55 protein-coding genes (2 of these 55 running past the window's edge) are annotated in these 55,660 nt (G+C 66.9%); 27 read left to right on the forward strand and 28 right to left on the reverse strand.

Translation table 11 applies throughout. The features are described 5' to 3' along the window. On the forward strand, positions 1–2,073 hold the 3' portion of the coding sequence (gene glnE / locus KF871_RS00880; RefSeq protein WP_291136903.1) for a bifunctional [glutamate--ammonia ligase]-adenylyl-L-tyrosine phosphorylase/[glutamate--ammonia-ligase] adenylyltransferase. 681 nt of this gene lie to the left of the window's left edge; only the last 2,073 of its 2,754 coding nucleotides appear in the window; the start codon falls outside the window, past its left edge; it ends in the stop codon at positions 2,071–2,073. Further along, entirely contained in the window at positions 2,070–2,669 is a 600-nt protein-coding gene (locus KF871_RS00885; RefSeq protein WP_291136905.1) for a rhomboid family intramembrane serine protease, read from the forward strand. Before glnE ends, KF871_RS00885 begins: the two co-directional genes overlap by 4 nt. Here the strand turns inward: KF871_RS00885 and KF871_RS00890 are convergent. Beyond that, positions 2,658–3,512: a ferritin-like domain-containing protein gene (locus KF871_RS00890; RefSeq protein WP_291136907.1), complete on the reverse strand. Its 855-nt coding sequence runs from the start codon at positions 3,510–3,512 to the stop codon at positions 2,658–2,660. The two genes, KF871_RS00885 and KF871_RS00890, sit on opposite strands and share 12 nt — an antisense overlap. A gap of 471 nt (positions 3,513–3,983) precedes the next feature. On the opposite strand from KF871_RS00890, the gene KF871_RS00895 reads away from it, so the two are divergent. The 8 genes from KF871_RS00895 to KF871_RS00930 are packed head-to-tail and all read left to right on the forward strand — an operon-like array spanning position 3,984 to position 11,166. Continuing rightward, positions 3,984–5,390, forward strand: a complete 1,407-nt coding sequence (locus tag KF871_RS00895) for an NAD(P)/FAD-dependent oxidoreductase (protein WP_291136910.1) — start codon at positions 3,984–3,986, stop codon at positions 5,388–5,390. Continuing rightward, the gene (locus tag KF871_RS00900; protein ID WP_291136913.1) at positions 5,387–6,205 is read left to right on the forward strand and encodes a DUF1365 domain-containing protein; all 819 of its coding nucleotides are present in this window, start codon (positions 5,387–5,389) and stop codon (positions 6,203–6,205) included. The genes KF871_RS00895 and KF871_RS00900 overlap by 4 nt, the downstream gene beginning before the upstream one ends. Further along, complete coding sequence (locus KF871_RS00905; protein ID WP_291136916.1) at positions 6,202–7,434, forward strand: cyclopropane-fatty-acyl-phospholipid synthase family protein; 1,233 nt, start codon at positions 6,202–6,204, stop codon at positions 7,432–7,434. The genes KF871_RS00900 and KF871_RS00905 overlap by 4 nt, the downstream gene beginning before the upstream one ends. Before the next feature lie 8 nt (positions 7,435–7,442). Further along, on the forward strand, positions 7,443–7,994 hold the full coding sequence (locus KF871_RS00910) for a chalcone isomerase family protein (protein ID WP_291136919.1): 552 nt from the start codon (positions 7,443–7,445) through the stop codon (positions 7,992–7,994). Beyond that, positions 7,991–9,316: an MFS transporter gene (locus KF871_RS00915; RefSeq protein ID WP_291136923.1), complete on the forward strand. Its 1,326-nt coding sequence runs from the start codon at positions 7,991–7,993 to the stop codon at positions 9,314–9,316. The genes KF871_RS00910 and KF871_RS00915 overlap by 4 nt, the downstream gene beginning before the upstream one ends. A 22-nt stretch (positions 9,317–9,338) precedes the next feature. Next, positions 9,339–9,881: a DUF3833 family protein gene (locus tag KF871_RS00920; RefSeq protein WP_291136926.1), complete on the forward strand. Its 543-nt coding sequence runs from the start codon at positions 9,339–9,341 to the stop codon at positions 9,879–9,881. Next, complete coding sequence (locus tag KF871_RS00925; protein ID WP_291136929.1) at positions 9,878–10,723, forward strand: SDR family oxidoreductase; 846 nt, start codon at positions 9,878–9,880, stop codon at positions 10,721–10,723. The genes KF871_RS00920 and KF871_RS00925 overlap by 4 nt, the downstream gene beginning before the upstream one ends. Further along, positions 10,720–11,166, forward strand: coding sequence for a nuclear transport factor 2 family protein (locus KF871_RS00930; RefSeq protein ID WP_291136932.1), 447 nt, complete (start codon positions 10,720–10,722; stop codon positions 11,164–11,166). The genes KF871_RS00925 and KF871_RS00930 overlap by 4 nt, the downstream gene beginning before the upstream one ends. A gap of 21 nt (positions 11,167–11,187) precedes the next feature. Here KF871_RS00930 and KF871_RS00935 read toward each other — a convergent pair whose 3' ends face one another. Next, on the reverse strand, positions 11,188–11,802 hold the full coding sequence (locus KF871_RS00935; RefSeq protein WP_291136935.1) for a glutathione S-transferase N-terminal domain-containing protein: 615 nt from the start codon (positions 11,800–11,802) through the stop codon (positions 11,188–11,190). A gap of 112 nt (positions 11,803–11,914) precedes the next feature. On the opposite strand from KF871_RS00935, the gene purB reads away from it, so the two are divergent. Next, a complete protein-coding gene (gene purB / locus KF871_RS00940; protein ID WP_291136938.1) occupies positions 11,915–13,330 on the forward strand; it encodes an adenylosuccinate lyase in 1,416 nt (471 codons plus the stop codon). 131 nt (positions 13,331–13,461) lie between these two features. Next, positions 13,462–14,229 (forward strand): MBL fold metallo-hydrolase, encoded by a 768-nt coding sequence (locus KF871_RS00945; RefSeq protein ID WP_291136941.1) that lies wholly within the window; start codon positions 13,462–13,464, stop codon positions 14,227–14,229. 18 nt (positions 14,230–14,247) lie between these two features. On the opposite strand, the gene KF871_RS00950 is transcribed toward KF871_RS00945, so the two are convergent. Beyond that, complete coding sequence (locus tag KF871_RS00950; protein ID WP_291136944.1) at positions 14,248–14,649, reverse strand: DUF3717 domain-containing protein; 402 nt, start codon at positions 14,647–14,649, stop codon at positions 14,248–14,250. Positions 14,650–14,724: 75 nt separating this feature from the next. Continuing rightward, complete coding sequence (locus KF871_RS00955; RefSeq protein WP_291136948.1) at positions 14,725–15,411, reverse strand: TerC family protein; 687 nt, start codon at positions 15,409–15,411, stop codon at positions 14,725–14,727. Between the two features lie 331 nt (positions 15,412–15,742). Between KF871_RS00955 and KF871_RS00960 the strand changes: the two genes are divergently transcribed. Together KF871_RS00960 and KF871_RS00965 are read left to right on the forward strand one after the other, a co-directional pair. Continuing rightward, positions 15,743–16,453, forward strand: a complete 711-nt coding sequence (locus KF871_RS00960; RefSeq protein ID WP_291136951.1) for a TerC family protein — start codon at positions 15,743–15,745, stop codon at positions 16,451–16,453. Positions 16,454–16,456: 3 nt separating this feature from the next. Next, positions 16,457–16,807, forward strand: coding sequence for a phage holin family protein (locus tag KF871_RS00965; protein WP_291136954.1), 351 nt, complete (start codon positions 16,457–16,459; stop codon positions 16,805–16,807). A gap of 27 nt (positions 16,808–16,834) precedes the next feature. On the opposite strand, the gene KF871_RS00970 is transcribed toward KF871_RS00965, so the two are convergent. Then, positions 16,835–18,382: a M48 family metalloprotease gene (locus tag KF871_RS00970; protein WP_291136957.1), complete on the reverse strand. Its 1,548-nt coding sequence runs from the start codon at positions 18,380–18,382 to the stop codon at positions 16,835–16,837. Positions 18,383–18,508: 126 nt separating this feature from the next. Here KF871_RS00970 and moaC point away from each other — a divergent pair, with 126 nt between their 5' ends. Continuing rightward, positions 18,509–19,012, forward strand: a complete 504-nt coding sequence (moaC, locus tag KF871_RS00975) for a cyclic pyranopterin monophosphate synthase MoaC (protein WP_291136961.1) — start codon at positions 18,509–18,511, stop codon at positions 19,010–19,012. A 19-nt stretch (positions 19,013–19,031) separates the two neighbouring features. Here moaC and KF871_RS00980 read toward each other — a convergent pair whose 3' ends face one another. The 8 genes from KF871_RS00980 to sucC all read right to left on the reverse strand — a co-directional run bounded on the left by KF871_RS00980 (position 19,032) and on the right by sucC (position 28,735). Beyond that, entirely contained in the window at positions 19,032–20,675 is a 1,644-nt protein-coding gene (locus tag KF871_RS00980; RefSeq protein ID WP_291136963.1) for an O-antigen ligase family protein, read from the reverse strand. Positions 20,676–20,783: 108 nt separating this feature from the next. Next, positions 20,784–21,221, reverse strand: coding sequence for a pilin (locus KF871_RS00985; protein WP_291137389.1), 438 nt, complete (start codon positions 21,219–21,221; stop codon positions 20,784–20,786). 198 nt (positions 21,222–21,419) lie between these two features. After that, a complete protein-coding gene (locus KF871_RS00990) occupies positions 21,420–22,211 on the reverse strand; it encodes a 3',5'-cyclic-nucleotide phosphodiesterase (RefSeq protein ID WP_291136966.1) in 792 nt (263 codons plus the stop codon). A 131-nt stretch (positions 22,212–22,342) separates the two neighbouring features. Next, positions 22,343–22,969, reverse strand: a complete 627-nt coding sequence (locus KF871_RS00995; protein ID WP_291136969.1) for an FHA domain-containing protein — start codon at positions 22,967–22,969, stop codon at positions 22,343–22,345. Between the two features lie 55 nt (positions 22,970–23,024). Next, positions 23,025–23,810 (reverse strand): Stp1/IreP family PP2C-type Ser/Thr phosphatase, encoded by a 786-nt coding sequence (locus KF871_RS01000; RefSeq protein WP_291136972.1) that lies wholly within the window; start codon positions 23,808–23,810, stop codon positions 23,025–23,027. A gap of 10 nt (positions 23,811–23,820) precedes the next feature. Further along, positions 23,821–26,439: a CHASE2 domain-containing serine/threonine-protein kinase gene (locus KF871_RS01005; protein WP_291136975.1), complete on the reverse strand. Its 2,619-nt coding sequence runs from the start codon at positions 26,437–26,439 to the stop codon at positions 23,821–23,823. 224 nt (positions 26,440–26,663) lie between these two features. After that, positions 26,664–27,557: a succinate--CoA ligase subunit alpha gene (gene sucD / locus KF871_RS01010; protein WP_291136978.1), complete on the reverse strand. Its 894-nt coding sequence runs from the start codon at positions 27,555–27,557 to the stop codon at positions 26,664–26,666. A 14-nt stretch (positions 27,558–27,571) separates the two neighbouring features. Continuing rightward, positions 27,572–28,735 carry an ADP-forming succinate--CoA ligase subunit beta gene (gene sucC, locus KF871_RS01015; protein WP_291136981.1) on the reverse strand — a complete coding sequence of 388 codons (1,164 nt, stop codon included), beginning with the start codon at positions 28,733–28,735 and terminating at the stop codon, positions 27,572–27,574. A 164-nt stretch (positions 28,736–28,899) separates the two neighbouring features. Here sucC and argC point away from each other — a divergent pair, with 164 nt between their 5' ends. Then, positions 28,900–29,826: an N-acetyl-gamma-glutamyl-phosphate reductase gene (argC, locus tag KF871_RS01020; RefSeq protein ID WP_291136984.1), complete on the forward strand. Its 927-nt coding sequence runs from the start codon at positions 28,900–28,902 to the stop codon at positions 29,824–29,826. Here the strand turns inward: argC and recX are convergent. Then, the gene (gene recX, locus KF871_RS01025) at positions 29,823–30,293 is read right to left on the reverse strand and encodes a recombination regulator RecX (RefSeq protein WP_291136987.1); all 471 of its coding nucleotides are present in this window, start codon (positions 30,291–30,293) and stop codon (positions 29,823–29,825) included. The genes argC and recX overlap by 4 nt on opposite strands. 5 nt (positions 30,294–30,298) lie before the next feature. Continuing rightward, positions 30,299–31,393, reverse strand: coding sequence for a recombinase RecA (gene recA / locus KF871_RS01030; protein WP_291136992.1), 1,095 nt, complete (start codon positions 31,391–31,393; stop codon positions 30,299–30,301). Positions 31,394–31,545: 152 nt separating this feature from the next. Between recA and KF871_RS01035 the strand changes: the two genes are divergently transcribed. From KF871_RS01035 to KF871_RS01045, 3 genes are all read left to right on the forward strand, one after another. Continuing rightward, positions 31,546–32,019: a MarR family transcriptional regulator gene (locus KF871_RS01035; protein WP_291136995.1), complete on the forward strand. Its 474-nt coding sequence runs from the start codon at positions 31,546–31,548 to the stop codon at positions 32,017–32,019. A gap of 64 nt (positions 32,020–32,083) precedes the next feature. After that, positions 32,084–32,752, forward strand: coding sequence for a response regulator transcription factor (locus tag KF871_RS01040; protein ID WP_291136998.1), 669 nt, complete (start codon positions 32,084–32,086; stop codon positions 32,750–32,752). Between the two features lie 154 nt (positions 32,753–32,906). Then, on the forward strand, positions 32,907–34,289 hold the full coding sequence (locus KF871_RS01045) for a sensor histidine kinase (protein WP_291137392.1): 1,383 nt from the start codon (positions 32,907–32,909) through the stop codon (positions 34,287–34,289). Positions 34,290–34,320: 31 nt separating this feature from the next. On the opposite strand, the gene KF871_RS01050 is transcribed toward KF871_RS01045, so the two are convergent. Together KF871_RS01050 and KF871_RS01055 are read right to left on the reverse strand one after the other, a co-directional pair. Next, a complete protein-coding gene (locus KF871_RS01050) occupies positions 34,321–34,965 on the reverse strand; it encodes a glutathione S-transferase family protein (RefSeq protein ID WP_291137001.1) in 645 nt (214 codons plus the stop codon). Between the two features lie 30 nt (positions 34,966–34,995). Further along, positions 34,996–37,929 carry a DNA topoisomerase III gene (locus KF871_RS01055; RefSeq protein WP_291137004.1) on the reverse strand — a complete coding sequence of 978 codons (2,934 nt, stop codon included), beginning with the start codon at positions 37,927–37,929 and terminating at the stop codon, positions 34,996–34,998. A gap of 142 nt (positions 37,930–38,071) precedes the next feature. Here KF871_RS01055 and KF871_RS01060 point away from each other — a divergent pair, with 142 nt between their 5' ends. Genes KF871_RS01060 through KF871_RS01070 form a run of 3 tightly spaced genes read left to right on the forward strand, consistent with a single transcriptional unit; the run spans position 38,072 to position 40,202 of the window. After that, positions 38,072–38,566, forward strand: coding sequence for an SET domain-containing protein (locus tag KF871_RS01060; RefSeq protein ID WP_367171990.1), 495 nt, complete (start codon positions 38,072–38,074; stop codon positions 38,564–38,566). Positions 38,567–38,568: 2 nt separating this feature from the next. Then, on the forward strand, positions 38,569–39,366 hold the full coding sequence (locus tag KF871_RS01065) for a biotin--[acetyl-CoA-carboxylase] ligase (RefSeq protein ID WP_291137010.1): 798 nt from the start codon (positions 38,569–38,571) through the stop codon (positions 39,364–39,366). Next, positions 39,360–40,202 carry an SPOR domain-containing protein gene (locus tag KF871_RS01070; protein WP_291137013.1) on the forward strand — a complete coding sequence of 281 codons (843 nt, stop codon included), beginning with the start codon at positions 39,360–39,362 and terminating at the stop codon, positions 40,200–40,202. The genes KF871_RS01065 and KF871_RS01070 overlap by 7 nt, the downstream gene beginning before the upstream one ends. A 24-nt stretch (positions 40,203–40,226) precedes the next feature. Here KF871_RS01070 and KF871_RS01075 read toward each other — a convergent pair whose 3' ends face one another. The 3 genes from KF871_RS01075 to KF871_RS01085 form a co-directional block, all read right to left on the reverse strand. Beyond that, positions 40,227–42,122, reverse strand: a complete 1,896-nt coding sequence (locus tag KF871_RS01075) for a S8 family serine peptidase (protein WP_291137016.1) — start codon at positions 42,120–42,122, stop codon at positions 40,227–40,229. 124 nt (positions 42,123–42,246) lie between these two features. Beyond that, a complete protein-coding gene (locus KF871_RS01080; RefSeq protein WP_291137020.1) occupies positions 42,247–43,155 on the reverse strand; it encodes an alpha/beta fold hydrolase in 909 nt (302 codons plus the stop codon). Beyond that, positions 43,152–43,748 (reverse strand): TetR/AcrR family transcriptional regulator, encoded by a 597-nt coding sequence (locus KF871_RS01085; RefSeq protein ID WP_291137023.1) that lies wholly within the window; start codon positions 43,746–43,748, stop codon positions 43,152–43,154. The genes KF871_RS01080 and KF871_RS01085 overlap by 4 nt, the downstream gene beginning before the upstream one ends. A 120-nt stretch (positions 43,749–43,868) precedes the next feature. Between KF871_RS01085 and KF871_RS01090 the strand changes: the two genes are divergently transcribed. Both KF871_RS01090 and KF871_RS01095 read left to right on the forward strand, forming a co-directional pair. After that, the gene (locus tag KF871_RS01090) at positions 43,869–44,417 is read left to right on the forward strand and encodes a TetR/AcrR family transcriptional regulator (protein ID WP_291137026.1); all 549 of its coding nucleotides are present in this window, start codon (positions 43,869–43,871) and stop codon (positions 44,415–44,417) included. Then, positions 44,414–44,758, forward strand: coding sequence for an SMR family transporter (locus KF871_RS01095; RefSeq protein ID WP_291137029.1), 345 nt, complete (start codon positions 44,414–44,416; stop codon positions 44,756–44,758). The genes KF871_RS01090 and KF871_RS01095 overlap by 4 nt, the downstream gene beginning before the upstream one ends. Before the next feature lie 60 nt (positions 44,759–44,818). On the opposite strand, the gene gap is transcribed toward KF871_RS01095, so the two are convergent. From gap to KF871_RS01135, 8 genes are read right to left on the reverse strand one after another with little or no spacing between them, the layout of a single operon-like run. Then, on the reverse strand, positions 44,819–45,817 hold the full coding sequence (gap, locus tag KF871_RS01100) for a type I glyceraldehyde-3-phosphate dehydrogenase (protein ID WP_291137032.1): 999 nt from the start codon (positions 45,815–45,817) through the stop codon (positions 44,819–44,821). A gap of 37 nt (positions 45,818–45,854) precedes the next feature. Further along, entirely contained in the window at positions 45,855–46,520 is a 666-nt protein-coding gene (locus KF871_RS01105; RefSeq protein ID WP_291137035.1) for an HAD-IA family hydrolase, read from the reverse strand. Further along, the gene (gene tkt, locus KF871_RS01110) at positions 46,517–48,556 is read right to left on the reverse strand and encodes a transketolase (protein WP_291137038.1); all 2,040 of its coding nucleotides are present in this window, start codon (positions 48,554–48,556) and stop codon (positions 46,517–46,519) included. The genes KF871_RS01105 and tkt overlap by 4 nt, the downstream gene beginning before the upstream one ends. Next, positions 48,553–49,437 carry a phosphoribulokinase gene (locus tag KF871_RS01115; protein WP_291137041.1) on the reverse strand — a complete coding sequence of 295 codons (885 nt, stop codon included), beginning with the start codon at positions 49,435–49,437 and terminating at the stop codon, positions 48,553–48,555. Before KF871_RS01115 ends, tkt begins: the two co-directional genes overlap by 4 nt. Positions 49,438–49,477: 40 nt before the next feature. Next, positions 49,478–50,563, reverse strand: coding sequence for a class 1 fructose-bisphosphatase (locus KF871_RS01120; protein WP_291137044.1), 1,086 nt, complete (start codon positions 50,561–50,563; stop codon positions 49,478–49,480). Between the two features lie 27 nt (positions 50,564–50,590). Then, positions 50,591–51,544 carry a CbbX protein gene (gene cbbX / locus KF871_RS01125; protein WP_291137047.1) on the reverse strand — a complete coding sequence of 318 codons (954 nt, stop codon included), beginning with the start codon at positions 51,542–51,544 and terminating at the stop codon, positions 50,591–50,593. Between the two features lie 8 nt (positions 51,545–51,552). Next, positions 51,553–51,987 (reverse strand): ribulose bisphosphate carboxylase small subunit, encoded by a 435-nt coding sequence (locus tag KF871_RS01130; protein ID WP_291137050.1) that lies wholly within the window; start codon positions 51,985–51,987, stop codon positions 51,553–51,555. Positions 51,988–52,012: 25 nt separating this feature from the next. After that, the gene (locus KF871_RS01135) at positions 52,013–53,500 is read right to left on the reverse strand and encodes a form I ribulose bisphosphate carboxylase large subunit (protein ID WP_291137053.1); all 1,488 of its coding nucleotides are present in this window, start codon (positions 53,498–53,500) and stop codon (positions 52,013–52,015) included. Between the two features lie 117 nt (positions 53,501–53,617). Between KF871_RS01135 and KF871_RS01140 the strand changes: the two genes are divergently transcribed. The 3 genes from KF871_RS01140 to KF871_RS01150 all read left to right on the forward strand — a co-directional run. Beyond that, a complete protein-coding gene (locus tag KF871_RS01140; protein WP_291137056.1) occupies positions 53,618–54,556 on the forward strand; it encodes a LysR family transcriptional regulator in 939 nt (312 codons plus the stop codon). Between the two features lie 11 nt (positions 54,557–54,567). Continuing rightward, positions 54,568–55,296 carry a Crp/Fnr family transcriptional regulator gene (locus KF871_RS01145; RefSeq protein WP_291137059.1) on the forward strand — a complete coding sequence of 243 codons (729 nt, stop codon included), beginning with the start codon at positions 54,568–54,570 and terminating at the stop codon, positions 55,294–55,296. 104 nt (positions 55,297–55,400) lie between these two features. After that, positions 55,401–55,660 carry the start of a PhnD/SsuA/transferrin family substrate-binding protein gene (locus KF871_RS01150; RefSeq protein WP_291137062.1) on the forward strand. It continues 562 nt past the right edge of the window, so the window shows 260 of its 822 coding nt (coding positions 1–260); it begins with the start codon at positions 55,401–55,403; its stop codon lies beyond the right edge, outside the window.

The raw sequence follows: 55,660 nt of genomic DNA on the forward strand, positions 1-55,660 counted from the left end.
GTACAAGGCCGCGAGTGGGAGCGCTTTGCCTGGCTCAAGAGCCGCGTGATCGCGCCGGATTCGGTGCGGGGCACGCCCGGCATGCAGGCCCTGCGCGGCACCGTGTTGCCCTTCGTGTTTCGCCGCTATCTGGACTACGGCGTGTTCGAAGCATTGCGCGTGCTGCACCGCCAGATCCGCGACCACGCCTCCAAACGAGCCGCGGGCAACCCCGGGCGGGCCAACGACGTCAAGCTCTCTCGCGGCGGCATTCGCGAGATCGAATTCACCGTGCAGTTGCTGCAGGTGGTGCGCGGGGGGCAGTTCCCCGAGCTGCGCACGCGCTCCACACTGGACGCCTTGCAGCGCGTGGCGCGCGCCGGTCTCATGCCGGCCGACAAGGCGGATGCGCTGGCGCGCGCCTACACCTTCCTGCGCCAGGTCGAGCACCGCATCCAGTACCTGGACGATCAGCAGACCCATGTGATGCCCGAGCGCGACGACGATCTGGCCTGGATCGCCGCCACCATGGGTTTTGCCAACACCTGCGCTTTCCTGCACGCGCTCGACGCGCACCGCGAGACAGTGGCCGAAGAGTTCGACATCCTGCTGGGGGGCTCGCAGGGCGGGTGCAAGGGCAAAGGCTGCCAGGTCGGTGCGCCGCGCAGCGCCAGCGACGACCTCAACGCCGTGCTGCCGCAATTGCCGCCGGCCTTTGCCGAGCGGGTGCAGCAGTGGCGCGAGCACCCGCGTGTGCAGGCGCTGCGCGAGGACACACGGCTGCGGCTGGTGCGCCTGGTGCAGCGCACCGGCGCCTGGATCGACGAAGGCCGGGTCAGCGAACTCGCGGCGCTGCGCATGACCGACTGGATGGAGCCGCTGCTGCGCCGCGAGAGCTACCTTGCGCTGCTACAGGAGCGCCCCTCGGTGCACGAGCGGCTGCTTCGCCTGCTGGGCGCGGCCAAATGGCCGGCGCGTTACCTGATCCAGCACCCCGGGGTGATCGACGAGCTGGCCAGCCAGCAACTGCTGGCCGAACGCTTCGACGCCGCCAGCTTCGAGGCCGAGTGCGAAGCCCGGCGCGCTTCGCTGCGCACCACCGGCGAGGACGACGAAGAAGCCCTGCTCAACCTGCTGCGCCGCGCCCACCACGCCGAGGTGTTCCGCACCCTGGCGCGCGACGTCGAGGGCGTTCTCAGCGTGGAGCAGGTGGCCGACGACCTGTCGGCGCTGGCCGATGCGGTGTTGCGCCTGACCGCGCGCTGGTGCTGGGCCCGCCTCAAGACGCGCCACCGCGACGTGCCCGCGTTCGCCATCGTCGGCTACGGCAAGCTCGGCGGCAAGGAGCTCGGCTACGGCAGCGACCTGGACATCGTCTTCGTCTACGAGGACGAGCACGAAAGCGCTGGCGAGATCTACGCCGCCTTCGTGCGCAAGATGATCAACTGGCTCACCGTGAAGACCGGCGAAGGCGATCTGTTCGAGATCGACACCGCGCTGCGGCCCAACGGGAATTCGGGCCTGCTGGTGACCAGCTTCGCCGCCTACGCGAGCTACCAGACCCAGCGCGGCAGCAATGCCGCCTGGACCTGGGAACACCAGGCCATGACGCGCGCGCGCTTCGTGCTGGGCAGCGCGGCGCTGGCGGGCCGCTTCGACGCCGTGCGCGAGGCCGTCATCACCGCACCGCGCGAAGCCGACGCGCTGGCGCGCGAGATCGTGGCCATGCGCGAGAAGGTGCGCGCCGCGCACCCGGTGCGTGGCGGCCGTTTCGACGTCAAACACAGCGCCGGCGGCATGGTCGACGTGGAGTTCGTGATGCAGTACCTGGTGCTGCTGCACTCGCGCGCGCACCCCGAACTGCGCGCCAACACCGGCAACATCAACCTGCTGCGCCGCGCCGAACGGGCCGGCCTGCTGTTGCCCGGCATGGGCGAAGCGGCCGCCAAGGCCTACCGGCGCCTGCGCCAGATCCAGCACCGGGCGCGGCTGGATGAATCGCCCACGCAGGTCGAACCCGACGAGGTGCGCGAGGAAGCCACCGCGGTACAGCAACTCTGGGCGCACGTGCTCGGCTCGGCCCAGCGGCCATGAAGGGTTCGCGCACCTGGCTGGTGTTGTGCGCAGTACATGGCGTGCTCAGCATGCTGCTGTGGTGGGCACGCGAACCGGTGGTGCAACTGCTGATCTGGCGCGCCGACGGCTGGCTTCTCCAACCCTGGACGCTGCTCACCAGTGCCTGGGTCCACCTGAGCACGCCGCACCTGATCGGCAACCAGCTGGCACTGGGCGCGCTGACCGCGGCCGGTTGGGTCTTGCGCCCACCGACCTCGGCCACCTGGGCCTGGGGGCTGAGCTGGCCGCTCACCCAATTGAGCCTGGACCTGTGGCCCCAGGTGGGCTACGCGGTCGGTCTGTCGGGCGTGCTGCACGCCGGCCTGATGGTGCTGGCCATGCACCTGCTGCTGGGGCCGATGCCACGCCCGCTGCGCACCTGGGGCGCGGGCCTGGCGCTGGGCGTGCTGGTCAAGCTGTTCATCGAACACGCCTGGGGGCAGCCCGTGGTGTGGGACCCCAGCGACGAGATGTCCATTGTTCAGGCCGCCCACCTCAGTGGCGCCTTCTGGGGCGCAATGCTGGGCGCGCTCAGCGCCCTGCGCGCCTGGCGTCAGCCCGCCTCAAGCAGCTGAGGGTACGGCCGGGCCGGCGCCGCTGGCCAGCGATTTGCGGAAGCGGTTGAGCTCCTGCACCGACTTGAAGCTGCTGTCCATCAACAGGCTCAGGTTGTGCAGGATGCGGTCGACCACCTTGCCTTCCCACACGGCATCAAACGCAATCTGCTTGTCCAGCCAGTGCTCCAGCCATTCCGGATTGGGCAGGCGGCTCTGGATCGTGTCCTTGGGGAACAAGGCCTTGTTCACGTGCAGGTTGGTCGGGTGCAGGGCCTGGGCGGTGCGCCGCGCACTGGCCATCAGCACGCCCACCTTGGCAAAGGCCGAGCGCGCTTCGTTGCCGAAGCGGCCGATGGCGCGCTTCATGTAGCGCAGGTAGGCGCCGCCATGGCGTGCCTCGTCCTGGCTGAGCGTGGTGTAAATGTGCTTGATGACCGGCTCGGTGTGCCACTCGGACGCGCGGCGGTACCAGTGGTTGAGGCGGATCTCGCCGCAGAAATGCAGCATCAGCGTCTCCAGCGCCGGCGCCGGATCGAACTCGAAGCGGATGTCGTGCAGCTCCTGCTCGCTGGGCACCAGGTCGGGGCGGAAGCGCTTGAGGTATTCCATCAGCACCAGCGAATGCTTCTGCTCTTCAAAGAACCAGATCGACATGAAGGCAGAAAAGTCAGAGTCGTCGCGGTTGTCGCGCAGGAACATTTCGGTGGCCGGCAGCGCCGCCCACTCGGTGATGGCGTTCATCTTGATGGTCTGCGCCTGCTCATCGGAAAGCTTGCTGCCGTCAAAACTGGCCCAGGGAATGTCCTTTTCCATGTCCCAGCGGACGGACTCGAGTTGCTTGAAGAGTTCGGGGTAGAGCATGGTCATCTCGACGGGGCACCGGGGAAAGAGCGCGACATTGTAGGCGGGGGCCCTGACGCCACAGGTCGCTTGGCCGTCGGCAACGTGAAGCCTGTCCCCATGGGACCGCCTTTCGGCGACTGGCCGGCAGCATGATCGGGCGTAAAACAGCTTGCCCAGATCAAATCTATACCGTACAGTTCAGAACTGTGACCAAGCAGTTCAAGTTAGTCAAGCACGGACCCACCGACCATGATCGCCCTCGGGAACTTCTCCCCTGACGCCCGCCTCACAAACTCCGGTTGCGTGAGGGAATCACTGTCCAACCCCCGTTTTCTGCTGCGAAGTCTCTCGGGCCGTCATGGTCTGACTGCAATCCCGGGGCGCTTCTCCTCCTCCTCCCTCCCTCCCTTGTTCGTTTCGGGGCGCTTCGCAGCAATTTCTTCTTTACGCCGCCGGCCGCAGCCGGTGGCGCAGGCCTGAGGGACCGCCATGCGCGCGGACCCCATCCCCTCCTCCCTGGGCGCCCGTGGCGCCGGCACGCAGCGCCGCGTGGCGGTCATTGGTGCCGGCATTGCCGGTCTGGCGGCGGCCCGCACCCTGCAGGGGCTGACTGACGTCACGTTGTATGAAGCCGGCGACTGGTTCGGCGGACACGCCCACACGGTCGACGTCACCTTGCCCGGCACCGACGGCCAGCCCTCGACCTTCGGGGTCGACACCGGCTTCCTGGTGCTCAACGAGCGCACCTACCCCAACTTGCTGGCCTTGTTTGCCGAGCTCGATGTGCCGCTGGCGGGTTCGGACATGTCCTTTTCCGCCCAGGTGCCGCAGGCTGGCCCTGGCGGCGGCATGCTCGAGTGGAGCGGCACCAGCCTGTCCACCGTGTTCTCGCAACGCCGCAATCTGGCCCGACCGGCCTTCTGGGGCATGCTGGGCGACATCCTGCGCTTCAACCGGCTGTGCACCCGCCTGGCCGAACGCGGCGATGACCTGCACCCGGACAGCCCGCTGCTGCAGCCGCTGGACGACTTCCTGCGCCAGCACCGGTTCGGCGCGGCATTTCGCGACTGGTACCTGCTGCCCATGCTGGGTTGCATCTGGAGCTGCCCCACCGACCAGATGCTGCGCTTCCCGGTCGCCACGCTGGTGCGCTTCTGTCACAACCACGGCCTCATCCAGGTGAGTGGGCGACCGCGCTGGTTCACCGTGGCCGGCGGCGCGCGCCAGTACGTGCAGAAGATCATCGACGCCCTGCCGGACACACGACTGGCCACGCCGGTGCGCCAGATCGTGCGCGATGCGAGCGGCGTGCGCGTGGTCACCGACAGCCAGGTCGAACGCTTCGATGCGGTGGTGCTCGCCTGCCACACCGACCAGGCACTGCGCCTGCTCGGCGGCGAGGCCTCTGCCGACGAGCGTGAGCTGCTGGGTGCCATCCGCTACCAGGCCAACCGCGCCGTGCTGCACACCGATGCCGCTGTCCTGCCCACCCAGGAGCGCGCCTGGGCAGCCTGGAACTACGAGCGCGGACCTCAGCCCGACGCGGGCGGGGCGCAGGTCTGCCTGCACTACCTGCTCAACAAGCTGCAACCTTTGCCGACGCCCCAGCCGGTGGTGGTGAGCCTCAACCCCATCCGCGCCATCGACCCCGCCAGTGTGTTGGGCGAATGGGACTACGACCACCCCGTGTTCGACCTCGACGCCATCCGTGCACAGACGCGCCTGCCGGCCATCCAGGGGCGGCTCAACACCTGGTACGCCGGCGCCTGGTGTGGCTACGGCTTTCACGAAGACGGCCTCAAGGCCGGGCTGTCGGCGGCGCGCGGCCTGCTCGACCAATGGGCACTGACCGACAACAGCGGCGCCGTCCACGCCCTGCCAGGAGTGCTGGCGTGAATGAGGCGAAGGCGCTGATCGGCTTCGGCCAGGTGCGCCACAGCCGTACGCGCCCGCGTGCGCACGCCTTCAGCTACCCCACGTTTTTCCTGATGCTGCCGCTGCGCGCGCTCAAGGAGCGCCCGTCGGCGGCCGTGGCACGCAACCGCAAAGCCTGGCTGAGCTTTCACGATCGCGACCACGGCGATGGTCGCGACGACTGCCTGCAGTGGCTCGACGAGGTACTGCATCGGCATGGCATCGACGACGCCACCGGCGAGATCTGGTTGCACACCTACCCACGCCTGCTGGGCTACGTCTTCAAGCCGGTGAGCTTCTGGTACTGCCACCGCGCCGACGGTTCGCTGCGGGCCGTCATCGCCGAGGTCAACAACACCTTCGGCGAGCGCCATTGCTACCTGCTCGATGCGCCCCGCTACGGCGTGCCCTGCGAAGCCGACAAAGTGTTCCACGTCTCGCCGTTCTGCCCGGTGCGCGGGCGCTACCGCTTCGTCTTCATGCGCACGCAGGGCGAAGTCCCCCGCACCGTGATGCGCATCGACTACCACGACGACCCTGCGCAACCAATGCCACTGCTCAACACCAGCGTCAGCGGCACGCTGGTGCCGCTCGACAACGCCAGTCGGCGCCGCGCGCTGTTCACGCAACCGCTGATGACCCTGGCCGTGATCGCGCGCATCCACTGGCAGGCCCTGCGCCTGTGGGTCAAGCGCACGCCGTTCTTTCGTCAGCCCGCTGCCCCGACGGCACTGGTCACGGCCACACCGATGGCGGCCAGCTCCTTGAACCCCACCTCGACCCAAGGCGACCCATGAGCCACTCCAGCACCGTCGCACGACCCGCCCCCGCGGTGTCCCTGCCACCCCAAGCCCCGGCCGCAGCGCGGCAGATGCTGCGTCTGTTGCAACGGCTGCGCCACGGCAGCCTCAGCCTCACGCTGCCCGATGGCTCGGTGCAGCGCTTCGGTGGCGAGGACGCGCCGCACGCCAGCCTGTGGCTGCACAACTGGAAGGTCTGTACGGCGGTGCTCAAGTCGGGTGACATCGGTTTTGCCGAGGGCTACATCGCGGGCGACTGGAGCACACCCAACCTCACCGTGCTTATCGACCTCATGCTGCGCAACCGACGCGAGGTGGAAGAAGCCATCCACGGCAGCTGGCTGGGTCGCCTGGCTTATCGGCTGCGCCACCTGCTCAACCACAACAGCAAGGCCAACAGCCGGCGCAACATCCACGCCCACTACGACCTGGGCAACGCCTTCTACCGGCTCTGGCTCGACGAGACGATGAACTACTCGTCGGCCTGGTTCGAGACGCCCGGGCTCAGCATGGTGCAGGCCCAGCACGCCAAGGTGCGCCGAGCGCTGCGCATGGCCGGCGTGCAACCGGGCCACCGCGTGCTGGAGATCGGCTGCGGCTGGGGTGCGCTGGCCGAGAAGGCCCTGCTGGAGTTCGACGCCAGTGTGGTGGGCGTGACCCTGTCCACCGAGCAGCTCGCCTTCGCCCGCGCGCGCATGCAGGCCCTGATGACCGGCGATCGCGCCGACCTGCGATTGCAGGATTACCGCGACATCGACGATGCGCCCTTCGATGCCATCTGCTCGATCGAAATGGTCGAGGCCGTGGGCCGCCACTACTGGCCCACCTACTTCCAGACCGTGGCGCGACTGCTCAAACCCGGCGGGCGCGCCTGCATCCAGAGCATCGTGATCCGCGACGATCTGTTCGAGCGTTACATCCGCGGCACCGACTTCATCCAGCAGTACATCTTTCCCGGCGGCTGCCTGCCCAGCCCCCGCGTCTTTCGGGAACAGGCCGAGCGAGCAGGCCTGGTGGTGGAAGACAGCTTCGCCTTCGGCGCCGACTACGCACGCACCCTGGCCGACTGGCGCGAGCGCTTTCTGGCTGCACGCGATGAGGTGCTGGCGCAGGGCTTCGACGAACGCTTCCTGCGCATCTGGGAGTTCTACCTCGCCTACTGCGAGGCGGCCTTCAACGATGGCAGCACCGACGTCGTGCAGTTCACGCTGCGCAAGCCGGACTGAAGCCCACCATGCGCTCGACCGCCCTGCTCGGTGTGCTGCTCGGCGCTGTGCTGTGCGCCCAGCCCGCGCCAGCGCGCGCCTCGCTCGACGAGGCGCTGCAAGGGCAATCGGTGGTGGGCCAAGCGCGATTGCGGGTGTGGGGCTTCAGCGTCTACGACGCCACGCTGTATGCCACGCCAGGGTTCACCCCCCAACGTTTCGACGACCACCCGTTTGCCCTGCAGCTGGCCTACCTGCGCGACTTTGCGGGCAGCGACATCGCCGAGCGATCGCTGCAGGAGATCAACGATCAGGGCGCGGTGGACGAGGCCACCGCCCAACGCTGGTTGCAGGCCATGCGTTCGGTGTTTCCCGACGTCAAGGCGGGCGACCGCATCACCGGGCTGTACCGGCCAGGCGAGGGCGCGCGCTTCTACCTCAACGACAAACCCTTGGGCGCCATCGATGACGCACGCTTTGCGCGCCGCTTCTTCGCGATCTGGCTCTCGCCCAGGACCTCGCAACCCGCCATGCGCGAGCGGCTGTTGCAGGCCTTGAACCAAGGCCAGGGCAAGCCATGAGCAGCCACGGTCGCGCCCCGGAACCTGCGGCCGATTTCGTCGGCCGGGGGGCCTGGCGTGCGGGTCTGCGCTACGGCCTGCTCGGGCTGCCGCTGGCCTTCGTGGCCTTGCCTTTGTACGTGGTGCTGCCCAACCACTACGCACGCGAGTTTGCGGCACCGTTGGCGGCCCTGGGCATGGTGCTGCTGGCCGCGCGACTGGTGGACGCGGTGCTGGACCCCTTGATCGGGCGTTGGTGCGACCGCCTGGGCGCGCAGTCGGATCGGCGCCTGTTGGCCGTGGCCGGTGCCGCCGCCGTGGTGCTGGTGCTGGGTTTGTGGGGCCTGTTGTTTCCACCTGGGGCGGTGCTGTCGCAAGGCAGCACGGCGCTGCTGGCATGGGCCGGCGTGGTGATGGCCATCACCTACACCGCTTACAGCATCGTCGCGGTGGCCCACCAGGCCTGGGGTGCGCGCCTGGGCGGCACCGAAACCGAGCGCGGCCGCGTGGTGGCCTGGCGCGAGGGCTTTGCGCTGGTCGGCGTGCTGCTGGCCTCGGTGTTGCCGGGCACCGCCGGGCTGGGCGCCACGGTATGGGCCTTCGCCCTGTTGTTGGCCCTGGGGTGGTGGTTCTGGCGGCACAGCCCTGCGCCATTGGCATCGGGCGTGTCCTTGCTGGGCGGGCACTCGCCTTTGCGCCAGCCCGCGTTTCGCCGCCTGCTGCTGGTGTTCGTGGTCAACGGCACTGCCAGTGCCGTGCCGGCCACGCTGGTTCTGTTCTTCGTGCAGGACCGGCTGCAGGCCAGTGCCAGCGTGGAGCCGATGTTTCTGGCCACCTACTTTCTGAGCGCGGCGCTGTCGATGCCCTTGTGGGTGCGGCTCGTGCCCCGGCTGGGCCTGGCCCGCACCTGGCTGGTGGGCATGCTGCTGGCGGTGTTCGCCTTTGTGTGGGCGGCCATGCTCGGTGCGGGCGACATCGGCTGGTTCGTGCTGGTGTGCGCGATCAGCGGTGTGGCCCTCGGCAGCGACCTGAGCCTGCCCGGCGCCATGCTGGCCGGCCTGATCGGCGAGCTGGGTGAACGCGGCCGCCGCGAAGGCGCGTACTTCGGCTGGTGGAGCTTCGCCGGCAAGCTCAACCTGGCGCTGGCGGCCGGGCTGGCCCTGCCGCTGCTGGCCTGGTTCGGCTACGCGCCTGGCGCGCGATCGCCCGACGCCCTGCAGACCCTGACCATCGCCTACTGCCTGCTGCCCTGCACCTTGAAGCTGTTGGCGGCCGCCGCGCTGTACGGGCTCGTGATCCGCCACCCCTGCGCCACCCGGCTCGCGCCGGCCACGCTGCACTGACCCCCACAGGACCTCACGCACCATGCAAAGACGAACCTTGCTCACCGCCGGCGCCGTTGCCGGACTGGGCGCGCTCACCGGCTGCGCCAGCCCGCAGGTCGCCGACTACGCCAATCAACGCCCGGCACTCGACCTGCGCCGCTATTTCAACGGCACGCTGGACGCCTACGGCGTGTTCACCAACCGCTCTGGCGAGGTGGTGCGGCGCTTTGTGGTGGAAATGCGTTGCCAGTGGAACGGCGACGAAGGCGTGCTCGATGAGGCCTTCACCTACGCGGATGGCGAGCGCCAGCGGCGGGTGTGGCGCCTGACACACCAGGGCGATGGCGTCTATGTGGGCCGGGCCGACGACGTGGTTGGCGAAGCGCGCGGACGCACCGCGGGCAACGCCTTTCGCTGGAACTACACCCTGCAACTGCCAATCGACGGCCGCACCTTCGACGTTCAGTTCGACGACTGGATGTACCTCATGGACGAGCGCGTCATGCTCAACAAGGCCAGCATGAGCAAGTTCGGCATCCGCCTGGGCGAGGTCACGCTCAGCTTTGTGAAGCGTCCGTCATGAGCACCACCCCCGTTGTGATCGAGCGCAGCAACGACAGCGACCGGCCCGCGGTGCGGGCACCGGGCCTGTTCGGTCCGCTGAACCCCAGGCTGGTCAGCTGGCGCGGCCGCCGCGTGTGGCTGGTGGGCGCGTCCAGTGGCATCGGCGCCGCCACCGCCCACGCCTTGCATGCGAGCGGCGCACAGGTGCTGGTGTCGGCGCGCGGACGCGAAGCCCTGCAGGCCTTCGTCGACGCGCACCCCGGCGCGCAGGCCTGGCCGATGGACGTGAGCGACGCTGAGGCCGTGGCCCTGACCGCGCGCCAGATCCTCGCGCAGGGCCCGGTCGACGTCATGCTGTATTGCGCCGGCCACTACCGCGAGATGCGCGCCGATGCCTTCGATCTGGACGAGCTGAAGAAGCACCTGCGCATCAACTACCTGGGCGCACTGCACGTGCTGCACGCCCTGCTGCCGGCGATGCGCGCGCGCGGGCAGGGTCACCTCAGCCTGATGAGCAGCGTCGCCGGCTTTCGCGGCCTGCCCAAAAGCCTGGCTTATGGCCCGACCAAGGCCGCGCTGACCCACCTGGCCGAGACGCTGTACCTGGACCTGGCGCCCCTGGGCATCGGTGTGAGCGTGGTGCACCCGGGCTTCGTGCAAACGCCGCTGACCGCGCAGAATGCGTTCGACATGCCCGCGCTGATCAGCCCAGAACAGGCCGCCGAGTCGTTGTTGACCGGCTGGGCGCACGGAGAATTCGATATCCACTTTCCCAAACGCTTCACCCGCTGGATGAAACTGCTGCGCCTGCTGCCCTACCGTCTGAGCTTTGCCGCGGTGCGCCGCGCCACCGGCCTGTGAGCACGCTGCCCGATGCGCGCGCCGCAGCGCAACGCGTGGTCGCGTTCTATGAGGCACTGACCCCACACGCACTCGACCGGCTCGACGAGATCTACGCACCGCACGCGCGCTTCAAGGACCCGTTCAACGAGGTGCAAGGTCTTGCGGCGATTCGCACGGTGTTCGAGCACATGTACGCCAGCCTCGAGCAACCGCGCTTCGAGGTGACGCGCTGTCTCGTCGATGGCGATCAATGCACGCTGGTGTGGGCGTTCCGCTTTCGCTTCAAGCGCTTTGACACGACCACCGAGCAATGTGTGCGCGGTGCCTCGCACCTGGTGATGGGCGAGGACGGGCGCATCAGCGACCACCGCGACTACTGGGACGCGGCCGAGGAGCTCTACGAAAAGCTGCCGCTGCTGGGCGGCCTGATGCGCTGGCTCAAGCGCCGCGCGCGCGAGTGAGCCGCGCGCGGGCTCGGACCTTCAAGCCGGCTTGGAATCGATGAAGCTCTGGCGCTGCGCCAGCTTGTCGCCCAGTTTGGCCAGGTTGGGGTAGCTCACCCGCCAGTCGATCACCGGGAAGCGGAAGTCCAGGTAGCCCAGTGCGCAGCCCACGGCCACGTCGGACAGGCTGAAGTGAATGCCGGAGCAGAACGGCTTGTCGCCCAGGCCCTGGCTCATGGACTTGAGCGACCCATGGATCTTGCCCATCTGGCGATCGATCCAGGCCTGGCTGCGTTGCTCGGCCGTGCGGTGCGGCCAGGTGGCCTCCAGGCGGGCCAGGATGGCGGCGTCGAGCACGCCATCGGCCAGTGCTTCCCAGGTCTTGACCTCGGCGCGCTCGCGTCCGGACGCGGGGATCAGCTTGCCCACCGGCGACAAGCCGTCGAGGTATTCGACGATCACCCGCGAATCGAACACGGCCTCGCCGCCTTCCATCACCAGACAGGGCACTTTGCCCAGCGGGTTGGAGGCCGCAATGGTGGTGTCGGCGGACCAGACGTCTTCCTGCACGAACTGGTAGTCCAGCTTCTTTTCGGCCATGACGATGCGCACTTTGCGCACGTAGGGGCTGGTGACGGCACCGATGAGTTTCATGGTCTGTGGGGCGATCTGTGACGGCCGGCGATTTTAGCCAGCGGTGTCGGCCTTTCGCCTGACACCGGTCGAGCAGGCTGGTCGCGCGTTGGGCGACTCCTACAATCGCGGGATGCGTTCGACCCCTGCCCCCGCCGCGCCTGCCGGCACGGAACTCTCCCCCATCTCCGCCCTGTCGCCCCTGGACGGGCGCTACGCCAACCGGGTGGCGCCGCTGCGCCCCTTCATGAGCGAGCTGGGCTACATGCACCGCCGCGTGCAAGTGGAAATTGCCTGGTTCATCGCCTTGTCCGACGCGGGCTTCGCTGAGTTCAAGCCACTCTCGCCCGGTGCGCGCACTTACTTGCTGGGCCTGGTGAAGAACTTCAGCGAGGAAGACGGCGAGGCCATCAAGGCGATCGAGAAGACCACCAACCACGACGTCAAGGCGGTCGAGTACTGGATCAAATCGAAGTTCGAGGCGCGCCCGGAGCTGGAGCGCGCGGCCGAGTTCGTGCACTTTGCCTGCACCAGCGAAGACATCAACAACACCAGCCATGCGCTGCAGCTCAAGGGCTCGCGCGAGCAGGTGCTTTTGCCGGCGCTGGACGCGGTCATCGCCAAGTTGCGCGAGATGGCGCACGCCATGGCCGACGTGCCCATGCTCAGCCGCACCCACGGCCAGACCGCCAGCCCCACCACCGTGGGCAAGGAGCTGGCCAACGTGGTGGTGCGCCTGAGCACCGCGCGCGAGCGCATTGCGGGCGTGAAGCTGCTCGGCAAGATGAACGGCGCCGTGGGCAACTACAACGCGCACCTGGCCGCCTGGCCCGACTTCGACTGGGAAGCCTTCAGCCGCAAGGTGGTCGAGACGGCCGAGCCGTTGGGCCTGGGCCTGAGTTTTCAGCCCTACAGCATCCAGATCGAGCCGCACGACTACATGGCCGAGCTGTTCGATGCCGTGGCGCGCACCAACACCATCCTGATCGATCTGTCGCGCGACATCTGGGGCTATGTCAGCGTGGGCTACTTCAAGCAAAAGCTCAAGGCGGGCGAGATCGGCTCGTCCACCATGCCGCACAAGGTCAACCCGATCGACTTCGAAAACGCAGAAGGCAACCTGGGTCTGGCCAATGCCCTGCTGCGCCACCTCAGCGAGAAGCTGCCCATCAGCCGCTGGCAGCGCGACCTGACCGACTCCACCGTGCTGCGCAACATGGGCGTGGCCTTCGGTTATGCGGTGCTGGCCTACCACGCGCTGGGTGTCGGCTTGAACAAGCTCGAGCTCAACGAGGAGGCCGTGGCCGCCGACCTCGACGCCTCGTGGGAAGTGCTGGCCGAGGCCATCCAGACCGTGATGCGCCGCTACGGTGTGCAAGGCGCCTACGAGAAGCTCAAGGAAGTCACACGCGGCAAGACCGTGCGTGCCGAAGACCTGCACGGTCTGGTGCGCTCGCTGGAGATTCCTGATGCCGAGAAGGACCGCCTGCTGGCCATGACGCCGGCCAGCTATACCGGCAAGGCGGCCGAACTCGCCCGCCGGTCTTGAGCTGAGCGGCGCCGCTCACGGGGTTTGATCTTCCGCAAATTGCCCCCGGCAAGGTTTACCTAGAGTTCGCATCCATCGAGCGCCCACGGGCGCTCGATGCATTTGTGGCCAACGCACGGGAGCAAGCAAGCATGGCGATCGAACTGTTCAACGAGAAGGGCCACGTGTGCCTGATGTTCACCCACCTCGCGGACGAGGGGGGTGAGGCGGTGCAGGCCAACCAGTTTCTGGTGATCCACGGGGGCGCCGGCGCCATCATTGACCCGGGTGGCAACGTGGCCTACAACGAGCTGCTGCTCACCATCGGACGCTATTTCCCGCCGAACAAACTCGACAATATCCTGGCCTCGCACGCCGACCCGGACATCATCGCCTCGCTCGACCGCTGGATGACCAGCACCCAGGCCACGCTGTACATCTCGCGCCTGTGGGAGCGCTTTGCACCGCACTTCTGCAAGCCCGGCAAGACGCAGGACCGCATCATCGGCATCCCCGACCCCGGCATGCGCATCGCGCTGGGCGAGAGCGAGATCGTGGCCTTGCCGGGGCACTTCATGCACTCGGAAGGCAACTTCCAGTTCTGGGACCCGGTCAGTCGCATCCTGTTCTCGGGGGACCTGGGTGTGTCGATGGGCACCTCGGCCGACGCGGCGCGTGTGGTCACGTCGCTGGACAGTCACATTCCCCGCATGGAAGCCTTCCATCGCCGCTACATGGTCTCGTCCAAGGTGCTCAAGCTGTGGGCCCACATGGCGCGCAGCCTGCCGATCCGCATGATCGTGCCGCAGCACGGCTCACCCATGGCGGGCGACGCGGTGCCGGCGTTCATCGACTGGGTCGAAGGCCTGAGCTGTGGCATCGACCACCTGACCCAGGCCAACTACGCCGTGCCGGCCTGAAGACCGGCGCCAGGTGCGCTACAGCGCGCGCTCCTTGTAGCGGTGAAAGCGCAGGGCCGTGCCCTCGATGGTGATGCGGTGCCAGCAGGCGCGCTTCTCGCCGGGCGACATCTCCGTCCAGCGCTGCACTTCGTCGAAGCGCCGGCCGCATCCCTTGCAGACAGGGTCACCCTGGCTGGTGGAGCAAATGGCGATGCAGGGTGTGTCGGGCGTGGTGGCGTACCAGGCCAGCCAGGCCTCCAGCGCCTTGGGCGGCAGCGAGTGCTCGTCGGCCTCGGTCTCTCCGAAGTACACCATCAGCGCGTAGACCTCGGCCAGCGCGCGCGTGGGGCCGGGCAACGATACCCCGTCAGGTGAGGGGCTGCGTTCGCGCCACCAGTTGATGGCCGCTTCGATGTCGGTGATGTGGATGCCGGCCATGGGAGCGCGATGATAAAGGCGCCCCATGACCCATGCCCCCGGCACGGGTTCGCGCTTGTCGACGCCAGCGGTGGATCAGGCCTCGGCGCGGGCGGCATTGCGCCGCTGCAACAGCTTGCCGGTCAGCACCACCAGCACGGCACCGGTGACCGCGGCCAGATAGAAACCGACCGAGTGGTGCGGCACCCAGGGTTCGATCATCTTGTCGGACACCACCGTCTCACCCGCCACCCAGCCAATGAGCGCCGCACCCAGGGTGACGATGACGGGAAAGCGCGACATGACCTTGATCATCAGCGTGCTGCCGAAGATGACGATGGGAATGGCAATGGCCAGGCCGAACACCAACAGCGTGATGTTGCCGTTGGCGGCAGCGGCCACGCCGATGACGTTGTCCAGGCTCATCACCAGATCGGCGACCAGGATGGTGCGGATGGCGGTCAGCAGGTTGCTGTTGCCATGGTGATCGGACTCGCCGTCGTCGCCGTCGTTGAGCAACTGCACGCCGATCCACAGCAACAGAATGCCGCCCACCAGCTGCAGCCAGGGCAGCTGCATGAGCTTGACCGCGACGATGGTGAGCACCACCCGCAGCACCACGGCCGCCGCCGTGCCCCAGAAGATGGCCTGCTTTTGCTGCTTGCCCTGCAACCCGCGCGCGGCCAGCGCAATGACCACGGCGTTGTCGCCCGAGAGGATGATGTTGATCCAGATGATCTGGCCCAGGCCGAGCCAGAACTGGGGGTTGGAAAGCAGGTCCATGGTGTTGCGCGCGTGAGGGGGAATGGCCGGCGCGGCCGGCCAGCGGGCTGGCGGCAGTGTAGTCAGCCGCGGCCAGGGCGCCGATGCGTGGTACCGCGTACATGGCGTGCGGAAACCACGCATGGCCGCGCTTGCAGGCCGCCCACTACAATGCGCGCTTCGCGGAAGGGGAGTAGCTCCCAAGCGCGGGGCATCGCCAACCATGGCGTGTGCGCCTGCGCCAAACGACGTGTCGTCAGGACGGTGCCAGCCAATGGCACCCGGCGCGTCGGGCACCGAGCAAAGGGTGCTGGGCAAGACCTTCAGACCTCACCCCATCTGGAGCTCCTGAATGGAATTCATGTCCGCCGCCTGGTGGTCCGCGCTCGCGGCCATCATCGTCATCGACCTCGTGCTCGCCGGCGACAACGCCATCGTCATCGCCCTGGCCGCACGCAACCTGCCCAAACACCTGCAGACGCGCGCCATCGTGTGGGGTACGGTCGGTGCCATCGTCGTGCGCTCGGCCATGACGCTGGTGGCGGTGTGGTTGCTGGGTTTGCCCGGCCTGATGGCCATCGGTGGGCTGGCGCTGGTGTGGATTGCGTACAAGCTGATCGCCGAGGACGCGGGCGATGGCGACGAACACGGCCCGGCCGCCACCACCTTTTGGGGCGCCATGAAGACCATCATCATTGCCGACGCGGTGATGGGCATCGACAACGTGCTGGGCGTGGCCGGTGCGGCGCGCGGCGCCTTCGACCTGGTGGTCATCGGCTTGCTGATCAGCATCCCCATCGTGGTGTTCGGCAGCACGCTGATCCTCAAGCTGGTCGAGAAGTACCCGGCAATCATGTACCTCGGCGCCGGTGTGCTGGCCTTCACCGCCGGCAAGATGATCGTCAACGAGAAGCTGCTCGCGCCTTGGTTCAAAGGGCCGGAGCTGGCGCAGTTCGCGGCCTACTGGGGCGTGGTGGGTCTGGTCATCGCCGGTGTGCTGCTGGCCGGTTGGCTGCACAATCGCCGCGTTGCCCAACGGGCGAACGGCCCTCAGGAGGTTTGATCGATGAAGTTGTTGCTGCGCTGGTTTCTGGCGGCCTGTGCGCTGCTGCTGGTGGCCTACCTCTACAGCGGGGTGGAGGTGCGCAGCTTTCCGTCGGCGCTGATCGCGGCGGCGGTGATCGGTCTGTTCTACCTGGTGCTGCGCCCGGTACTGGTGATCCTCACCCTGCCGGTCACGGTGGTCACGCTGGGCCTGTTTCTCTTCGTGATCAACGCGCTGCTGTTCTGGGCGGCCGCCTCGGTGCTCGACGGCTTCTTCGTGCGCGACTTCTGGGCCGCGCTGCTCGGCTCGCTGATCTATTCGGTGATCATGGTCGTGGTCGACGCGGCCCTGCGCGGCCTGCGCATTCGCTGAGCGGCGCCGCCGGCCCTACCGCCAGTCTCAACGCTTATCGTCGTCGCGCATCGCATCGCGCAGGCGCTGTTCCACATCGCGTCGGCGGCTGTCGACGATGGCCAGCTCGATCGGGTCGGCGTTGCGTTGCGCCGCCGGCAAGGCCTGCGCCGCCTTGAGGCGCTCAAGGGCGCCATCCCAGTCGTAGTGGGCGGCGTGGGCCTCGGCATCCGCGCGCACCGCCCGCAAGGTATGGCCCTGTGCCTGGTTGGCGCGCACCAGCAGTTGCCAGGCCAGCGCGTCGCGCGGGTGCTCCACCGTCCAGGCCTGCAGGCGCGACGTGGCGCGTTCGGCCTGCCCGGTGGCCATGGCCGCCTGCGCGCCCAGCATCACCATGGCGCGACTTTGTGCGCCCAGCGCAGCGTCGCGCAGCTCGGCCAACAGCGCAGGCTGTGCGGGCGCGCCCGGGGACAGCAACAACTCCATCGCCAGGGCGTCGGCCACGCCGCGGGCCGCGTCGCCCGTGGTGAGCTTGCGCAACCGCTCGCTCAGCTCCAGCGCGCGGGCACTCTGCCCCAGGCGCTGGGCCGACAGCGCCCCGGCGTAAAGGTCGGCGGGTTTGGCGTCGGGCGATCTCGCGCGCTCGACCCAGGTGGCCCATCGCGTGCTGTCCCGTTCGGCCAGCACGCGGGCGCGGGCGGAGACGAGGGCGTGCTGCATGCCAGAAGGCAAGCCCTGCAACTGGGGCGCGGCATCGGCGCGCGGGCCGAGCGCGGGCGTGGCCTCGGGCAGGCGCGCCTGCATGTCGGCGATGCGCTCGCTGGTCAGCGGGTGGGTGCGCAGGTAGGGGTAGGCGCCGCTGTCGTTGAGGCGCGAAGCCTGCTGCAGCTTGCCGAACATCTCGACAAAACCGTGGCCGTCGAAGCCAGCACCGGTCATCACGCCGAAGCCAATGCGGTCGGCTTCGCGCTCCATGTCGCGTGAGAACTTGAGCGACTGCTGTGCGGCCACGGCCGAGCTGCCCGCAATGGCTGCGCCGGCGGCGTCCGGGTTGGCCCCCGCCGCCAGGGCGCCGAGGATCATGCTGGCGATCATCCAGGGTGCCATGCGCTGCTCGTTGCTCATCATGCGGGCGATGTGGCGCTGCGCAACGTGGCTCATCTCGTGCGCCAGCACCGAAGCCAGCTCCTCGGGCCGCTCGGTCACCGCCAGCAGACCCAGGTTCACGCCCATGTAGCCACCAGGCAGGGCAAAGGCGTTGACGCTGCGTTCGCGCGAAATCATCAGCTCCCAGGCCAGGCGCTCGGACAGCTCGGGCGAGACTTCGCCGCGGCGGCGCGCCGCCGCCAACAGTGGCTGCCAGAGCTGCAGCAGGTAGTCGCCGATCACCGGGTCGTCGAGGTAATCCGGGTCGCGGTAGATGCTTTGCGCAATGCGGTCCCCCAGCCGACGTTCGGCCGCCACCGTGAGGTCTTCGCCATCGCCCAGGCTGGGCAGGTTGGGCGAGGCAGCCGGGGAGCGCCCGTTGGTGGGCGCCCCATTCACTTGCGACCACGCCCCTGGCGCGGGGCACAGCAGTGCGGCCGACAAAAGCAAGGTGGCGACCCTGGACAGGGGGGGACGGGAGACGGGCGTGCGGCGAAGCATGGCCCGTATGATGCCGCCAAGCCATTCCAGTTCACCCGCTGGCCGTGTCAACGGCCGGTGAAGCCGGGTTACACCATGTCAGCTCAACACCCCGACACCCCGGCCGGCAGCGGCCTCACCCATTTCGACGCCCAGGGCCAGGCCCACATGGTCGACGTCGGCGCCAAGGCCAGCACGCACCGCGTGGCCATCGCCGAGGGCCGCATCACCATGCAGCCCGACACCCTGGCCCTGATCCAGTCCGGCACCGCCAAGAAAGGCGACGTGCTCGGCGTCGCCCGCCTCGCCGGCATCATGGCCGCCAAAAAGACCAGCGACCTCATTCCCCTGTGCCACCCCATCGCCCTGACGCGCGTGGCGGTGGATTTCGACATCGAGCCCGACACCCACAGCGTGCGCTGCACCGCCACCACCGAATGCACCGGCCAGACGGGGGTTGAAATGGAAGCCCTGACCGCTGCCTCGGTCGCACTGCTCACCATTTATGACATGTGCAAGGCGGTGGATCGGGGGATGGTGATGGGAGGGGTGAGGTTGAGGGAGAAGCGGGGGGGGAAGAGTGGCAACTACGCCGCTTGACCTGCCAAGCACTCCCTACCTACTGAGGCCACTCCACAGCACGGAATATCGGATTGATACCTCCAAGGTATTTCCATCGAGCGGCCATCTCCGCCCATTCAGTTTGGTTTGTAAGCACCTGTGCGATTTGAATGGTTCGTATCGCGTTGTCAGTTCGTCCTCTTAGGACCTGTACTTCGGCCAACCGCTGAAGTGCTGAAGCAGATGGAAAAAGGAGAACCGCCTGCTCAAACTCTGTGATATCTTTTTCATCCAAGTCTGCTTCCGGCTGCGAAAGGCCCTTTATCAACGCCTGAAACTGATCAAGCAGCACCACCCTTGGGATGTCAACGTGCTTGGCCCGCGCAAAGTTTGCATTCTGGAACCTCCATTGGAGAAATGCCGCCTCCACGCGAAGATAGTCACGAGTCAACGCCGCCAATATCAGCGCCAACCCCATAAAGGCCCCGACAAACATCCAGCGCGGCATCCGAAATGCCACCACACCGAGATTCGCGGTCATCGCCCCCACAAGCAGACAGCAAGGTAGAAGGAAATAGGCGTAGCCGTGTGGCAATTCAACCATGGCATGCAGAAGGACAATTAAGGTACCCAGAAAATAGCTCACCCTCGTCGGCGTTGGATTGGACCAAGGCAGCGCTCGAGCAACGAGGAAGATGGCAACCAGAAGCACAAATAGTGCAGGCACCCCGAACCATCCGGCGATGTCGAGAAACGCGTTATGTGCCCATGTAAACAAACCGGGCAACCGATAGCCCAATTCCGCGGCCAGGAGTTGAGTTTTCACACCTTGACCAAAGCCGTTTCCCCACCATGGGTTGGCAAGAATGGCGTTCAGATGTGCCTCATAGGTCATCAAGCGAATGCTCGTCAACGGTCTTGATTCGAGGTTAGGCCCAACTGAAGCCGCACCGTCGATCGAGCCAGAGGGCGACGAAACACCAACAACAAAGATTGGAAGCAACACCATCAGAAATAGTACCGCCCAGCGCTGACGACGAAATTCCTTGTGCATACCCCCAAGCAAAACCATCAAACTTGACGAAATAGCTAGCGCGAGGTAGCCAACGCGAGAGCCCGTCAATGCCAGCACGAACAGGATCAAGATTGCGGCAACAATGCCCACCAACCCACGGAGCATGCCGCGGACATGAAACCAATAAAGCGATACCAGTCCCAACAAAAGCAATGTAGCGGCATTATTGGGTTGCATGAGATTGCCATACGGACGCCCGGAAGGATCAACCTGGCTAACCCACACATCGTTGGCGTCTATGCCCAGCCACTGCGCCAAAATGAGTGCCGCACTACCCAGTGCGCCTATTAAAATCGCGCCAAACACAAAATCGCCCGGCGCATTGACTTGACGCTCCTCCCACGATCGCCCCAACACGATCGCAGCAGCTCCAGCCGACAAATAGGAGAAGCCAAGAACGGCATGGCCTCCAAAAAATATCTTTCCAGTCATCCATTGTCCAATGGACCAAATTGCAAGCATCGTAAGAGCACTTGCAATTGGGTCCAGTCGATAGCTTTTTTCAGATCTGGGCGCCGTCAACAGGAAAGAACAGCCGACCACCAACATCACCAACGAGGCCCACGCATCCTTGTGAAACGCGGACCAAGGTGGTGAGGCATTTGGGATCAACCAAGCGAGGGCCAAGGCTACGCTGGCAAGTGGAGTCCAAATGGGTAGATCACGCATAGGTGGCAATGTACCGGAAACAGAAAGGGCCCCTGGTGGGGCCCTCCTGCTTAGACTGGTGCTGAATTACTTGCAGCTGGTCGGCAAGTATTTGCCATCCATGGGGTTGGTTGCACCGGGCGCGCACACCCAGACCACCTGCCCATTCCCTTGAATCGTGCCCGTCAGATCGATGGTCTTGTCAAGAATTTTCGGATCGCCTTGGCCCGTAGCGGTAATCACGCCAACCGAGGCGTTGGTGTTCGCGTATGCGACGCTCTTAACATATTTGGAAACTTGGCTGTCGACCGCGACGCTCGCGTCAGCCGGCATTTCACCCAACGTCTGGGCAGCTTCACTGATGTTCGTGCGAGCAGACGACGCAGCCAGCATAATTTCCGACACTTTTGCACGCACGGTGTAATCCTGATAAGCCGGCAGAGCCACAGCAGCCAGGATACCGATGATGGCCACCACGATCATCAATTCGATCAGGGTGAAACCTTTTTGCATTGCACGCTTCATTTGCATGGAGAACTCCTCTGGAAAAACAGGGGGGGTTGGGATGGACGTGATCCTCAGTGCAGACGGCGTGCCAACCGGGCGAGGGCTGATGAGCGTGCGGTGAGCGGGGATGACCGGCTCAAGCGTGATGTTTCACCGGTGCTTGCGCCAATTCACGTCGACAGGATTTGTCACCTTGGGGCTGGGTGACAAGGTTTGTCACACCTCGAAGACCTGCCCAGCACTCAGCCAGCGGATGTCGTGACGCGGTTCGGTGTCGAAGCGGTGGATCTCTTCGATGATCAGCGCGGTCTCGGCCGGCTTGGTGTGGGTGATGTGGATCACCGGGTGCTTCTCGGGGGCGAGCTGGCGCAGTTCTTCGGCCAGCAGGGAGGGCGCCAGATGCAGGCTGCGCAGGGCTAGGTCGGTTTCGCGGTCGCTGAAGGCGGTTTCGATGACCAGGTGAGCGACCGGTATCTGATTGACCCGGTGCCAGAACGCAGGGTTGCGACCGGTGTCGCCGCTGAACACCCATCGCGCCCCTCCTTGGGCGTTGGAGGCCGCAAAGCCGACCGCCGGCACGGTGTGCACGGCCGGCAGAACCTCGATGCGCTTTGTGCCAATGGTCAGCGTGTCGCCAACGGCAAAGGGCACGAAACGCAGCAGGGGCGCAGCGGCGCTGGGGATGACCGAGAAATCCGGCCAGATCAGGTCGTTGAAGATGTGGGCACGCAGCGCATCGATGGTGCCGGGCAGGGCATGCACCTGCAGCGGCCCGGCGCCAGAGGCCAGCCGGTGCGAGGCCACGGCGTCCAGCAGCAGGGGCAGGGCCGCCACATGGTCCAGGTGGGCATGGCTGAGCAACACGCGGTCAATGCGCAGCATTTCCTCCAGGCTGAGGTCACCCACGCCGGTGCCGGCGTCGATGAGCGTGTCATCGTCGAGCAGAAATGCGGTGGTGCGGCAGCCCTGGGCAATGGCGCCCGAGCAACCCAGTACGCGAACCCTCATGCGCAACCTGTTCCGTGCAGAAATACGGGGGGAGAGGGTACCCGCGGCGCCAAAGGGACGGCGTGAAAAAAGTCGCGCCCTCAAGGGGCGCGACTTCGCCAGGGGGTAATAAAAGGCAACGCCGGGAGGGCTCAGCCTTGAACGAACTGCATCTGCGTGCCGGCCAGCTCAAGCAAATCGCCATTGCGCAGGTCGCGCCCTTCGGTGGTGAGCGGCTCGCCGTTGACGGTGGGCTTGACCGTGCCTTCCACCATGGCCACAACATAGCCATGCGGGCGGCGGGTGATGGCGGCCACGGCCACACCGGGCTTGCCGATGGTGGTGACCACCTTGGTCAGGGCCACCTCGCGGCCGGCGGCCGAGCCGCTGACCACCTTGATGGCGGCCGGTGCCAGGGGCATGGCGCCGGAGTCACCACCCGACACCACGGCGCCGGCGTTGATGACCATGGTCTTTTCGTGCGCATCGGCGCCGTCGTGCACGAACTTGATCTTGTATTTGCCGATCTCGATCGTGTCACCGCCCTGCAACTGCTGCTTCTTGATGGCCTTGCCGTTGACGTAGGTGCCGTTGGTGCTGTTGAGGTCTTCGAGGAAGACGTCCGAGCCGGACATCTGCAACACGGCGTGCTCGCCGCTGACGGCCAGGTTGTCGATGACCACGTCGTTGTACGGCCGGCGGCCCAAGGTCGTGCGGTCCTTGGTGAGCTGGACCTCCTTGATGACGACGCCGTCAATGGAAACGATCATTTTCGGCATGGCCGACTCCTCTGGGTACCTGAATGCGCTTGTAGGGATGGGTATGCGGTGCGGATTATTGTCCGAGCATGCGAGAGAGCAAGCCACGGCGTGCCGGTTTGGCACGGGCAAGCGCCAGTATCACCGAAATATTGTCACGGCCGCCCGCTTCGTTGGCTGCAAACACCAGTGCGGCGGCCTTCTCTTCGAGCGTGCCCGCTGTCACCAGCAGGGCGGCAATGCGCTCGTCACTGAGCATGTCGTTGAGGCCGTCGGAGCACATGAGGTAGACGTCACCTTCTTCGACACGGAATTCGTTGACCTCGAGCAACACCGCGTCCTCGACCCCCAGTGCGCGGGTCACCAGGTTGCGGTGGGTGGCGTACTGGGCCTGCTCGGCCGAGATGAGGCCGGCGTCAAGCTGCTCCTGCAGCAACGAATGGTCGCGGGTCATCTGCACAAACTCTCCGCCACGCAATCTGTAACAACGGGAGTCACCCACGTGGCCGACCACAATACGCCCGTCAAGAAACACGCCGAGCACCAGGGTCGTACCCATGCCGGCGTACTGCGGGTTGGCATTGGCCGCGTTGAAGATCGAGCGGTTGGCGTTGTCGACACACACCTCCATGGCGCGCTTGAGTTCGCGCGCGCTGGATTCATGGCCGCCTTCGGCGATCCAGCGGCCCAGCTCCGACTTGATGAAGGTAGCCGCCATGGCGCTGGCGACTTCGCCGGCGTTGTAGCCCCCCATGCCGTCGGCCAGCACGGCCACGCCGTTCTCCGCATCGAGCGCGACGGCGTCTTCATTGTTGTCCCGGACCAATCCTGGGTCGGTCTGGGCGTGGAACTCGAAATTCATGGCGCTGGCGTTATACCGGGACGTTGGGAGAGGAACGGTCACCGGCGGATGATCGATAGGGTTGGGTGGCGTCGAAGGCATGGTCATCGTCGGTCCAGTGAATGGATTGCAGCGCGGCCGCCACATCGGCACCGCTGGCAGGGCGGTCTTGCGGTTGTTTGGCCAGCAGGGAGCGCAAGAGTTGTGAGAGCGCGTCGGGTGCCGCCGGGCACAGAAGGCGGATGTCGGGCGGCGCGACGTTGGCGATCTGGTACATCAGCGCCGACAGAGACTCGCCCCTCAGCGGCAGCTCCCCCGTCAGCAACTGATAGAGCATGGCGCCCAGCGCGTACAGGTCGGCCCGTCCGTCAACGCGTTGTCCGGCCAACTGCTCGGGCGCCATGAAACTGGGCGTGCCCAGCACGACCCCGGTCTTGGTCCGTGTGCTGTCGGTGATGCGCGCAATGCCGAAGTCGGTGACCTTGATGGCACCTGTGGCAGGGTCGAGCATCACATTCGCGGGCTTGATGTCGCGGTGCACCACGTTCTGGCGGTGCGCGTGATCCAGCGCCAGGGCCACTTGCTGCCCAATGCGCAGCACGGTGGCTGCGGGAAGCAGTTGCCCGGACCGGGTATGCCGTTGCAGGTCATGGCCTTGCAGGAATTCCATGGCGATGTAGGCCAGGTCATGCTCTTCACCCGCATCGAAGATGGTCACGATGTTGGGGTGCTGCAGCCTTCCCGCGGTTTCGGCTTCGCGGAAAAACCGCTGACGAGCCTCTTCAAGCTCAAGGCCCTCGAACTCGGTGCTCAACGCCAGGGTCTTGATGGCCACCACCCGCCCGATCTTGGGGTCGCGCCCCTGGTAGACCACACCCATGGCGCCCTTGCCCAGCTCTTTCTCGACCTGGTAGCGACCGAGCATGGGCTGCGCCAGGCCGGGTTGGTCCAGCACCAGGGTCCCACCAGGATGTGACGCGCCGCCCGAGCCCAGCATCACGGTTTTGGCCAGTTCCTGAGCGCGCGTCTGGCGCGTGCGCAGCGACGGGTCGGTGCGGTCCAGCGCGGCCATGTGGGCGTATACCGACTCGGCCTTGTTGAATTGCCGTTTGCGCTCGAAATCCAGGGCCAGTTGCCCGAGGTTGTCCATCAGGGCCTTGCTGTGCGGCACGCGCCGGAACCGATCGAAGGCCATGTCGAGCTGGCCCTGGCCCAGCAAGGCCAGGCCCATTTGGCGGTTGGTCTCGGCCGATTCCTGATCGCTCTGGCGCTTGCGCGCCTCCGTCACCAGGAACCGCCGGGTCGTCAGGGCCAGGTGACCCAGCAACAGCAGCGTGGCCGGCAACACCAGGGGCAACCAGAGCGCCGCACGGGACAGCACAAGGAATTCACCTCCCAGCAGCATCGCCAGGCCGGCGGCGGTCACGGTGGCACCGGCGGCGGCGCCAAGGCGTGGCAACCACCAGATCAGGTAGACAAGGATCAGCACCAGCAAAGCCAGCACCACCAACGCTCCCCAGGTCGGGTTGGCGATGAAGTGGCCATTGAGCACGCTGGCGGTGGTGTGGGCCAGGATCTCGGCCGGCGACAGCGCGGTGCCGACTGGGGTATTGAACAAGGTGCCCACGCCCGCAGCGGTGGCGCCGATGATCACGATGCGGTCGCGGATCAGCTCGGGCGACACGCGCTGCGCCAACACGTCCTGCACGGACACGGTGGGAAACGCCGACGGGCGTCCGGCAGCGGCATAGAACTGCGGCAGCACACGGCCGAGGTCATCGGTCGGAATGAAACCCGGACCAAGTGAAAGACCCTCGCCGGGCTGAAGCCGGATGTCGGCGGCCGACAAATTCAGGCTGTGTGCGGCGGCCAGCAAGGCCATCGAGGGCACGGCCACGCCGTCGAAGCGCACCAGCAGGGGCTCCTGACGCACTGCGCCATCGGGGTCCAGCCATTGGTTGAGGTGGCCCACGGCCACTGCGGCATTGCCTAGCGCTGGCAGCGGCTGCTGGGTTCGCTGGGCCGGCACACCAAAACCGGCCAGGTCGGGCACCGCATTGCGTTGCGCAAATGCCGGCAGGGGTGCATCGGCGCGGCCGCGCGGCTCGCCCAGCTCAAACACCGACGGCAGGACCACGCGACCCGAGGCCTTGACACTCGCCGCCAGGCGCGAGTCGCTGTCCAGCCGTTGCTCGGCAACCGCGAGGTCCCTGAGCAGAGAGGCCTGGGCCTGCGGCCCCAGGTCGCTCAGTGCGGCATCCGGGCCGGCAATGCGTTCGCGCAGCGCCCGGATGGGTTCGAGCCCGCGCGAAGTCTGCGGTTCGAAAAAGAAAGCGGTGTGCGCAATCGTGCGAGCGCCCAGCGCGCTCAGTCGGTCGATCAGTTCGGCATGGACCTCGCGCGGCCAGGGCCAGCGCCCAATGGCATTGATGCTCGCATCGTCAATGGCCACCACCGTGATGTGGTCCCCGGGGCTGCGCCCGGACGCGGTGCTGCCGTGGTCATAGAACCGGCGTTCCAGCGCGTCGATCAGGTCGGTGCCGAAGTACAGCGCCCCCACCACCGCCAGCACGCCGAATGCGGTGAGCGCGTCCGCGCGCCAACGGCGCGGACGGCGTCTGGGAGCATCGGCAACATCGGGGGAAGGCACGGCGCGGATCGTTCCAGGTTCGGCTCACCCGTGCAGCGCATGCGCCACCACACCCGTGAACCACAGACACGAACGGCCCGCAGGGGGCCGTCCACAAGGTGTAGCATTTTGTTTCAAACGGCTGTCTGGCGACAAGCCTTCCGGGTGACAAGTGTCACGGTGTCTCGTACAGGCGAAAAAAAAGGCAACGCACGCGTTGCCTTTCGCACATCCGAAGCGACCGCTCAGAGCAGCGATTTGAGCAGCTTGCCCATCTCGGACGGGTTGCGGGTGACCTTGAAGCCGCACTCTTCCATGATGGCCAGCTTGGCATCGGCCGTGTCGGCGCCACCGGAGATCAGCGCGCCGGCGTGGCCCATGCGCTTGCCGGGAGGGGCGGTGACACCGGCGATGAAGCCCACGACCGGCTTCTTCATGTTGGCCTTGCACCACATGGCGGCCTCGGCTTCGTCCGGGCCACCGATCTCGCCAATCATGATCACGGCGTCGGTGTCGGGGTCGTCGTTAAAGGCCTTCATGACGTCGATGTGCTTCAGGCCGTTGATGGGGTCGCCACCAATGCCCACCGCGCTCGACTGGCCCAGACCGATTTCGGTCAGTTGCGCCACGGCCTCGTAGGTCAGCGTGCCCGAACGGGACACCACGCCGATGCGGCCCTTGCGGTGGATGTGACCGGGCATGATGCCGATCTTGATCTCGTCGGGCGTGATCAGGCCGGGGCAGTTCGGGCCCAGCAGCAGGGTCTTCTTGCCACCGGCAGCTTCCTTGGCCTTCATCTTGTTGCGCACTTCAAGCATGTCACGCACGGGAATGCCTTCGGTGATGCAGATCGCGAGATCCAGATCGGCCTCAACGGCTTCCCAGATCGCAGCGGCCGCGCCAGCAGGCGGCACGTAGATCACGGACACGGTTGCACCGGTCTGGGTCGCTGCCTCTTTGACCGAGGCGTAGATCGGGATGTTGAAGATCGACTCGCCGGCCTTCTTGGGGTTCACGCCCGCGACGAAGCAATTCTTGCCGTTGGCGTATTCTTGGCACTTTTCCGTGTGGAACTGACCGGTCTTGCCCGTGATGCCCTGGGTGATGACCTTGGTGTCCTTGTTGATGTAGATCGACATGTTCTTCTCCAGGCTCAGGCTTTGACGGCGGCGACGACCTTCTGGGCCGCTTCGGCCATGGAGTCAGCGCTGATGATGGGCAGGCCCGATTCGGCCAGCATCTTCTTGCCCAGTTCTTCGTTGGTGCCCTTCATGCGCACCACCAGCGGCACGCTGAGGTTGACGGCACGGCAGGCGGTGATCACGCCGGTGGCGATGGTGTCGCACTTCATGATGCCGCCGAAGATGTTGACCAGGATCGCCTTGACCTTGTCGTTCTTGAGCATGATCTTGAAGGCTTCGGTGACCTTCTCGGGGGTGGCGCCGCCACCCACGTCGAGGAAGTTGGCCGGCTCGGCACCGAACAGCTTGATGGTGTCCATGGTGGCCATGGCCAGACCGGCACCGTTGACCAGGCAGCCGATGTTGCCGTCCAGGCTGATGTAGGCCAGATCGAACTTGGAAGCTTCGATCTCGGCCGGGTCTTCTTCATCGAGGTCGCGCAGCGCCACGATGTCGGGGTGGCGGAACAGCGCGTTCGAGTCGAAGTTGAACTTGGCGTCCAACGCGATGATGTTGCCCTTGCTGTCGCGGTTGAGCGGGTTGATCTCGACCAGCGAGGCGTCGGTCTCCATGTAGCACTTGTAGAGCTTCTGGCACACGTCGACGAACTGCGCTTCGGAGTCGGCGGGCAGGTTGATGCCCTTGGCCAGCTCCTTGGCCTGTGCTTCGGTCAGGCCGGCGAGCGGATCCACGAACACCTTGACGATCTTCTCGGGCGTGGCGTGCGCCACTTCCTCGATGTCCATGCCACCTTCGCTGGAGGCGATGAAGGCCACCTTCTGCGTGCCGCGATCGGTCACGACGGAGAGGTAGTACTCCTTCTGGATGTCGGCCCCGTCTTCGATGTACAGGCGGCGGACCTTCTGGCCTTCCGGGCCGGTCTGGTGGGTCTTGAGCTGCATGCCCAGGATCTGACCCGAGAGTTCTTTCACCTGGTCGATGGTCTTGGCGACCTTCACGCCACCACCCTTGCCACGGCCACCGGCATGGATCTGCGCCTTGACCACCCACACGGGGCCGCCCAGCTTTTGTGCGGCTTCCACCGCCTCTTGCACCGTGAATGCGGGAATGCCGCGGGGCACGGGCACACCAAATTGGCGCAGGATTTCCTTGCCTTGGTATTCGTGAATCTTCATGAGGTCTCTCTCAGGGATGGAACGGGTGTGCGGCGGGGCTGCCACCGCCGGGAGACGGGCTCTTGGACGAGCAACCAGGGACTGTATCATGGTGCAACGCACCAAAATGAGACGCGGCGCCACATTCGGCTGGCGTTCGTCGGTTCATCCCAGGAAAATCGCGCATGGCCCATCAGATCTTCATCGACGGCGAGGCCGGTACCACCGGCCTTCAGATTCGCGAACGCCTGCTCCAGGAGCCCGGCGTTGACTTGCTCAGCATTGCGGCCGATCGCCGCAAAGACCCTGAAGCCAAGCGCGCGCTCATGGCCCAAGCCGATCTGGTCGTGCTGTGCCTGCACGACGACGCCGCACGCGAATCGGTCGCCATGGTCGACAACCTGCCCGGTCGCAAGCCGCGCATCGTCGATGCCTCCACCGCCCACCGCACGGCGCCGGGATGGGTCTATGGCTTTCCGGAGCTCACGGCCACGCAAACCGATGCCGTCAGGCAGGCCGACCGGGTGGCCAATCCGGGTTGTTATGCGACCGGCGCCATTGCCCTGATCCGCCCTTTGGTAGACGCGGGCCTGATCCCTGCCGACTTTCCCCTGAGCCTGCCGTCGATCAGCGGTTACTCGGGTGGTGGGCGCACCATGATCGAGGCCTACGAGGCCGGCACCGCGCCACTGTTTGAGGCCTACGCGCTGGGCCTGACGCACAAACACCTGCCCGAAATCATGGCCTGCACCGGCCTGCAGCGCCGCCCTGTCTTCGTCCCGGCGGTGGGCAATTTCCGCCAGGGCATGCTGGTGCAAATGCCGCTGCATCTGGACACACTGCCGGGTCAACCCAGGGCCAGCGATCTGCACGACGCACTCGTGCGGCACTACGCCGCCAGCGAGGCGGCCGGCGGTTTCGTGCGCGTATTGCCACCGACCCAGGACGGCAAGCTCGACGCCACGGCCCTCAACGACACCAACCTGATCGAGCTGCGGGTGTTCGGCAACGAAACGCACCGCCATGCGGTGCTGATCGCGCGCCTGGACAACCTCGGCAAAGGTGCCAGCGGCGCGGCGGTTCAGAACCTCAAGCTGATGCTGGGGTTCTAGTCCTCGGGCGGCTCAAACGCTGGCGCATCGTCGCCCGCAACCACCCGGCGGATGGCGTCACCGCCGAAGCCGCGCGAGGCCAGAAAGCGCATCTGCTTTGCGCGCTCACTGGCATCCGCCGGCGGCGCCCCGAACTTCTTGCGCCAGACGTCGCGGGCGCGGTCCACCTCGCTGCCACGCAGCGCCGCCACCGCCTGCGCCACCGCGTCGGCGGGCAGGCCCTTGGCCTGCAGTTCCTGTCGCACCCGCGAGGCACCCAGGCGCGCGGCACGGCGGTGAATCACCGACTCGATGACGCGCTGTTCGTCGATGAAGCCCTTGGCCTGCAATTCGTCCAGCGCCTGCGCGAGTTCACCCGGCTGCTCTTCGTGCGCCGACAGCTTGCGTTGCAGTTCAGCGCGTGAATGCTCGCGCTGCGCCAGCAGGCGCAACGCGCGGCCTTTGAGCGAGGGCTTGTCAAAGGCCACCGCGTTCAGGCGTCGGCCGCTTCGGCCTTGACCTTCTTGCCCTTGGTGGGGGTCGGTTCGTCGGCACCGTCCACCGGCAGCAGGGGCACGCCCAGGGCGTCGCGCACCTTGTTCTCGATCTCGACCCGCAGATCGGCGTTCTCTTTGAGGAATTCGCGCGCGTTGTCGCGGCCCTGGCCGATCTTCTCGCCGTTGTAGGCGTACCAGGCACCCGACTTGTCGATCACGCGGTGCACCACGCCCAGGTCGAGGATCTCGCCCTCGCGGCTGATGCCTTCACCGAAGAGGATGTCGAATTCGGCCATCTTGAAGGGCGGAGCAACCTTGTTCTTGACGACCTTGACCCTGGTCTCGTTGCCGATGGCCTCTTCGCCCTTCTTGATGGTGCCGGTGCGGCGGATGTCCAGACGGACCGAGGCGTAGAACTTGAGCGCGTTTCCGCCGGTGGTGGTCTCGGGGCTGCCGAACATCACGCCGATCTTCATGCGGATCTGGTTGATGAAGATGACCGTGCAGTTGGTCTTCTTGATGGTGGCGGTGAGCTTGCGCAGCGCCTGGCTCATCAGGCGCGCTTGCAGGCCGGGGAGCTGGTCGCCCATTTCGCCTTCGATTTCGGCCTTGGGCGTGAGCGCAGCCACCGAGTCGACGATGACCAGATCGACCGCACCGGAGCGCACCAGCGAGTCGACGATCTCCAGCGCCTGCTCGCCGGTGTCGGGCTGGCTGATGAGCAGCTCGGGCAGGTCCACGCCGAGCTTGCTGGCGTACTGCACGTCCAGCGCGTGTTCCGCGTCGACGAAGGCGCAGGTGCCGCCCAGGCGTTGCATCTCGGCGATCACCTGCAGCGTGAGGGTGGTCTTGCCAGACGATTCCGGCCCGTAGATCTCGATCACGCGCCCACGCGGCAGGCCCCCGACCCCCAGCGCAATGTCCAGACCCAGCGAACCGGTGGAGACGACCTGGATGTCTTCGATCTGCTCGCCCTCGCCGAGCTTCATGATCGTGCCCTTGCCGAACTGCTTTTCGATCTGGGCCAGCGCGGCCTGCAAGGCCTTGGCCTTTTCGCTGTTGAGGGCGTTGTTCTTGGCGGGTGCGTCCATGTGATGGCTCCTGAGCGGTGAGTGGGTGTTGACTTCACCCGTTGTGAATCGGCTGTGATCGCATCCAGCACTGGATGCATGGCCAGCAGTGTAGCGAGCGAATACATCGGCGCATCCTCATTATTTGGTCAGTTTGCCTTACCATTTGCGACGTGAACAACCTGCCCGATGACCGCTGGCGCGGCGGCCACCTGGGCCGCCTGCTCGGCGAAGCCCTGCGCCGATTCGACGCCCGGGTACTGCACCTCATGGCGCACGACGCCGAGGTGCCCCTGGCGCTGTCCAACCTGGCTGCCCGCGATCAGGTTGGCGCGGCCCACGTGCACATCACCCGGCACCTGTTGCTGCGCGGCTCGCGCCTGACCGAGCTGGCGCGAGCCGCCGGCATGAGCAAGCAGGCCATGGGCGACCTCGTGGCCCAGTGCGAGGCCTGGGGCCTGGTGCGGCGCGAAGCCGACCCGCTGGACGCGCGGGCACGCCGCATCGTGTTCACCGCTGACGGCCTGCTCTGGCTCGACGCCTTCCGCCGCGCGGTGGCGCGCACCGAGGCCGAGTTCGCGGCCCAGGTCGGCACCGAGGTCGCCACCGTGGTAGCGCTGGGGCTGGAGGCCTACGCGCAGGCTTGAGCCGCATCAAGCGCGCACGCCGGCGCCAAACCTACAATGGCCCCGCACTTTGAGGAGACATGCCATGCGCATCCTGATCGCCGAGGATGACCAGGTGCTGGCCGACGGTTTGCTGCGCAGCCTGCGCGCGGCCGGCGCAGCGGTGGACCACGTCGCCAGCGGCACCGAAGCGGACGCCGCCCTGCTCACCAACAACGAGTTCGATCTGCTCATCCTCGACCTCGGCCTGCCTCGCCTGCACGGGCTGGAGGTGCTCAAGCGGCTGCGCTCGCGCGGCTCGGCCATGCCGGTGCTCATCCTCACCGCGGCCGACAGCGTCGAAGAACGCGTCAAAGGCCTCGATCTGGGCGCCGACGACTACATGGCCAAACCGTTTTCGCTGCAAGAGCTGGAAGCGCGCGTGCGCGCCCTCACCCGCCGCGGCATGGGCGGCAGCACCAACACCATCCGCCATGGACCGCTGGAGTACGACCAAGCCGGTCGCGTGGCCACCATCGACGGCAAGATGGTGGAGCTGTCAGCGCGTGAACTCGGTCTGCTCGAGGTGTTGCTGCAGCGCGCCGGTCGCCTGGTCAGCAAGGACCAGCTGGTGGAACGTCTGTGCGAATGGGGCGAAGAGGTGAGCAACAACGCCATCGAGGTCTACATCCACCGCCTGCGCAAGAAGATCGAAAAAGGCCCGATCCGCATTGCCACCGTGCGTGGTCTGGGCTATTGCCTTGAAAAGATTTGAGCCACCAAGCGGCGGCCGCGGCGATACACCAATCGCCACCGCCACGCCAGCAGAGCCACCGGCTGCTGAGGACGCTGAGCGACGCACCAGCCCGTTCTCCTTCGGCCTGTTCCAGCGCGAGCAGCGCAGCCTCTTCGGCGAAATCCTGGACTGGATGCTCACGCCCTTGCTGCTGCTGTGGCCGCTGTCACTGGCGCTGACCTGGATCGTGGCGCAAGGCATCGCCAACAAGCCGTTCGATCGCGCACTCGAATTCAACCTGCAAGCGCTGTCGCAGCTGGTGGTGGTGCAAGACGGCGAACCCGTGTTCGCGCTGGACCGCCAGGGCCGCGACCTGCTGCGCGCCGACGACACCGACCTTGTCTACTACCAGGTGGTCAATGGGCGCGGCGAGCACATCAGCGGCGAGGTCGACTTGCCACCGCCTCCGCTGGACGTGGAGCCCGAAGCCAACCGGGTGCGGCTGCGCGATGACGTGATGCGCGGCGACGCGGTGCGGGTGGCCTACACCTGGCTGGACCGCCCGGACCCGCTGCGCCCGGTGCTGATGCAGGTGGCCGAGACGACGGGACGGCGCTCCACACTGGCCAACGAGATCATCAAGGGCGTGATGGTGCCGCAGTTCGTGATCCTGCCGCTGGCGGTGTTGCTGGTTTGGCTGGCACTGGTGCGCGGCATCCGGCCGCTGTCCGACCTGGAGCAGCGCATCCGGGCGCGCCGCCCCGATGACCTGCGTCCGATCGAGGAGCTCGACATTCCGCAAGAGGTGGCGCCGCTGGTGTCCTCCATCAACGATCTGTTGGCGCGCCTGAAGGTGTCGCTGAGCACGCAGCGCCGCTTCCTTGCCGACGCGGCGCACCAGCTGAAGACGCCACTGGCCGGTCTGCGCATGCAGGCCGAGCTGGCGCAGCGTGAAGCCGACCCGGCAGGGCTGCGCGCATCGCTGCAGCAGATTGCGCGATCGGCGGTGCGCGCCAACCACACGGTCAGTCAGTTGCTGGCATTGGCCCGCGCCGAAACCACCGGCCGGGCCCTGCCCAGCGAACCCGTGGACCTGGCGCGCCTGGTGTCTGGCGTGGTGCGCGACAGCGTGCCACGCGCGCTGGAGCATGGCGTGGACCTGGGCGTGGAAGGTGTCGAGCAGGTACCGCCCGAGATGCTGATCATGGGCAACCCCGTCCTGCTGCAGGAAATGGTGCGCAACCTGGTCGACAACGCCGTGGCCTACAGCGGCAGCGGCGGTGTGGTCACGGCCCGGGTGCTGATCGACCGCTTTGGCGGCGTGCAGGTGGTGCAGGTCGAGGACAACGGCCCCGGCATTCCGCACGCCGAGCACAGCCTGGTATTGCAGCCGTTCTACCGCGCGCTGGGCACCGATGTGGATGGCTCTGGCCTGGGCCTGGCCATCGTGCAGGAGATCGCCCAACAGCACGGCGCCACCGTGCACATGGAAGATGCCCGGCCCGACAAGCAGCGCCCGGGCCTGCGTGTCTCGGTGCGCTTCGTGCCACCGCCGCCGCCCGAGCCTGCCGAGTGAATCGCCGAATGAATCGCCGAACGACGCGGCCTCAGCCTTTGTAAACGTTGAGTTCGAGGCGTTCGCGGGCAATGACCTCGGCCACCGCCGGCAGCGCGGCGAATCGCTGCACCAGCGCCCAGGTCTTGGGCAGGGTTTGCGGATCAATGCCGGCAAAGCCACCCCAGCGCAGCAGCGTGAGGGCGTAGGCATCGAGCACGCCGGGTTTGTCGCCACCCAGCCAGGGCGACGCGTTCCCGGCCATGTCCTCGATCTCGCCGAGCAGGCCGCGGTAGGTCTGCACCGCGTGCGCCTTGACCGCCTGCTGCGTGGCTTCGTCGCCAGCGAACTTCTGCGGCATGAACACGTGCGTGAAGGTGGGGTGCACGGTGTTGTTCATCCAGACCAGCTTCTGCAGTGCGCGGGTGCGGGCCAGACCGCTGGCCGGCAGCAGGCCAGCGTCCGCAAACCTGGCGTCCAGATGCAGGCAGATGGCCACGATCTGCGTGACCACCTCGTCCCCATCGACCAGCACCGGCACCTGACCGCGCGGGTTCAAGGCCAGGTACTCGGGCGCGCGCTGCTCGCCCTTGTGTAGCTTCACCAGCGAAGGCTCGAACTCGGCACCCGCCAGCGCGAGCGCCGCGTGGGGAACAAAGGAACACGCACCGGGCGCGTAGAACAGCTTGAGGCTCATGGAACAGTCTCCTGATGGTGAAGAGGGCGCTCAGCTCAGGTGGTTGCCCACCAGGCCGGCAATTTCAAACATGGTCACGGCGTCTTTGCCGAACACCGGCCGCAGCTTGTCGTCCGCGTTGATGCGGCGCTTGTCGGCCACGTCCTGCAGGCCGTTCGCCTTGATGTAGTCCCACAACTTCTTGACCACCTCGGGGCGCGACACCGGTCCTTCGCCGATGACGGCCGCCAGTGCGGCGCTGGGTTGCTTGCCGGTGGCAGCCGTGGTCTTGCGCGGAGCCTTCTTGGCGGCGGGGGCTTTCTTGGCTGGCGCCTTCTTGGCAGCTGCCTTGGCCGCGACGGCCTTGCCCGCCGGTCTGGCCGCGGCGCCCTTGCGGGGTGGGTATTTGCTTTCGCGTTGCTCGAACTCGAAGTTCACCTTGCCGGCCTCGGCGTCCCAGGCCAGAAAGGCCTTGAACGGGCGGCGCGTGCGCATGGAGACGAATTTGTCGAGCAGATCGGTTTTGCCAGTGGCCAACAGCTTGGTCATTTGCTCGCGCGCCACCGGCTGCTGCAGGATGATCTTGCCGCTCTTGAAGTCGCAGCTTGGTGTGGGTTGTGCGGCCGTGGGCACGGCGCGCTCGCACACGTAGTTGGCGCCATGCTCGTGCACGGCGCCGCCGCATTTGGGACATTGGCCCAGCGATTCGCTGCCGGCAAAGTCCACCAGCTCACCGGTCTCTTCGTCCTTGCGGTCGTCGCCGAAGTCGAACTCCAGCTTCCAGTTGCGGTCGTCTTCGCTGAACTTGAGCACCAGCTCGGCCACGAAGGGCCAGCCTGCCTTGGAACGGAAGCCTTCAAGCGGCCCGATGTGCTTGTCACGCAGAAAGGCGTCGGCCTCCACGGTCTCGAAGGTGCGACCGCCCGGCGACTTGGTGAACGAAAAGCCGCAGCCTTCACTGGCACCGTCGGCGCCGGTGCAGGCAAAGCGGCGGTAGTTCTCTTTCACCACGCCGCCGCAGTTCGGGCAGGGCGTGCCCAGGGTCGCGTAATCGCCGGGCACGGTGTCGCGGTCGTACTCCTTGGCCTTTTTGACCATGCGCTCGGTCATGGAAGCGATCTCGGCCATGAAGGCGTCGCGCGACAGGCGGCCATGCTCCATCTGCGCGAGCTTGTACTCCCACTCGCCCGTGAGTTCGGGGCGCGAGAGCTCCTCGACCTCCAGCCCGCGCAGCAGCGTCATGAGCTGGAAGGCCTTGGCGGTGGGAATGAGCTCACGCCCTTCGCGCAGCATGTACTTCTCGGCCAGCAGGCCTTCGATGATGGCCGCGCGCGTGGCCGGTGTGCCCAGGCCCTTTTCGTTCATGGCGGCACGCAGTTCGTCGTCTTCGATGAGCTTGCCCGCACCTTCCATGGCGGCCAGCAGCGTGGCTTCGCTGTAGCGCGCGGGCGGGCGGGTCTTGAGGCCTTTGTGCTCGACCGATTCGGTGCGCACCGTCTCGCCCTCGCGCACCGGCACCAGGTTCTGGCCCTTGTCACCGGCCTGGGCGCCTTCCACGTCCTCGGCCGCTTCTTTGCCATACACCGCCATCCAGCCCGGGCGCACCAGCACCTTGCCTTCGGTCTTGAAGTGGTGATTGAGCACCGAGCTGATGCGCGTGGTGACCATGAATTCGGCGCTGGGGAAAAACACCGCGATGAAGCGGCGCACCACCAGGTCGTAGAGTTTTTGCTCGGCCTCGCTCAATCCGCTCGGCGCCTGCAGCGTGGGGATGATGGCGAAGTGGTCCGAGACCTTGCTGTTGTCAAAGATGCGCTTGCTGGGCTTGATGTAGCCGCCATCGATCGCCGTCTTCGCGTGCGGCGCCAGATGCGCCATGCCGCTGCTGGCCAGCATGGCGAAGGTTTCTTTCACCGTGCCGAGGTAGTCCTCGGGCAGGGCGCGCGAATCGGTACGCGGGTAGGTCAGCGCCTTGTGGCGCTCGTACAGGCTTTGCGCCAGCTGCAACGTGGTCTTGGCCGAGTAACCGAAGCGCCCGTTGGCCTCGCGCTGCAGGCTGGTGAGGTCGTACAGCAGACCGCAGGCCTGGGTCGTGGGCTTGCTTTCCTCTTTGACGCTGGCGGCCTTGCCACGCACCGCATCGACGATGGCCTGTGCCTGTTTGATATCCCAGAGCCGGTCGGCGCGCGCGTCGGGGTCGGCATCGTCGCCGGTGGGCTTCTTGAACTCGGGGTCAAACCATTTGCCCGGGTACTCGCCGGCCTCGGCCAGGAAGCTGGCGTGGATCTCCCAGTAATCGCGCGGCCTGTGGGCGCGGATCTTCTCTTCGCGCTCGACCACGATGGACAAGGTGGGCGTCTGCACCCGACCGACCGTGGTGAGGAAGAAGCCGCCGTCGCGCGAGTTGAACGCGGTCATGGCCCGCGTGCCGTTGATGCCGACCAGCCAGTCGGCCTCCGAACGGCTGCGCGCCGCATCGGCCAGGCCGCGCATCTGTGCGTCGCTGCGCAACTGGTCGAAGCCATCGCGGATGGCCGCGGGCGTCATCGACTGCAGCCACAAGCGGTGCACCGGCTTGCCCAGGCCCTGGTAGTGGCCACCTTTGAGGCCGCCGGCGTATTGCTCGATCAGGCGAAAGATCAGCTCACCTTCGCGACCCGCGTCGCAGGCGTTCACGAGTTCGCTCACGTCCTTGCGCTTGGCCAGCTTGACCACCGCGTTCAGGCGCGACTTGGTTTTATCGATCGGCTTGAGCTCGAAGTACGGCGGCAGCACGGGCAGGTGGGCAAAGCTCCACTTGCCGCGCTTGACGTCGAACTGTTCCGGCGCTGCGATCTCGACCAGGTGGCCCACGGCGGACGTGACCACATAACGATCGTTCTCGAAGTGATCGTCGTGTTTGTCGAACTTGCCCGCCACCGGCGTGAGGGCCCGAACGATGTCTTGCGCCACAGACGGCTTCTCGGCAATGACCAGGGTTTTCATCTCTACAATCCGCTCCCACGCGCGTGCGCGCACGACATGCGTGCGCGCGCTCATCTGTGCGCGCACCCGCGCGCACCTGCATGAAACAACCTTACCAAAGAAACCCGACGTGACGAAAACACCCCGCAAGGCCACCACCCGCCTGCCCGCCAAGGCCACTGCCAGCCCCGCGCGGCGCATTCAGGTTCGCCGCTCCGGGGTGCACGGCAAAGGGGTTTACGCCGTCGTCGACCTTGCCCCGGGCGAGACCCTCATCGAATACACCGGCGAGATCATTGACTGGCCCGAGGCGTTGCGCCGCCACCCGCACGACCCGAGCGACCCCAACCACACCTTCTACTTCCACATCGATGAAGACCACGTCATCGATGCCAAGTACGGCGGCAATTCGGCGCGCTGGATCAACCACAGCTGCGCGCCCAATTGCGAGGCCGACATCGAGGACGGCCGGGTCTTCATCCGTTCGCGGCGTGCCATCAAGGCCGGTGAAGAACTCTTCTACGACTACGGCCTGGTCATTGACGAGCCGTTGACGCCCAAGCTCAAGGCCGAGTACCCCTGCTGGTGCGGCGCGCCCCGCTGCCGCGGCACGCTGCTGGCGCCCAAGCGCGGCGGTCGCGCCACCAAGCTGGGCTGACCATGCAGACGGCCTCCCTGGGCGGCAGCGCCGAGGCCATCTGGCAGGCGGTTGTGCCCGCGCTGCCCGGGTTCACGGTCGAGATCGTTCCCGAGATCGATTCCACCAATACCGAGCTGATGCGGCGTGCCCGCCTCGGGCCGCTCGATCCGGTGTTGCTGGTGGCCGAACAACAAACCGCCGGACGCGGTCGGCTGGGTCGCGGCTGGTACAGCCAGGCCGGGCAATCGCTGACCTTTTCGCTCGGGCTGACGCTGGCGCCCTTTAACTGGTCGGGATTGTCGCTGGCGGTGGGCGTGAGTCTGGCCGAGCAACTGCATGCCGACGTGCGCCTGAAGTGGCCCAACGACCTGTGGCTGCAGGGGCGCAAGCTGGGTGGCATCCTGGTCGAAACGGCCGGGCAGGCCGACACCGCCAACGCGCCGCGCTCGGTGGTGATTGGCGTGGGCATCAACGTGGCGCGCCCGGCCGAAACCGCCACGCAGGCCGCACAGGCCACGCTTCCCGGGGTGCCTCCCGCCGGCATGGCCGAGGTGGACATGGGCGTGACGGCGGCCGAGCTGCTGGCCCGGGTGGTGCCCGCCCTGGTCACCGATGTGCAGCTGTTTGCGCAGAACGGCTTTGCGGCGTTTGCCCAGCGATTTGCGCAGCGCGATGCCTTGCGCGAACGCGCCGTCACGCTCAGCGACGGCCGCACCGGCACCGCCTGCGGCGTGGCCGATGACGGCGCGCTGCGGGTACTGGTCGATGGGCAGGTGCAGCGCGTGGACAGCAACGAAGTGAGCGTGCGGCCATGTTGAGGTGGCTGATTGCGGCGCTGGTGGCCGCCAACCTGGTGTATTTCGCCGGCACGCGGGGCTATCTGGTGTCGCTGGGCTGGCCCGATCCGGCGGCACAGCACGAACCGCGGCGTTTGGCGCAACAGATCCAGCCGGAACGCCTGCGCCTGCTGAACGGCCCGCGCGGCAGCGAACCCGAACCTGATGGGGAGCCCACATCCCAGACCAAATCCACACCACCCGCCACCGGCGCGGCGGCAGCGACGTCAGCCGGCACGCCGTCTCCTGCACCATCTGAGTTGACCGTGGGCGCCAGCCCGGTCCCGACCAACTCGCCCCCCGCGGCGCCCGAGCCTGCGACGACAGCCGCGCCAGTGGTCACCGCGCCCGCGCCCCCGGCCCCCACGACCTGCTGGCAGGCCAGCGGCTTCGGTTCCGATCAGGCCGAGTTGCTGCGCGCCGAGCTGCGGCTGCTGGGCCTGCCCGACGGCGGCTGGCAACTGAGCGAGGCGCGCAGTCCAGGTCGGTGGATCGTCTACATGGGCCGCTACGACAACAACGATCAGGCGGCGCGCAAGAAGGCCGAGTTGCGAGAGCTCGGCATCGACTTTCGCGACGTGAACACCCAGGGCCTGGCCCCCGGCTTGGCGCTGGGCACGTTCTCGAGCGAAGAGGCGGCCGACGAAGGCTTGCAGCAGGTCACCCGGCGCGGCGTGCGCACCGCGCGCGTGGTGCAGGAGCGCGCCGAGAGTGTGAGCTTCAATCTGCGCTTGCCGGCCATCACCGAGGCGCAGCGCCTACGCATCGAGTCGCTGGGGCCAGCGATGGCTGGTCGCAGCCTGCAGCGCTGCAGTTGAACTGGCGCTGCGCTGGCCGGGCTTTCAGGCTTTCGCAGTTCGGCGCTGGCGCCAGATGAGGCCGATGAGCCACAGCCAGAGGCCCGCCCCCCACCAGCGACCCATGGATCCACCGCCTCCGCCCGCTGGCAGGGAGGCAACGGCGGCCACGGTGTCGCTGCCTTCGTCGCCCAGGTTGTCCTGGACCTTAAGGCGGAACACCCAGGTGCCCGCCTGATAAGGCAATTGCACCGAGGTCATGGCCTGGGTGCTGTCCGGGATGGTGACGGTCGTCGGCCCGGAGACCAGGGTCCACTGGTAGCTGGTGATGCTGCGCCCGCTGATGGCGACGCTGGAGCGGCCGTCCAGCGTCACGGTAGCGCCTGCGTTGACGTTGCCGATGGCCGCGATGATGGCCGCCGGCCCGAAGGCCAGTTGCAACGAGGCGTTGGCATCGAGCAGGCCAGCACCGCAGGTGCTGGTGGTGCAGTTGCACACGCCGGTGTTGGTGGTGCTGCAGGTGGGGCCCACGTAGCTGGTGTGGGCACGTGCGCCCGTCTTCATCCGTTCGATGAGGTCGCCGGGCTGCAGGCTGCTGTTGATGGTCAGCATGAGCGCAGCGACGCCCGAGGCCAGCGGCGCCGAGAAGCTGGTGCCCATCTTGTAGCCATAGACGTCGGCGCCCGGTCCGGTGGTGCCCGCGTTGTCGGTGGACAGCAGCAGGGTGGTGGAGGTGCTGCCCGAGCCGCCGGGCGCGGACAGGGCAACGTTGCTGCCGAAGCTGGAGTAGTCGGCCTTGGCCCCGTCACGGCGCACCGCAGCCACGGCCATGACCCCGTTGCAATCGGCCGGGCGGCGCAGCGGCGCGCTGTTGTTGCCCGCTGCCACCACCAGCAAGGCGCCAGCGTTGCGCACGTCGTCGGCCATGCTCTGGTAGGCCGCCGTGCAACTGGTGCTGCCCCCGAAGCTGAGGTTGATCACCTTGGCCGGGTTGGGGTTGTTCGGCACACCCGATACGGGCAAACCCGCTGCCCAGCGCACGCCATCCAGCAGGTCGGACACCAGTGCCCCGCATTTGCCAGCCACGCGCACGGGCACGACCTTGGCACCCCAGTGCAGGCCCGAAACGCCGGTGCTGTTGTCACTGAGGGCAGCGATCTGGCCCGCAATGAAGGTGCCGTGCCAGGAGCTGTCGTCCACATCGCAGCCGGAGAACAAGGGGTTGGCCAGGTCGCCGGCGCTGACCCAGTCACCCGGATCGCTGGGGTCGGCGTCCCGGCCGTTGCCGTCGTTGGCCACGGAGAGTTCGCTGATGAAGTCGTAGCCGCCGATCAAGCGCCCCGCGAGGTCCGGATGCGAAAACCGCACCCCGGTGTCGACCACGGCCACCACGGTGTTGGTGGCGGCCCCGGTAGTGATGTCCCACGCTGACGGCATGTTCAGGGCCGATGGCTGAAAGTCGGGCACGGTGGTGGGGGCCTTCAGGTGCCACTGGTCGGCATAGGCCGGGTCGTTGGGCACGAGCTGATTGCGCTCCAGCACGTTGGGCTCCACCCAGGCCACATCGGGGTGCAGTCGCAGTCGCCGCATGGCGTCACGCAGTTCACGCCCTTTCAATGGCCGCTGCAAGCGAATGAGCGCGGCCCGTCCGGCCTCTCCCACGCTGTCGACCGGCAGGTCGGCGGCCTTGGCCACCTCTGCGGTGTGTTCGCGCGAGCGTTTGACCGCTCGGTGCCAGGCCGCCTGCTCACGCAGGCGCCGATCACCCCAGGGTCCACGGTCGGTGGCTTCTCGGTTGAGGTCGTCGACATTGTCGTGATAGCCGACGATCAGGCCCAGAACCGCTTGTTCGCCGGTGGCGTGAGCGGCCCCGGCCAGCCAAAGCAGTGACACGCACAGGCCGAGGCGGGCCAGGTGGGCAATGTGGGAAATGCAGCGCATGCCGGTTTGTAGCATCCGCCGAGGTTCGCAAATGCGTGATCAGATAGGGACCCACCGGCCAATCCTTGGACGGTGATCCAGTCGGCGATCGGTTCGCCCGTGGTTCCCGGCGGTTGCGCCGGCGTCAGGCGGACGAGGCTTGTTGCCCTGCCTGTGCATCGAACCACTTCAACGCCTCGTTCCACAAGGGTGTGGCACGCGCGCGGAAGTAACCCATGTGGCCTATCGGGCCCAGGCCATTGCGGCGGCTGTCCAGTGTGACCACCTTGACCGGGGCCTGCCGGTAGCCCGCCATGAATGCATCGCGCGATGCGGGCGGCGCCCAGGCGTCGTCCAGTGCATTCACTGCCACGATGGGAAAGCGCACTTCATCAAACCGCGCAGTCACGTCGCGCATGGACGGGTCGTCGAAAAAGTAGTTGGGAAAGCGGCACCAGTGGCGCCACTGGCGATACACGTCGATCGGCAGGTCTTCGCCCATGCCGAGCTTGCTCCAGGGCAGATAACCTGCCACCCGCGTCATCACCGGGCCCAGCACGTTCCACATGAACTGCACCCGCAGCCGCTCCAGCGGCGGCATCCACCCATGCCAGCCCGCGCCGGTGGCGAAGGTGTAGGCCGCATCCACCAGTTCGGGCCTCGGGAGCAGGCCGAGGGCGTGTCCACCGTAGGAATGGCCCACGAGCCACAGCGGCGTACCCGGCGTGCGCATGGCGTCGACCGCGGCCGCCAGATCCTGGCGGCCCCAGTCGAGGTAGTTCATGCGAAATCCCCTGAGCGAGGCCGGGGCCGACTCGCCAATGCCCCGGTAATCCAGCGTGAGCACGTCCACGCCCTGGGCGGCCACGTGCTGCGCAAATCGCTTGTAGAACCCCTGCGGCACGGCGGTGGCGCCGCCCACGACGAGGTGGGCACGTGCCTGGCCCGGTGCGCGATAGCGGTAGGCCGCGAGGGGATAGCCATCGGCAGCGCGCAGATCGACGCGCTCCGCTGCGATGTCGGTCGCCTGTGGGCGGGTATTGGCAGGCGTCATGGCGTTCTCCGGTTCAGGTCGAGCAGGTCGAGCAAGGCCTGTGTGGCCTGGGTGATGGGTTCGGGGCTCTGGGCGACCCGCGCTTGCAGCAAGCCGCCCTCGTAGGTCGAGACGATCAGGGCCGCCATCCGGCTGGCCTGCGCTGCTTCCATCCCGCCGTTGGCGAGGGCGATGGCGATGCGCGTGCGCATGCGGGCGAAGGCACGGGCCAACGCATCACGCAACGCGGCGTCGTCGGGCGTGGTTTCCAGACCCACCGCGGCGAGCGGGCAGCCCACTTCGAAGCCGGAGCGGATCAGGTGGTCGGTGGCCTTGGCCATCCATTGGCGGGTGGCCTGAATCGGGTCGGGCACCGCTTGCATCAGCGCGTCCAGGCCCGCCACCATGCGGTCCACCACGTCGTCGATCGCCGCGATGGCCAGTTCGGTCTTGCCGCCTGGGAAGTGGTGATAGAGCACGCCCTTGGGTGCGCCGGCCGCCTGCAACAGCTCGGTCAGGCCGATACCGTGCAGGCCGCGCCGGCGCAGGGCGTCGGTCATGGCAGCGATCAGGCGTTCGCGCGCGCGGGGCTCGATGGGCGGGGGTGCGGGCATGGCGGCCATTCTCTAGACCGATCGGTCTAGCGTCAACCGTTCAGCCATCCAGGCTGTCGTGCGCGTGACCTCACGGTATTCGTCGGCTACACTAACAATCCATCTGGACGGATTTGAACCATGGCCCTGAGTCGACCCAAACAGCCCGACGTGCTGCGCGCCCGCATCCTGGAAGCGGCGCAAGGCGTGCTGCTCGACGAAGGCCTGGCCGCCGTCACCCACGACCGCGTGCTGGCCCGCACCGGCATTTCCAAGGGCGGGCTGCAGCACCACTTCCGCACCAAGCAGCTGCTGCTGGATGCGCTGTTCGAGCAACTGTTCAGCGGCTTCGTGCTGCAGTACGAACAGGCACTGGCCGACGAGCCCCCGGGGCCGGCGCGCCGCATTCGCGCCTATGTGCGCGCCTCGCGCAGCAACGCGCTGGACGTGGCCCGCACCGGGCGCGCCACCGTGCTGCTGGCGCTGGGTGACGAGCAGTACCAGGCGCGCTGGTCGCGCTTCCTGAGCGAAGCCTGCTCGGCCGACACGCTGGACCCGGGCACGCTGCTGGCCTGCCGGCTGGCGGCCGACGGCCTCTGGTACAGCCTGGTGTTCGGACCGACCCCCGGTGCCGCGGAAGTGGACGCTGCCCTGCAGCGCATCCTGCAACTCACCGAGACACCGTCATGAACGCCACCGCTTCCACCTACCTCTTCCTCGGCATCGCCATCGTGGCCGAGGTGATCGCCACCACCGCCCTCAAGACCGCCGATGGCTTCAGCCGCCTGGTGCCCAGCGTGGTCGTGATTCTGGGCTACGGCATCGCCTTCACCTGCCTGTCGCTCACCCTCAAGAGCCTGCCCACCGGCATCGCCTATGCCATCTGGTCGGGCATCGGCATCGTGCTCGTGTCGGCGCTCGGCTGGATCGTGCACCGTCAGTCGCTGGACCTGCCGGCGCTCATCGGGCTGGGCCTGATCATTGCGGGCGTGCTGGTGGTGAACCTGTTCTCGAACAGCGCCGCGCACTGATCGCCAGTTGCCAAAACAAAAGGCGCCCGCGGGCGCCTTTTGCGTTGAAGAGCGGCAGATTTACTTGGCCACCACGCGCGCCATCTCCAGGCACTTGTTGGAGTAGCCCCACTCGTTGTCGTACCAGCTCACCACCTTGATGAAGGTGCCGTCCAGCGCGATGCCCGCGTCGGCGTCGAAGATCGAGGTGCGCGCGTCGCCGCGGAAGTCGGTGGCCACCACCTTGTCTTCGGTGTAGCCCAGCACGCCCTTGAGCGCTCCTTCGCTCTGCGCCTTCATCTCTGCGCAGATCTCGGCGTAGGTCGCCGCGCTGTTGAGCTCCACCGTCAGATCCACCACCGACACGTCGCTGGTCGGCACGCGGAAAGACATGCCGGTGAGCTTCTTGTTGAGCTGCGGAATCACCACGCCCACCGCCTTGGCCGCGCCGGTGCTGCTGGGGATGATGTTCTCCAGAATGCCGCGCCCGCCGCGCCAGTCCTTGTTGCTGGGGCCGTCCACCGTCTTTTGCGTGGCGGTGGCCGCGTGCACCGTGGTCATCAGCCCGCGCTTGATGCCCCATTTGTCGTTGAGCACCTTGGCCACCGGGGCCAGGCAGTTGGTGGTGCAGCTGGCGTTGCTGATGATGGCCTCGCCGTTGTAGCTGTCGTGGTTGACGCCGTAGACGAACATGGGCGTGTCGTCCTTGCTGGGCGCGGACATGATGACCTTCTTGGCGCCCGCGGCCAGGTGCTTCTCGGCGCCGGCCTTGTCCAGGAAGATGCCGGTGGACTCGATCACCACCTCGGCGCCGACCTCGCTCCACTTGAGCGCGGCGGGGTCCTTCTCGGCGGTCAGGCGGATCTTCCTGCCGTTGACGATCAGGCTGGTGCCCTCGACCTTGACCTCGCCGTCGAAGCGGCCGTGCACGCTGTCGACCTTGAGCATGTAGGCCAGGTAATCGGGCTCGAGCAGGTCGTTGATGGCGACCACCTCGATGTCCTTGAAGTTGGCAATCGCCGCGCGAAACACCATGCGCCCGATGCGCCCGAATCCGTTGATACCGACCTTGATCGTCATGTGTGCAACCGTTCTGAAAGAGATGACGCTGGCTGGCTCAGGCCAGCAGCGCGCTGATGTCTGGGATCACGCGGTCGGGCCGTGCCTGCTCGATGGGCTGGCCCATGTTGTAGCCATAGGGCACCGCCCACACCGCCACACCGGCCTTGCGAGCGGTGTTCACGTCTATCGACGAATCGCCCACCATGAGCGCTGACCTTGGGCCGAGACCGAAGCGGTGCAGCGAGTCGACGATGCCCACCGGGTCGGGCTTCTTCGCACCCAGCGTGTCGCCGCTCACGACACGATCGAACAAGGGCGTCAAGCCATGTGCGTCGAGCACGACCTCGGTGTAGCGCGATTCCTTGTTGGTGAGCACGACCAGGCGAACGCCCTGACTGCGCAGGCCTTGCAGCGTTTCGCGCACGCGTGGGTAGAGCCGGCTGCGGGTGCCGCAGCGTTGGCGGTAGTGCGCCCCGAAGGCCTGCTCGATGCGGGCGAACTGTGCGCTCTCTCGAACGGCCTGTGTGGTGCACCGGTCGGTGAAAGCCAGGGCCTGCACCAGCAGCTCGCGCGTGCCATGGCCGATCCAGTCGTCCACCTGCCGCTGCGATACCGCAGGGCGCTGGAAGTCGCGCAGCGTGTCGTTGACCGCGTCGGCGATCTCCGGCGCGGTCTCGACCAGGGTCCCGTCGAGGTCGAAGAAGATGGCGCCAAAGCTCATGCCAGCACCTCGCGCACCGCCTGGGCCACGCGCTCCGCCGTGATGCCGAAGTGCGGGTACAGCACCGCCGCCGGTGCCGATTCGCCATAGCCCGGCATGCCCACCACCGCACCGGTGCGCCCCACGTACTTGCGCCAAAGGTCGGGCTGGGCGGCCTCCACCGCCACCGCCGGCAGGTGCGGGGGCAGCACGCTGTCCTGCCAGGCGCGGTCCTGACGATCGAACACGCTGGTCGACGGCATGGACACCACACGGGTGGCGATGCCCTGCGCCAGCAAGGCCTCGTGGGCGCGCAAGGCCAGTTGCAGCTCGGAGCCGGTGCCGATGATCACCGCCTGCGACGTCTCGACGTCGGCCAGCACGTAGCCACCACGCCGCACGGCGTCGACGCGCGACACGTCGCTCAGGCGCGGCAGGTTCTGGCGCGACAGGCACAGGGCCGACGGCCCGTCGCTGCGTTCGATCGCGTGCGCCCAGGCCACCGCGGTTTCCAGTGCATCGGCCGGGCGCCAGACGTCCAGCTGCGGGATCAGCCGCAGGCTGGGGATGTGTTCGACGCTCTGGTGCGTGGGGCCGTCTTCGCCAAGGCCAATGGAGTCGTGCGTGAACACATGGATCACGCGCTGCTTCATCAGCGCGGCCATGCGGATGGCGTTGCGCGAGTAGTCGCTGAAGGTGAGGAAGGTGCCGCCGTAGGGGATGTAGCCACCGTGCAGGGCGAGGCCGTTCATGATCGCGGCCATGCCGAACTCACGCACGCCGTAGCTCAGGTGGTTGCCCCAGCGGAAGTGGCCCGTCGGATCGCGGCCGGCGCGTTCGCAGCCCTTGAAGTTGGTGAGGTTGGAACTGGTGAGGTCGGCGCTGCCGCCGAACAGGGCCGGCAACAACGGGGCCATGGCATCGAGGGCCAGCTGACTGGCCTTGCGCGTGGCCACATTGTCGTGCGCGGCCAGGCCGGCCAGCAGCGCCGGCAACTGCTGCGCCCACATCGCGGGCAAGGCACCTTGCATGCGCTGCTCAAAGGCATCGGCCAGCGCCGGGTGGCTGGCGCGGTACAGCGCAAAGCGCCGTTGCCATTCGTCTTCCATCGCCTGACCGCGGTCCACCGCGTGCCAGGCACGCGCCACGTCCTGCGGCAACTCGAAAGGCGGGTGCGTCCAGCCCAGCGCCTCGCGCGTCGCCTGCACCTCGGCGGCACCCAGTGCCGCGCCATGCACGTCGTGTGTGCCGGCCTTGTGGGGCGAACCCTTGCCGATCACGGTCTGACAGCAGATCAAGGTGGGCTTGCCGTCCGGGCGCAGGGCCTGGGACTTGGCCGCCACCAGCGCGGCCTCGATCGCGGAGGGATCGTGACCGTCCACACGCGGGATCACGTGCCAGCCATAGGCCTCGAATCGCCGGGGCGTGTCGTCGGTGAACCAGCCTTCGACATGGCCATCGATGCTGATGCCGTTGTCGTCGTAGAACGCGATGAGCTTGTTCAGCCGCAGCGTGCCGGCCAGCGAGCAGGCCTCGTGGCTGATGCCCTCCATCAGGCAACCATCACCCAGGAACACGTAGGTGTGGTGATCGACGATGGTGTGGCCTGGGCGATTGAACTCGGCCGCCATCAGCTTCTCGGCCAGCGCCATGCCCACCGCGTTGGTGATGCCCTGGCCCAGCGGGCCGGTGGTGGTTTCCACGCCGGGGGTGATGCCCACCTCGGGGTGGCCGGCGGTCTTGCTGTGCAGCTGGCGGAAGTTCTTCAGCTCGCTCATCGGCAGGTCGTAGCCGGTGAGGTGCAGCAGCGCGTAGATCAGCATGGAGCCGTGACCGTTGCTGAGCACGAAGCGGTCGCGGTCGGCCCAGTGCGGGTTGGCCGGGTTGTGGCGCAGGTGGCGGTGCCACAGCACCTCGGCGATGTCGGCCATGCCCATGGGCGCGCCGGGGTGGCCGCTTTTGGCTTGCTCGACCGCGTCGACCGCCAGCATGCGGATGGCGTTGGCCATGCGGCGCGCCAGCGCCGGCTCGGGTGGGAGGGGCAGCCGTGCGTTCATGCCAGCCCCAGCGCGCGCTTCTTGCGCTCCATCATTCGCCAGATGAAGGGCGTGAAGATGAGCTGCATGGCCAGCTCCATCTTGCCGCCCGGCACCACGATGGTGTTGGCGCGGCTCATCCACGAGTTGTTGATCATGTTGAGCAGGTAGGGAAAGTCGATGCCCTTGGGCTGGGCGAAACGGATGACGACCATGCTTTCGTCGGCGGTGGGCACGTCGCGCGCGATGAAGGGGTCGCTGGTGTCCACCACCGGCACACGCTGGAAGTTCACGTGCGTGTGCTGGAACTGCGGGCAGATGTAGTGCACGTAGTCGGGCATGCGACGCAGGATGGTGTCGGTCACCGCTTCGGCGGTGTAGCCCCGCATGTGCTTGTCGCGCCAGAGCTTCTGGATCCACTCCAGGTTGATCACCGGCACCACGCCAATGAGCAGGTCGGGGAACTGCGCCACGTTGACCTCGGGCGTGACCACCGCGCCGTGCAGCCCTTCGTAGAACAGCATGTCGGTGCCATCGGGCAAGGGCTCCCAGGCCGTGAAGGTGCCGGGCGGCTGCTGGTAGGGCGCGGCTTCCTGGTCGTTGTGCAGGTACTTGCGGTGGCGCCCGGTGCCGCTGGCGGCGTAGGTGCGAAACAGGTTCTCGATCTCACCGAACAGGTTGGAGTCGGGGCCGAAGTGGCTGAAGTGCTGGTTGCCCGCGGCCTCGGCTTCGGCCATGCGCTGCTTCATGGCCTGGCGGTCGAATTTGTGGAAGCTGTCGCCTTCCACGACGGCGGCACGCACGCCCTCGCGGCGAAAGATGTTCTCGAAGGTGCGCGTGACGGTGGAGGTGCCGGCACCGCTGGAGCCGGTGATGGCGATGATGGGGTGGCGTTCGGACATGGTTGTTGTGCGTTGTGCGTTCTGCGTTGTGCGTGCGAGCTCACGCGGCGTCGCGGAACAGGCTGCGGCTGGCGAACAGGGGGTTGTCGTCTTTCACCATGGCGGGCTCCCGGTGGTAGCGCTCGATGCGCTCGACCTCGTGCTTTGATCCGAACACCAGGCCGATGCGCTGGTGCAGGCCATCGGGTTGCACCGCCAGCACGGGCTCGCGCCCGGTGCTGGCGCGTCCGCCGGCTTGCTCCATCACCATGCCGATGGGGTTGGCTTCGTAGAGCAGACGCAGGCGCCCGGGTTTGCTTGCGTCCTTGGTGTCGCGCGGGTACAGGAACACGCCGCCGCGCATCAGGATGCGGTGTGCCTCGGCCACCATGCTGGCGATCCAGCGCATGTTGAAGTCCTTGCCGCGCGGGCCCGTGCGCCCGGCCAGGCATTCGTCCACATAGCGCTTGACGGGTGGCTCCCAGAAGCGCGCGTTGGAGGCATTGATCGCGAACTCCTGCGTGTCGTCGGGGATGCGGATCGACGGGTGCGTGAGCTTGAATTCGCCCAGGTTGGGGTCCAGCGTGAAGCCGTGAACCCCTGTGCCCACAGTGAGCACCAGCATGGTGGTGGGTCCGTAGAGCGCATAGCCGGCCGCGACCTGCTGGGTGCCGGGTTGCAGAAAGTCGGCGGTGGTGAGTTCGCGGCCCGAGGCCACTGCGTCGGCCGGCGCGCGCAACACGCTGAAGATGCTGCCGACCGAGACGTTGACGTCGATGTTGCTGGAGCCATCGAGCGGGTCGAACACCAGCAGGTACTTGCCGCGCGGGTACTCGGCGGGAATGGCACAGGGCTCGTCCATTTCTTCGGACGCCATGGCCGCCAGATGGCCGCCCCACTCGTTGGCGCGCACGAACATGTGGTTGGCGATCACGTCGAGCTTTTGCTGCGCCTCGCCCTGCACGTTGGTGCTGCCTTGCGCGCCAAGCACGTCGCCCAGCGCGCCGAACGCCACGCTGCGCGCGATGGCCTTGCAGGCCATGGCCACGTCAAGGATCAGGGCGTTGAAGTCACCGCTGGCCTCGGGAAAGCGGCGGCGCTCTTCGATCAGGAACTGCGTGAGGGTGGTGCGGCGTGACAGGGGCATGGTCTCCTCGCTCGGTGCGTGTGTGGCTTACGGTGTGGTGGGTTCGGCGAAGACGCGGCTGGCACGGATGTCCTCGGCCCCGAGAGTGCACAGGTCATCGGGGGTCAGCACCCGGTCGCGGTCTGCGAACAATCGGCTGGCCTGGCGCAGCCGGGCACGGTCGAGCGCGTTGCGCACGCTGCGCGCGTTGGCGAAATGGGGCTGCGCCATGCGCCGGCTCAGGTAGGCTCCGAACACCTCGCGCGCGCCGGGCGCAAAGCGGTAGTGCATTGCATCGAGCATGCGGTCGGCAATCTGCTGGAGCTCGCTCTGGTCGTAGTCGGGAAAGTCCAGGTGGTGCGCGATGCGCGAGCTCATGCCCGGGTTGCTCTGGAAGAAGGTGTTCATGCGGTCGGCATAGCCGGCCAGGATCACCACCAGGTCGTCGCGCTGGTTCTCCATCACCTGCAGCAGAATCTCGATCGCCTCCTGCCCGTAGTCGCGCTCGTTCTCGGGCCGGTACAGGTAGTAGGCCTCGTCGATGAACAGCACGCCGCCCATGGCCTTCTTGAGCACTTCCTTGGTCTTGGGCGCGGTGTGACCGATGTACTGACCCACCAAGTCGTCACGGGTCACGGCCACGAGGTGCCCATGCCGCACGTAGCCCAGCCGGTGGAGGATCTGCGCCATGCGCATGGCCACCGTGGTCTTGCCGGTGCCGGGGTTGCCGGTGAAGCACATGTGCAGCGAGGGCGTCTGCGCCTGCAGCCCATGCAGCAGACGCAGCCGATCGATCACCAGCAGCGCGGCGATGTCACGGATGCGCTGCTTGACGGGCGCCAGCCCCACCAGGTCGTGGTCGAGTTCGGCGAGCACCGCCTCGACCTGGCTTTGCGCCAGCACCTCGCCCACGGTGCGTGGCGGGGCCTCGGTCGGTGATCCGGCCTCGGCCGCATCGTCGACCTGGCGGGTGCCCGGGATGGCGTACAGCGGCGCGCTCATCGACGACCTCAGTAGCGTTGCGCTTCGGGTTTGTCGGTCGCGTAGCTGTGGACCGTGTAGCGGATCTGCCGCCCATCGACCTCCTGGCGCACCAGACCAAAGCCGGGTTCGTTGGCCGGGCGGTTGACGATGAAGCTCATGGCGATGCTTTCGATGCCGCGCGTGCTGTCGAACGCCATGAGGCGGATGTAGTGCTGCGGGAAGGTCTTGCGGCAGTTGGCCAGTTCAAGCATCACGCCGGCCGGGTCGCGCAGGTCGAACATGGGCATGCCGAACATTTCCCAGTAGGTGTTGCGCGGGTGCGGGTCGTCGGTGTACTCCACGCTCCAGGCATAGCCCTTGTCCAGACCGTAGGCGATCTGGGCGCGGATCTCGTCGTCGCTGAGCTCGGGCAGGAAGCTGAACTGGCCTTGCGTCACGCGGCCGGTGGGGTTGGTCATCATGGTCGGTGTCTCCTGGTGAATGAACTCAGCGCGCCACGGCCGGCGTGACCGCGTAGTCGCTGGTATCGGTGGACGTGTAGTTGAAGGAGACCTCGCCCCAGGTGTCGAGCGCCTGCTTGAGCGGGGTGCAGAACTGCGCAGCCTTGCGCAGGATGTCGGGGCCTTCGTGGGCGATGTCCTTGCCCTCGTTGCGCGCCTTGACCATGGCCTCCAGCGCCACGCGGTTGGCCACGGCACCGGCCTGGATACCGGCCGGGTGGCCGATCGTGCCGCCACCAAACTGCAGCACCACGTCGTCGCCGAACAGGTCGATGAGCTGGTGCATCTGGCCGGCATGAATGCCGCCCGAGGCCACCGGCATCACCTTTTTCAGGTCGCACCAGTCCTGGTCGAAGAACAGGCCGCGCGGCAGGTCCTGCTTCGTGTACGCATCGCGGCAGACGTTGTAGTAGCCCTGCACCGTCAGCGGATCGCCTTCGAGCTTGCCCACCGCCGTGCCGGTGTGCATGTGGTCCACGCCCGCCAGGCGCAGCCACTTGGCAATGACGCGAAAGCTCACGCCGTGGTTCTTCTGGCGGGTGTAGGTGCCGTGGCCTGCGCGGTGCAGGTGCAGGATCATGTCGTTGCGGCGGCACCATTCGCCCAGGCTCTGGATGCAGGGCCAGCCGACGATGAGGTCGATCATCACGATCACGCTGCCCAGGCTCTTGGCGAACTCGGCGCGCTCGTAAATGGCTTCCATGGTGCCGGCGGTGACGTTGAGGTAGCTGCCCTTGACCTCGCCGGTGGCGGCCGCGGCCTTGTTCACGCCGTCCATCACGTACAGAAAGCGGTCGCGCCAGTGCATGAAGGGTTGCGAGTTGATGTTCTCGTCGTCCTTCATGAAGTCCAGGCCGCCCTTGAGGCCCTCGTAGATCACGCGGCCGTAGTTGCGGGCGGACAGGCCCAGCTTGGGCTTGGTGGTGGCGCCCAGCAGCGGGCGGCCGAATTTGTCCAGTCGCTCGCGCTCGACGATCAGCCCGGTGGGCGGGCCCTTGAAGGTCTTCACGTAGGCCACCGGCACGCGGATGTCCTCCAGGCGCGCGGCCTTCAGCGGCTTGAAGCTGAAGACGTTGCCGATCAGGCTGGCCGTCATGTTGGCGATGGAGCCTTCTTCGAACAGGATGATGTCGTAGGCCACCCAGGCGAAGTACTCGCCCGGGCGTCCCGGCACCGGCTCGACGCGGTAGCACTTGGCGCGGTAGTTGTCGCAGGCGGTCAGGCGGTCGGTCCACACCACGGTCCAGGTCGCGGTGCTCGACTCACCCGCCACCGCCGCGCCTGCCTCGATCGGGTCCACGCCTTCTTGCGGCGTGATGCGGAACAGGCACAGGGTGTCGGTGTCCTTGGGTTGGTAGTCGGGCACCCAGTACCCCATCTGGCGGTACTTGAGCACGCCTGCGCTGTAGCGCTTCTTCGCATCGGTGATCTGCGTGGCCTCGGCCTTGAGGCCGGCGTCGACGGGGGCGTTCATGGGGGCTGTCTCCTGCGGTTGGGCTGCGAATTGCAGCGGCGAGGCCACATGTTCAGTCGCAGCTGATATAAACGCCAGTCAGAATTTCTTGGTCTTCAGTTAAGGCAAAGCTGAACAATGAACCTGAGCTTCCGCCAGCTGCGGGTGTTTCTGGAGGTCGCCCAGCGGGGCGGCGTGACCGCGGCCGCGCAGGCGCTGCACCTCACGCCGCCGGCGGTGTCCATGCAGATCAAGGAGCTGGAAAACCAGGTCGGGCTGCAGCTGTTCGACCGCCAGGGCCGCACCCTCACGCTGTCCACGGCGGGCGAGTACTTCGTGGTGCACGCCAAGCGCATGCTGGGTGCGCTGCGCGACACCGAGAACGGCATGGCGCGCTTCAAGAAGCTCGAGCACGGCCTGCTCACCGTGGGCATGGTCAGCACGGCCAAGTACTTCGTGCCGCGGCTGCTGGGCGAATTCCGCCGCGACCACCCCGGCATCGACGTGCGCCTGCGCGTGGCCAACAACCGCGAGGCGCTGGTCACGCAGATGGAGGCCGGCGAGGTGGACCTGTCCATCATGGGTCGCCCACCCGCCGAACTGGCCACCCGCAGCGAGGCCTTTGCACCGCACCCGCTGGTGTTCGTCTGCCCGCCCGAGCACCCCTTGCTGCGCATCGGCCACCCGCCGCTGGCTGCGCTGGCGCCCTTCCCCTTCATCGTGCGTGAGCACGGTTCGGGCACGCGCAACGCCATGGAGCGCTTCTTTGCCGACCACGGTTTCGAGCCGCGCATCACCATGGAGATGAGCAGCAACGAGGCGATCAAGCAGGCGGTGATGGCCGACATGGGCATCAGCTTTCTGTCGCTGCACACGTTGGGGCTGGAGCTGCGCCAGGGCCTGCTGCACCGCGTGGACGTGGAGGGCACGCCGGTGATGCGCACCTGGCACGTGGTGCACCTGCAGAGCAAGGTGCTGTCGCCCGCGGCCGAGGCCTTTCGCTACTTCACCATCGAGCGCGGTACCGCCATGCTGGCCGAGCACGACGCCCCCTTGCTCAGCCTGGGCACGCTCTAGAGTCTCGCGCCATGCTCATGCCCATCACGCTCTACCGCGAGGCGCCCACCCACCCGCAGGCGCAGGCCTGCCAGGCCTGCGCGGTGCGCCGCGACGCCCTGTTCGGCGCGCTTGACGAACAGGGCCTGCACCAGTTGCACACCCACATCGAGGCGCCCAGTTTCGCAGCCGACGCACCGATTTTTGGTGAGGGCCGGCGCGGCGCCAGCATGCTGACCATCCGTGCGGGTGTGGTGCGCTTCGAGCGCGTGACCGCGCAGGGCGAGCGCCGCATCGTGCGCCTGGCCGGGCGCGGCGACCTGATCGGTCAGGAGGCGTTGCTGGGCCAGCCCTACGCCGAAGACGCCGTGGCCGCCACCGAGGTCGAGGTGTGCCGGTTGCCGGTGGGCCTGGTGGACGAACTGGGGCAGACCCAGCGCGGCGTCACCCAGGAGCTGATGCGCCGCTGGCAACGCGCGCTCGCCGAGGCACAGACCTGGTCCATGGACATCACCACGGGGTCGGCACCGCGCCGCCTGTTGCACCTGCTGCTGCGCCTGCAGGCCCTGGCCGGGCACGACGGCCTGGCCTGGCTGCCGCGGCGCGAAGAGATGGCCGACATGGCCGACCTGCGGACCGAGACCGTGAGCCGCTGGATCAGCCGCTGGCGCCGCGAGGGCTGGGTCGAGCCACTGCCGCCGCGCCACGCCCGCCTGCATTCCGACGGCCTGCGCCAGGCGCTGGACGCACTGGACGACTAACCCCCCCGAGCGACCGGTCGTCGGTGGGTCACCCCATATATCGCCACATGTAAATATGGTGATTGCATTATTTGCTGTCACCCGGCCTTGCACGCCGACCCACCATGAAACTTGCGACCCGCCTGTGCGCCTGGGCGCTCGGCCTCACGCTGAGCGCCGCCACCCTGGCCGCCGACACCGACTACACCCTGGCCATCAGCGAAGGCACCTCCGGTGGCATCGACCACGCCCGGGTGCTGGCCAAGTACGGCACCTTCGCCGACGCGCTGGGCAAGGCACTCAAGGGCAAGGTGCGCATCGTGTTTGCGCGCGAGTTCGCCTTGCTGGAGGAAGGCCTGGCGCAGCAGCGCTTCGACCTGGCGCT

Source organism: Hydrogenophaga sp., assembly GCF_019635465.1.
Lineage (GTDB): Bacteria > Pseudomonadota > Gammaproteobacteria > Burkholderiales > Burkholderiaceae_C > Hydrogenophaga.

Excerpts from the sequence above, each read along its gene's own strand:
- KF871_RS00885 (WP_291136905.1), top strand. The coding sequence starts at position 2,070 with ATGAAGGGTTCGCGCACCTGGCTGGTGTTGTGCGCAGTACATGGCGTG.
- KF871_RS00890 (WP_291136907.1), bottom strand. The coding sequence starts at position 3,512 with ATGCTCTACCCCGAACTCTTCAAGCAACTCGAGTCCGTCCGCTGGGAC.
- KF871_RS00895 (WP_291136910.1), top strand. The coding sequence starts at position 3,984 with ATGCGCGCGGACCCCATCCCCTCCTCCCTGGGCGCCCGTGGCGCCGGC.
- KF871_RS00905 (WP_291136916.1), top strand. The coding sequence starts at position 6,202 with ATGAGCCACTCCAGCACCGTCGCACGACCCGCCCCCGCGGTGTCCCTG.
- KF871_RS00910 (WP_291136919.1), top strand. The coding sequence starts at position 7,443 with ATGCGCTCGACCGCCCTGCTCGGTGTGCTGCTCGGCGCTGTGCTGTGC.
- KF871_RS00915 (WP_291136923.1), top strand. The coding sequence starts at position 7,991 with ATGAGCAGCCACGGTCGCGCCCCGGAACCTGCGGCCGATTTCGTCGGC.
- KF871_RS00920 (WP_291136926.1), top strand. The coding sequence starts at position 9,339 with ATGCAAAGACGAACCTTGCTCACCGCCGGCGCCGTTGCCGGACTGGGC.
- KF871_RS00925 (WP_291136929.1), top strand. The coding sequence starts at position 9,878 with ATGAGCACCACCCCCGTTGTGATCGAGCGCAGCAACGACAGCGACCGG.
- KF871_RS00935 (WP_291136935.1), bottom strand. The coding sequence starts at position 11,802 with ATGAAACTCATCGGTGCCGTCACCAGCCCCTACGTGCGCAAAGTGCGC.
- purB (WP_291136938.1), top strand. The coding sequence starts at position 11,915 with ATGCGTTCGACCCCTGCCCCCGCCGCGCCTGCCGGCACGGAACTCTCC.
- KF871_RS00945 (WP_291136941.1), top strand. The coding sequence starts at position 13,462 with ATGGCGATCGAACTGTTCAACGAGAAGGGCCACGTGTGCCTGATGTTC.
- KF871_RS00950 (WP_291136944.1), bottom strand. The coding sequence starts at position 14,649 with ATGGCCGGCATCCACATCACCGACATCGAAGCGGCCATCAACTGGTGG.
- KF871_RS00955 (WP_291136948.1), bottom strand. The coding sequence starts at position 15,411 with ATGGACCTGCTTTCCAACCCCCAGTTCTGGCTCGGCCTGGGCCAGATC.
- KF871_RS00960 (WP_291136951.1), top strand. The coding sequence starts at position 15,743 with ATGGAATTCATGTCCGCCGCCTGGTGGTCCGCGCTCGCGGCCATCATC.
- KF871_RS00965 (WP_291136954.1), top strand. The coding sequence starts at position 16,457 with ATGAAGTTGTTGCTGCGCTGGTTTCTGGCGGCCTGTGCGCTGCTGCTG.
- moaC (WP_291136961.1), top strand. The coding sequence starts at position 18,509 with ATGTCAGCTCAACACCCCGACACCCCGGCCGGCAGCGGCCTCACCCAT.
- KF871_RS00985 (WP_291137389.1), bottom strand. The coding sequence starts at position 21,221 with ATGAAGCGTGCAATGCAAAAAGGTTTCACCCTGATCGAATTGATGATC.
- KF871_RS00990 (WP_291136966.1), bottom strand. The coding sequence starts at position 22,211 with ATGAGGGTTCGCGTACTGGGTTGCTCGGGCGCCATTGCCCAGGGCTGC.
- KF871_RS00995 (WP_291136969.1), bottom strand. The coding sequence starts at position 22,969 with ATGCCGAAAATGATCGTTTCCATTGACGGCGTCGTCATCAAGGAGGTC.
- KF871_RS01000 (WP_291136972.1), bottom strand. The coding sequence starts at position 23,810 with ATGAATTTCGAGTTCCACGCCCAGACCGACCCAGGATTGGTCCGGGAC.
- sucD (WP_291136978.1), bottom strand. The coding sequence starts at position 27,557 with ATGTCGATCTACATCAACAAGGACACCAAGGTCATCACCCAGGGCATC.
- sucC (WP_291136981.1), bottom strand. The coding sequence starts at position 28,735 with ATGAAGATTCACGAATACCAAGGCAAGGAAATCCTGCGCCAATTTGGT.
- argC (WP_291136984.1), top strand. The coding sequence starts at position 28,900 with ATGGCCCATCAGATCTTCATCGACGGCGAGGCCGGTACCACCGGCCTT.
- recA (WP_291136992.1), bottom strand. The coding sequence starts at position 31,393 with ATGGACGCACCCGCCAAGAACAACGCCCTCAACAGCGAAAAGGCCAAG.
- KF871_RS01040 (WP_291136998.1), top strand. The coding sequence starts at position 32,084 with ATGCGCATCCTGATCGCCGAGGATGACCAGGTGCTGGCCGACGGTTTG.
- KF871_RS01045 (WP_291137392.1), top strand. The coding sequence starts at position 32,907 with ATGCTCACGCCCTTGCTGCTGCTGTGGCCGCTGTCACTGGCGCTGACC.
- KF871_RS01050 (WP_291137001.1), bottom strand. The coding sequence starts at position 34,965 with ATGAGCCTCAAGCTGTTCTACGCGCCCGGTGCGTGTTCCTTTGTTCCC.
- KF871_RS01055 (WP_291137004.1), bottom strand. The coding sequence starts at position 37,929 with ATGAAAACCCTGGTCATTGCCGAGAAGCCGTCTGTGGCGCAAGACATC.
- KF871_RS01065 (WP_291137010.1), top strand. The coding sequence starts at position 38,569 with ATGCAGACGGCCTCCCTGGGCGGCAGCGCCGAGGCCATCTGGCAGGCG.
- KF871_RS01070 (WP_291137013.1), top strand. The coding sequence starts at position 39,360 with ATGTTGAGGTGGCTGATTGCGGCGCTGGTGGCCGCCAACCTGGTGTAT.
- KF871_RS01075 (WP_291137016.1), bottom strand. The coding sequence starts at position 42,122 with ATGCGCTGCATTTCCCACATTGCCCACCTGGCCCGCCTCGGCCTGTGC.
- KF871_RS01080 (WP_291137020.1), bottom strand. The coding sequence starts at position 43,155 with ATGACGCCTGCCAATACCCGCCCACAGGCGACCGACATCGCAGCGGAG.
- KF871_RS01085 (WP_291137023.1), bottom strand. The coding sequence starts at position 43,748 with ATGCCCGCACCCCCGCCCATCGAGCCCCGCGCGCGCGAACGCCTGATC.
- KF871_RS01090 (WP_291137026.1), top strand. The coding sequence starts at position 43,869 with ATGGCCCTGAGTCGACCCAAACAGCCCGACGTGCTGCGCGCCCGCATC.
- KF871_RS01095 (WP_291137029.1), top strand. The coding sequence starts at position 44,414 with ATGAACGCCACCGCTTCCACCTACCTCTTCCTCGGCATCGCCATCGTG.
- gap (WP_291137032.1), bottom strand. The coding sequence starts at position 45,817 with ATGACGATCAAGGTCGGTATCAACGGATTCGGGCGCATCGGGCGCATG.
- KF871_RS01105 (WP_291137035.1), bottom strand. The coding sequence starts at position 46,520 with ATGAGCTTTGGCGCCATCTTCTTCGACCTCGACGGGACCCTGGTCGAG.
- tkt (WP_291137038.1), bottom strand. The coding sequence starts at position 48,556 with ATGAACGCACGGCTGCCCCTCCCACCCGAGCCGGCGCTGGCGCGCCGC.
- KF871_RS01115 (WP_291137041.1), bottom strand. The coding sequence starts at position 49,437 with ATGTCCGAACGCCACCCCATCATCGCCATCACCGGCTCCAGCGGTGCC.
- KF871_RS01120 (WP_291137044.1), bottom strand. The coding sequence starts at position 50,563 with ATGCCCCTGTCACGCCGCACCACCCTCACGCAGTTCCTGATCGAAGAG.
- cbbX (WP_291137047.1), bottom strand. The coding sequence starts at position 51,544 with ATGAGCGCGCCGCTGTACGCCATCCCGGGCACCCGCCAGGTCGACGAT.
- KF871_RS01130 (WP_291137050.1), bottom strand. The coding sequence starts at position 51,987 with ATGATGACCAACCCCACCGGCCGCGTGACGCAAGGCCAGTTCAGCTTC.
- KF871_RS01135 (WP_291137053.1), bottom strand. The coding sequence starts at position 53,500 with ATGAACGCCCCCGTCGACGCCGGCCTCAAGGCCGAGGCCACGCAGATC.
- KF871_RS01140 (WP_291137056.1), top strand. The coding sequence starts at position 53,618 with ATGAACCTGAGCTTCCGCCAGCTGCGGGTGTTTCTGGAGGTCGCCCAG.
- KF871_RS01145 (WP_291137059.1), top strand. The coding sequence starts at position 54,568 with ATGCTCATGCCCATCACGCTCTACCGCGAGGCGCCCACCCACCCGCAG.